Source organism: Pantoea sp. GbtcB22 (assembly GCF_019091025.1).
GTDB classification, from domain to species: Bacteria; Pseudomonadota; Gammaproteobacteria; order Enterobacterales; family Enterobacteriaceae; genus Pantoea; species Pantoea leporis.
On record NZ_JAGXKB010000005.1, the window covers coordinates 56505 to 114175 of the forward strand.

Sequence of the window (57671 nt, forward strand, 5' to 3'; positions counted from 1 at the left end):
ACCAGCCAGCTGTATGGCTCATGGAACCTGGGTTCCAGCTATGCGGGTAGCGCGCAATATGCGCTGATTGGTAACACCGATCTGAAAACCGAAACCAGCAACAACTTCGAGTGGGGCCTGAAAGGCCAGGCGACAGAAGGTGTAACGGTCAACACCTCGGTGTTCTATAACCAGTACAAAAACTTCATCGCCTACACCCGCTACCGCCGCGCCACCAATCCGGAGATGTTCGTCAACGTCCCGAGCAACATCTACACCAGCTATCAGGCTGAAAACCGCGATAAGGCCTACATTTATGGTGCTGAGATATCCACCAAAGTGAATTACGGCACCTGGTTCCCGCAGGTCAATGGCCTGAGCAGCACCTTTGCGCTGGGCTATAACGAAGGTAAATCCAAGTCCAGCTACGCCGGTGACAAGTACATCGATCTCGATAGCGTCGCGCCATTGAAAGCGATTGTTGGCCTGGCGTGGGATGACAAAGCGCGCGGCTACGGCGCAGCGCTGACCGCCACCTTCGTGAAAGGCAAGCAGGCCACGGCGACCAACCGCGAAAGCTACACCAACACCGGCACGGCGATCACTGATTCCACCACGGAATATATGCGCGTGCCGGGTTACGGCATGGTGGATGCAACGGCTTACTGGCAGGCGACGAAAAACGTCAAGCTGAGCGGCGGTATCTACAACATTACCGATCGCAAATACTGGGATTACACCAGCAGCCGCACGCTGACCAGCAGCAACGCCCAGGAACGCAACGACATCAACCTGGCGGTGATGCCAGGCCGCACCTTCCAGTTGGGTGTGAACGTCGATTTCTAATCCCTTTTCGCCCTGCGGCAGCGCAGGGCATTTTCATGGAGCAAGGCAATGAACTCACGTTACGATCACTATCTGGCGCTGAAAGGCGAGCATCCGAAAAAGTACGCGCGCGATCTCGCCGCTCTGATGGGCATTGGCGAAGCGCAGCTGTGTGAAGCGCGTGTCGGCCAGGATGCAAAGGCGTTAAAAGCTGATTTCCCTGCGCTGCTGGCAGCACTGGCGGCGGTGGGTGAAACCAAAAGCATCACCCGCAATGAATATGCGGTTCACGAGCAGGTGGGCAAATATGAAAACCTGCACCTCGGCGAACACGCCGGACTAATTCTCAACCCGCGCGCGCTCGATCAGCGTCTGTTCCCGCATCAGTGGCACAGCGCGTTCTTCCTGCGTGAGCAGAGCGCCCACGGTGAACGTCAAAGCATCCAGATTTTTGATCGCCACGCTGATGCGGTGCTGAAAATCTACACCACTGAAAATACCGATCGCGCCGCGTGGGATGCGCTGATTTCGGCGTTTGTGCTGGAGAACGCGGCGGCGTTAGATCCGCAGCCCGCCAGCGCGCCGCAATACAGAGGTACGGTTGATGCCAGCAAAGTGGAAGCCGAATGGCGCGCCATCACCGATGTGCATCAGTTCTTTGGTCTGCTGAAGCGCCACAACATCTCGCGCCCGCAGGCGTTTCGCGCGGTGGCGGACGATCTGGCGCGTCAGGTGAGTAATGACTCGCTGGCGCAGCTGCTGGATCTGGCGCAGCAGGATGGCAATGAAATCATGATTTTTATCGGCAACCGTGGCTGCACGCAGATCTTCACCGGCGCGGTGCAGAAGCTGATGCCGATGGATAACTGGATCAACATTTTCAATCCCACCTTCACGTTGCATTTAATGGCGGATCACATCAGCGAAAGCTGGGTAACGCGCAAACCGAGCGGCGACGGCTTCGTCACAAGCCTGGAACTTTTTGCCGCCGACGGCACGCAGATCGCGCAGTTGTACGGTCAGCGCAGCGAAGGCACGCCGGAGCAGGCGCGCTGGCGCGAGCAGGTGATGTCGCTGGAGGCGTCAGCATGAGAAAACTTCTGTTGCTGCTAACTGCGCTGGCGCTGCCCGCTGTTGCGGCCGAGCGGGTGATCTCGATTGGCGGTGACGTCACGCAAATCATCTATGCATTGGATGCGCAGCAGGATCTGGTAGCGCGTGACAGCACCAGCCAGCATCCAGCGCAGGCCAACAAGTTGCCGGATGTCGGTTATATGCGTCAGCTGAATGCCGAAGGGATTCTGGCGCTGAAACCGACGCTGGTGCTGAGCAGCGAGCTGGCAAAACCGTCGCTGGTGCTGCAGCAAGTGGCACAAGCTGGCGTAAAAGTGGTGGATGTCACCGGCAAAAACAGCCTCGACGCCATCGCGGAAAAAATCGCTACCATCGGCAAGGCGCTGCATCGTGAAGAGGAAGCCAACGCGCTGATCGAGAAGGTCAACAAGCAGCGCGCGCAGATCCCACAAAAACCGTTGCCGATCAAAGTGCTGTTTATCATGGCGCACGGCGGCATGCGCACACAGGCAGCGGGGGCACAAACCGGCGCGGACGGCGCGATTCGCAGCGCGGGTCTGATCAACGCGATGGCGGCGGTGCCGCACTATCAGCAGCTGTCGCAGGAAGGCGTGGTTGCGGCGGCACCGGATTTGATCGTGGTGGGTGAAGATGGCCTGCGTACGCTGGGCGGCGAAGAGAAAGTGTGGTCGCTGCCCGGTTTGGCACTGACGCCAGCCGGTCAGCATCGCGCGTTGCTGGTGGTGGATGAGATGGCGCTGCTGAGCTTTGGCCTTGATACGCCGGGCGCGATCATCAAACTGCGCCACGCAGCCGAAGCGGCTTCCCCGTCATACTTCAAGCCGCAGGCGCGTTAGCTGCGTGTTCTCACCCCAGTCACTTACTTGTGTAAGCTCCTGGGGATTCGAACACTTGCTGCCTTCCTGCACCTTGAATTATTTAGGGGAAAAATATGGCAACTACATCCGTGATGCGCTGGCTCGGTTTGATGGCCATCTGCATGCTGATAGTGATGCTGATGGCGGCCAACTTCGGCGCGATGCCGCTTTCAATGCGCACTTTGTTGCGTGCGCCGCTCAGCGATATGGCGTGGCAAATCTGGATCAACATCCGTCTGCCGCGCGTGCTGCTGGCGGTGCTGCTCGGCATGGCGCTGGCGGTGTCCGGCGCGGTGATGCAGGGATTGTTTCGCAATCCGCTGGCCGATCCCGGTTTGCTCGGCATCAGCAGCGGAGCGGGTTTAGCGGTGGCGATATCGATCGTTATCCCGCTCGGCTTGCCGCCGCTGCTGGCGCTGTGGCTGCCAACACTCGCCGCCTTTATGGGTAGTTTGGTGGTGACGCTAATGATCTTCAGCTTTAGCCGTCTGGCGCTGGGCAATTTGTCGCGCTTGCTGCTGGTCGGGATCGCCATCAACGCCTTATGCGGCGCGGCGGTCGGCGTGCTGTCGTGGTTGAGTAACGATCAGCAACTGCGTCAGCTGGCGCTGTGGGGCATGGGCAGTTTGAGTGCGGCGCAGTGGCCGAGCCTGGCGGTGTGCGCGGTGCTGATTCTGCCGGCGCTGATAGCGATTCAGCTGCGCGCGCGTCGTCTCAATTTGCTGCAGCTCGGCGAAGAGGATGCACATTACATGGGCATCGACGTTAAGCGCACGCAGCGTCAGCTGCTGGTGTTGAGCGCGTTGCTGGTAGGCACCGCCGTGGCGGTGAGTGGCATTATCGGCTTTGTCGGTTTAGTGGTGCCGCACCTGATGCGTTTCTGTCTCGGCAGCGATCATCGCTGGATGCTGCCCGGTTCGGCGCTGGCGGGCGCGATTTTGCTGCTGCTGGCCGATACGCTGGCGCGCACCGTGGTGGTGCCGGCGGAAATGCCGGTTGGCCTGTTAACCAGCCTACTGGGCGGCCCGTGGTTTCTCTGGCTGATTCTGCGTGAGCAAAGGGGGATGAATGAGTGACTGCATGCAGGCACGCGGGCTGCGATTTAGCCACGGCTCACGCGCGTTGATCGACGACGTTTCCCTGACTTTGCAGCCTGGCGAAATGATCGCGCTGATCGGCCCCAACGGCGCGGGGAAATCCACGCTGCTGCGCTTGCTGACCGGCTTTCTCACGCCGCAAGCGGGCGAGTGCTGGCTCGGCGATCGTCCGCTAAACAGTTGGCCGCGGGAACCGCTGGCGCAGCGCCGCGCGGTGATGCGTCAGCAAAATAGCGTCAGTTTTCCGCTGCCCGCCGCCGATGTGGTGGCGATGGGCCGCGCGCCCTGGCCGCGCGCTCATTCCAGGGCGGTGATCGACGAGGTGATGCAAATTACCGGCAGCCTTGAGCTGGCACAGCGCGATTATCGCTCGCTTTCCGGTGGTGAACAGCAGCGCGTGCAGCTGGCGCGCGTGCTGGCTCAGCTGTGGCACGATGACGGGCCACGCGGCTGGCTGTTTCTCGACGAACCCACTTCCGCGCTGGATCTGTTCTGGCAGCAGCACAGTTTGCGTTTGCTGCATCGTCTGACGCGCAACGGACGCTTCAGCGTCTGCACCGTGCTGCACGATCTTAACCTCGCGTCGCTGTGGTCGGATCGCGTGCTGTTACTGCATCAGGGCAAGCTGGTGGCGGAAGGCGCACCCAATGAGGTGATGACCGAACACACGCTGACGCGCTGGTATCAGGCGGAGTTGGATGTGGTGATGCAAGATGAGAAGGGCAGACCGCAGATTCAACTGCGTGCCTGAAACCGTAGCGGCGCGATTTATCGCGCTCTGTGAAAAGACGCGCCATAAATTGCGCCGCTACGTAATGTGCGATTATCTGCAATCGACGATCAATCTGCCGCGTACTTTACCGGCCAGCAGCTGCTCGGCACCTTCGCGCGCTTCGCTCAGCGGAATCACCTTGGTTAAATGCTGTAGCAGGTCGCCATCCACCAGTTCCGCCAGGCGCTGCCACGCCTGCTGCCGCAGCGGTTTTGCACACATCACGCTATCCACGCCCGCCAGCACCACGCCGCGCAGTATGAACGGCGCGACGCTGGTCGGCAGATCCAAACCTTGCGCCATGCCGCACGCCGCGACCACGCCATCGCGCTTGATGCCCGCTAACACATTGGCCAGCGTGTGGCTGCCGACGCTATCAATCGCCGCCGCCCAGCGCTCTTTCGCCAGCGGTTTGCCCGGATCGCTCAGCTCTGCGCGATCAATAATCGACGTCGCGCCCAGCGTGTTGATCAGGTAATCGCTATCGCTGGCGCGACCGCTGGAAGCAATAACCTCATAGCCGAGACGTGCCAATAGGCTAACGGCAAAGCTGCCAACGCCGCCACTCGCGCCAGTGACTAAAACCGGGCCATGCTGCGGCGTGATGCCCTGTTTTTCCAGCGCCAGCACGCACAACATGGCAGTGAAGCCCGCGGTGCCAATTGCCATAGTTTGTAGCGGGCTCAGTGCGGCCGGCACTTGTACCAGCCAGTCGCCTGAGACGCTGGCTTTCTGCGCCAGCCCGCCCCAATGCTTTTCGCCTACGCCCCAGCCAGTGAGCAGCGCCACGTCGTCCTGCTGCCATTCGGCATGGCGGCTGCTGATCACCCGACCAACAAAGTCGATGCCCGGCACCATCGGGAATTGCCGCACAATCGGGCCTTTGTTGCAGATGGCGAGCGCGTCTTTGTAGTTGAGCGTGGAGTAGCTTACTTCGAGGGTGACATCCTGATCGGGCAGTTGTTTTTCTGACAGATCTTTCAGGGATGTGCGATATCCCTGTTCATCATTTTCAATGACCAATGCCTTGAACATGCAGCCTCCGGCTGGTTGAGGAAAGTGGGGGTATAGTACTCCTTTTTTGCCCTCACCCTAACCCTCTCCCACAGGTGGGACAGGGAACTGATCCAGCATACCTTAACTCTCGCTCGGACGGCGCCCTCGCCCGCTTGCGAGAGAGGGCCAGCGCAGCGGTTGTTCCGGCAAAAAAAAGATGACATGATTGCGCCCCAGTTAGTGTTCAACTCCCAGATTGACTTCGCCGAGGAAACCTCCTCATTGCTGTGCCATCGGCACCCACTCATCCTCTCTCAGGGATTTGTGTTATGAACCCATTGAAAATTGCTGCCAGCGTTGCTGTAGCGCCAACCCTTAGTCTTAACACTGCGCGCGACGTGGTGACGCTGGACAATACCGACTTTACCGATGTCGCTGCGGTCGTGATCACCTTGTCGGACACGCGCAGTGGCGTGCTGACGCTATTGCGCAAGGTCGGCTTTAATCTGCCGGTGTTTGTCGCCAATGCGTTCGATGAAGAAGTGCTGAAGCTGCCGGGCGTCACTGGCGAAATCAACGGCGCGCCAGAAGAGTGGGACGCGCTGGAGGACGCCGCGCAGGCGTATGAAGCCGAGTTGCTGCCGCCATTTTTCGACACGCTCACGCGCTACGTCGATATGCAGAACAGCACGTTTGCCTGCCCGGGACATCAGGGTGGTGCCTTCTTCCGCAAACATCCGGCGGGACGTCAGTTTTATGAGTTCTACGGCGAGAACGTCTTCCGTTCGGATATGTGCAACGCCGACGTCAAGCTCGGCGATCTGCTGATCCACGAAGGCTCAGCCAAAGATGCGCAGAAGTTCGCGGCGAAAGTGTTTAACGCCGACAAAACCTACTTCGTGCTTAACGGCACCTCCAGCGCCAATAAAGTGGTCACCAACGCGCTGCTGACGCGCGGCGATCTGGTGCTGTTTGACCGCAATAACCACAAATCCAACCATCATGGCGCACTGATTCAGGCGGGCGCCACGCCGGTGTATCTGGAAGCGGCGCGTAATCCGTTTGGCTTTATCGGCGGCATTGATGCGCACTGTTTTGACGATGCTTATCTGCGTGATCAAATTGCCAAAGTGGCGCCCGATCGTGCCAACGATCAACGTCCATTCCGCCTGGCGATTATTCAGCTCGGCACTTACGATGGCACGGTGTACAACGCGCGTCAGGTGGTCGATCGCATCGGACATCTGTGCGATTACATCCTGTTTGATTCAGCGTGGGTGGGTTACGAGCAGTTTATTCCGCTGATGGCCGGCTGTTCACCGCTGACGCTGGAGTTGAACGAGAACGATCCGGGCATTTTTGTCACGCAGTCGGTACACAAGCAGCTGGCCGGTTTCTCACAGACGTCGCAAATCCATAAGAAAGACAACCACATCCGTGGGCAGCAGCGTTTCTGTCCGCACAAACGCCTCAACAATGCGTTTATGCTGCACGCCTCAACCAGCCCGTTCTATCCGCTGTTTGCCGCGCTGGATATCAACGCCCGCATGCATAAAGGCGAGGCCGGACGCAGCATGTGGCACGAGTGCGTCACCATCGGCATTGATGCGCGTAAAGCGATTCTGGAACGTTGCGAAATGATTCAGCCGTTCCTGCCGGAGAAAGTGCACGGCAAGCTGTGGCAAGCGGCGGAAACGGAAGCTATCGCCGCCGATCCCGCTTACTTCAGCCTTGAACCGGGCGCAAAGTGGCACGGTTTTGAGGGTTACGCGCAGCAACAGTATCTTGTAGATCCCTGCAAGCTGCTGCTCACCACCACGGGGATTGATGCCGCCAGCGGCGAGTACACCAGCTTCGGCATTCCAGCGACCATTCTGGCCAACTATCTGCGCGAGAACGGCATCGTGCCGGAGAAATGCGACCTCAATTCGATTCTGTTCCTGCTGACGCCAGCAGAAACGCCGGAGAAGATGGCGCATCTGGTGGCGATGCTGGTGCAGTTTGAGCAGCACGTGCGCGAGGATGCGCTGCTGGCGGAAGTGCTGCCGAGCGTGTATCGCAAGAATATTGAGCGTTACAAAGGCTACACGCTGCGCCGCTTGTGTCAGGAGATGCACGATCTCTACGTCAGTTTTGACGTTAAGGATCTGCAAAAAGCCATGTTCCGCTCAGCCTGTTTCCCACCGGTGCAAGTGAATCCGCAGGATGCACATCAGGCCTATATTCGTGGCGAAGTGGAGTTGGTGAAGATTGCCGATGCTGAAGGGCGCATAGCGGCTGAAGGCGCGTTGCCATATCCGCCGGGCGTGTTGTGCGTGGTGCCAGGCGAAGTGTGGGGCGGCGCGGTACAGCGCTATTTCCTCGCGCTGGAAGAGGGCATCAATCTGCTGCCGGGCTTCTCGCCAGAGCTGCAAGGGGTTTACACCGAAGAAGATGAGCACGGGCGTAAGCATCTGGTGGCGAATATGATGGTGAGCTGATTGCACTTGTCCTCACCCTAACCCTCTCCCGCACGCGGGAGAGGGAATGTTTAGAGGGCGCTCATTGTTACGTACGTGCTGGATCGGCCCCTTCTCCCGCGAGCGGGAGAAGGTTGGGATGAGGGACAAACCGCACCAGCTTAATACCGTCGATAACTGCGCTGCGCCTGGCTCACTTTATACAGATAACGCCGTGATTCTGCCGATGGATGGTTGGTGGTCAGCGTCTGGTAAACTTCCGTCGGCGACATACTATTTATTGACGAGAACGCGCGATCCTTATCGCTGGAGAACACGCGTAGCACGCTGCCCGCGCCGCCGTTGTACGCGGTAATCACCGCATAACGCCGTGATGTCGGATCCTGAATCCCACCTAAATAACTTCTCTGCAGCAGCGACAAATACGCGGTGCCCGCATCAATATTATTCTCAGGATCAAGCAGATAGCTGCGGCTCGGTTTGCCACCTTTGCCCTTCATACGGAACACATCAACACCGGCGGTATGCTGCACCACCTGCATTAATCCCAGCGCATCAGCGTGGCTCACCGCATATGGGTTAAAGCTCGATTCAATCTGCATAATCGCCAGAATCAATGACGCATCCACGCCATATTGTTCAGCGGCTTTACGCACCATTGGCAGATATTTGTGAGCACGTTTGTCGAGGTGGTTTGGCACCATCGGAATGGTAACCGACCAGATGACGTGCAATCCGGAGGTGCGTTTCTGCAGTTTGTTTTGAATCAGATAATCAGCAAAGCTGCCGGCGCGGCCCTGCCAGCGGATCGGCTGGCCGGTATTATCCAGCACCTGGCCGTACAGCAGCGGCTCTTTACTGATTTGAATATCGTTGGCATCGGAGTAGAGATCGACATTGCCCGGATCTTCGCCAATCAACAGCGTGGTGATGATCGCCTGACGCAGGCTGGCCATCGGATCGGTGCCGGAAATGGTCTCAATGGTGATGCTACCGCTGTCAAAGTTGATGTGACTGCGGGTGTAATAACCGTCGCTATATTTGACGTAATCTTTCGGTCCGGCGATCAGAACTTCATTGATTCCCCAAATGTTTTCAATATTGTGGGCAAACTGGCCCATCAAAATATCGAAACCGTTGGTGTCCTTGACCCACTCTTCATGAAACTGCGATTTTTTTTGTCCGGAGCAGGAGACCAAAAGTGGTGCAATCACCAAGAGCGCTATCAGTTTTTTATTCATTGTTAATGCGTGCCTGAATCGAAAAAGAGGGCCTCAAAGGGAAGCCCTGAACGGTTATTTTTCTGGCGGGGTGTAACCTTCAATGTGCACATCTTTGCCTTCGAACAGGAAATTGATCATCTCCTTCTCCAGCACTTTGCGATCTTCCGGGTTCATCATGCTCAATTTCTTCTCATTGATCAGCATGGTTTGCTTGGACATCCACTGCTGCCAGGCCTCTTTGGAGATCTCATTAAAGATGCGCTTACCCAATTCGCCAGGATAGAGCTGAAAGTCCTGACCTTCAGCGTCGCGTTGCAGATAAGTACAAAAAATGGTGCGGCTCATTACTCTTCCTCTTCGGTCACGTCTGCTCGACGCGTAAGCTGCTGGGGATGGCGCAATTCATGCAGCAAGCGCTCAACCGGCGCCGCCAAACCCACTGACGGTGGTTGCGCTAAGTTATACCAGAGACCGCCCGCTTCATCCATCAGCGACCCAGCGGAAGGCTTTGCGAGCCACATAGGCACAATGTCTAAGTGGAAATGGCTGAAGGTATGGCGGAATGCGGTGAGCTGCTGCGGTTTAACATAAATGCCGCGCTCAGTTAGCCAGTCAGTTAGCGCTTGCTCACTTGTAAACTGCGGGAAGCAGAACAGTCCGCCCCACAGGCCAACCGGCGGGCGCTGCTCTAACCACACGTCATCGCCATCCTGCATCATCAGCATCCAGCCGCTACGTTCTGGCAAAGTCTGTTTGGGTTTCTTACCGGGATACGCCGCCCAGCTGTTATTGGCATAAGCTACGCATCTGCTGTTGAGCGGGCAAATTTCGCATTTAGGGCGTGAGCGAGTACATACTAATGCGCCAAGGTCCATCATTGCCTGATTGAATTGGCTTACGCCTGCCGCTGGCGTCACTTCTTCGCTGATCTGCCATAGCCGTTTTTCAACCTCCTTTTTACCCGGCCAGCCGCCCACCGCGTAGCAGCGCGCCAGCACGCGTTTTACGTTGCCATCCAGAATTGGGAAGTGCAGACCGAGCGAAAGCGATAACACCGCGCCCGCGGTAGAACGGCCAATGCCCGGCAGCGCTGCGACATCGTCGAAGTTTCGCGGGAACTCGCCGCCGTGCTTCTCCACCACCTGTTTCGCGGCTTTGTGCAGATTGCGCGCGCGCGCGTAATAGCCGAGACCGGTCCACAGATGCAGCACTTCGTCCAGCGGTGCCGCTGCCAGATCGGCCACCGTCGGGAAGCGCGCCATAAAGCGTTCAAAATAAGGAATGACGGTAGCAACCTGGGTTTGCTGCAGCATCACTTCAGAGAGCCATACCTTGTACGGCGTTTTCTCCTGCTGCCACGGCAGGGTTTTGCGACCAAAGCGCTGATACCAATCCAGCACTTGTTGGGCGAACGTCGGCGCTTGCATCATAAGAAGGAAATTTTCCGTGTTTACTCTACAATCAGGCAGGAATTCCAGCACAGAGACCTCAGGGTGTAAACCGGAACATTGCAAAGGCTTGCTTCTGCTTCCTAACTTTGCATAATGCCCGTTTCCCAGAACAGGCTAACCAGCAGGCTTCAACATGATTAATGACGTCATCACCCCAGAATTTGATGAGAACGGGCGGCCATTACGCCGTATCCGCAGTTTTGTGCGCCGTCAGGGGCGCTTAACGAAAGGACAGCAGCTCGCGCTCGATAATTTATGGCCGGAGATGGGCGTGGAGTTCCAGCAGGAGCCGCTGGATCTGGTGACGCTGTTTGGCCGTGACGCGCCGGTAGTGCTGGAGATCGGTTTCGGCATGGGCGCCTCGCTGGTGACCATGGCGCAGAACAATCCACATCAGAATTTCCTTGGCCTGGAAGTGCATGCGCCGGGCGTGGGTGCTTGCCTGGCGTCGGCGAAGGAAGCGGGCGTGAAGAACCTGCGCGTAATGTGTCACGACGCGGTAGAAGTGCTGCAGAAGATGATTCCGGATAACTCGCTGCGCATGGTGCAGCTGTTCTTCCCGGATCCGTGGCACAAAGCGCGCCATAACAAACGTCGCATCGTACAGGTGCCATTTGCTGAGCTGGTGATGCGCAAATTGAAGCTGGGCGGCGTATTCCATATGGCGACCGACTGGGAAGCCTACGCCGAACACATGTTAGAAGTGATGAGCAGCATCGACGGATATAAAAATCAGTCGGAAAGTAACAATTACGTGCCGCGTCCGGAAACGCGTCCGTTAACCAAGTTTGAGCAGCGCGGGCAGCGACTGGGCCATGGCGTATGGGATCTGATGTTTGAGAGGGTGAAATAATGGCCGTACAGCGTAGCCGTCGTTTGCGTAAAAAACTGCATATTGATGAGTTTCAGGAATTAGGCTTCTCCGTCGCCTGGCGTTTCGCCGAAGGCACCACCGAGGAGCAAATCGACGCCACTGTTGATCAGTTCATTAATGAAGTGATCGCGCCGAACGGTCTGGCGTATGACGGCAGCGGTTATCTGGTGTGGGAAGGTCTGGTGTGCTTGCAGGAAACCGGCAAATGCACCGACGAGCACCGCGAGCTGGTGCGTAAGTGGCTGGAAGCTCATAACCTGACGGATGTGCAGGTGACTGAACTCTTCGACGTTTGGTGGGACTAAAGATCGTATCGGGCTAGCTTACTTGCCCTTTTTGCACCGGGCAGTGCTCGCATTCCTCACGTACTTATGTACGCTGCGGATGCTGCGCGCTGGCCGCCACAAAAATGGCTGCGACGCTCAACCCCCGACCTTTCAGCGCGAAAAAAGGAAGATTTCATGGTTCGTAAGGCACTTATCGCCGCGCTGCTGCTGGCGGCAACTCAGGCTCAGGCTGCATACGAGTGCAGCGTCAAGCCACAGGATGATGTGATCATTAAACCGCAGAGCGTGCAGGTGGTGGGAACCAACGGCAACCTCGAAATCACTCCGCAGGGTGACGTGCAGTTTAATGGCCAGAAGGTCAACGTTGATAACGCCGCGCGCCAGAAAGCCATCGACTACCAGACCGCGCTGCGTCGCGATTTGCCGTGGATCGATAGCGGCGCAACCTCGCGTCTGGAACGCAGCCGCGTGGCGCTGGATAAAGTGATTGTCGAAAAGCTCGGCGCGAACAGCAATGTGCGTAATCGTCTCACCAAACTGGATGGCCAGCTCAAGCAACAAATGAACCGCATTATTGAGCATCGTCCAGACGGACTGACGTTCCATCATCAGGCTATCGATCAGGTGCGCGCGGAAGGCGAGAAGCTGGTGCAGAGCACGCTAGGCGGCATCATGCAGGATAGTCTCAACGAAATGGGCAGCAGCCAGGCGGCGAGTGGCAGCAATCCACTGCAGGCCATTATGGGCAACCTTGGCGGTTTACAACAGTCGGTGCAGGCGGAGTGGAATAAGCAGGAGCAGGATTTCCAGAACTTCGGCCACGAAGTATGCAACCGCGTAACCGTGCTGGAAGAGCAGCGCAAAGGACTGATGCAGAACGTTAAAAGCTAATGATTTGCTTCAGCTAACAAAGCCAGCCCAGTCCCGGCTGGCTTTTTGCTTTTAAGATGCACTGCATTTAAGAACCTTAGATTCGGGACGAATCTGATAACCGTAAAAACACCAAAATAATAAAGATGAAAGTGAGTTAGCAACTCATTGAAATCATTTATTTTTAAGGAGTTTTTATGTTATTTTTTAACGCCTCTGCTTCCAGTAATACCCCTTCACCTCACACCGTGCATATTCAATCCGACTGGTATAACGATGCGCAGAAGCGATGGGAAGGCAGTGCGCATTCGCCAGATACCGTTGCAGTCATCATCATGGTCAATGGTAAAAACCCAATAAGTGTGCCAGTGAGTGGCGGCCGTTTTTCCTGGACGCCTTCTCAACCCATGCCTGACGGTGAACATGTGCTGACCTTTGTTGCCGTTGATCGCGCTAATAACCAAAGTGATATCGTTTCGGTCAATTACAACATTGATACTATCGCGCCTGACAAGCCGCAAATTACTGCAATCGAAGACTATGCAGCGGGTGGAATACATAACGGCAATAGCATTAAGCGACATGGTTACACCAACGACGCAAATCCTGTCGTGCGCGGCGAGGCAGAAGCAAATAGCCTGGTATATATCTACAACAAAAACAGCAAAACGCCCCTGGCTTCGGTAACCGCTAATCAGCATGGCAAATGGGAGGTGGAAGTGAACCTGCCTAACGACGGTGCATATGAGTTGAGTGCCGTGGCAGAAGACCGGGCAAATAATCGCAGCCAGCCATCGCTAAAGTGGCCATTTCAGCTTGATACCGAGAAACCGGATAGCGCCACCATCAATTACTTTGAGGATGATGTTGGTTTGTATCGCGGACAGTTTGATCTCATCCGGGCCACTGACGATCGCCGCCCTGAGCTGTATGGCACTGGCGACCCTAATGAATATGTACGCGTTCAATACGCCAGCAAAAACGGCAGTTGGGTAACAACCGCGACCGTTGCGGTAGACAGTGATGGCACCTGGCTGTGGACTCCTCCGCAAAATCTCTCCGATGGTGAATGGAATTTTCGCGTACGTAACATTGATCATGCTGGCAACGTCAGTAAATGGAGCAGCACCGTCACGCTGCTGATTGATACCACAACAATTCAGCCCCTCATTATGCAGGTGCTCGATGATAGGGGACCCATTGAATCGGTATTGCCAGGGCAAAATACCGACGATGCACGTCTGGATTTTATCGGTAAGGCCGAAGTTAACAGCCTGGTGATTCTGTATCAGGATGGTACGGCGGTGGGATCGGCTTATGCAAATAGTCAGGGTGACTGGAGAATGACTCCGCAGCAAGATATGCGTGCAGGGCTGAATAATTTTGGTGTGAAGGCGATAGATGAAGCAGGGAATGAAAGTTCCTACTCTGCAAATTATCCGGTGAGATTCATCCCGTCACCCCAATATCAAGCCAATTATGAAAGTGAATCAAGAGATGATGGGAATGGGACGAGCTATTTGCCCATCCCAGGAGAACGCCACATTTATGATGTCGCGAGCTGGTTAAATACTTATCCGTCTCATTATCTGGTGAAAGCGGCAAATATTATTTTTTCGGGTGAAAACCAGATAATTGATTTTGCTGCGCTAAGTGCACGTGTGGAAGGTTTGCAGAAAATAGATATAAGTGGCAAAGGTAATAATCTGCTTAATCTCGATCTGCACTCGTTACTGAACGAAGGCGGTGAGGGGCTCTTTATCAACGACAATAGTCAGCAATTGATGATTGATGGCGACATGGGCGACCGCATCACGCTTGATCGCACGCAATTCAGCGACGGCTGGTTAACTTCGCAGAATAAAGTCCAGATCGGCGGGGAAAACTGGACACTGTTAACCAATAGCCAGGCGCATTACACACTGTTAGTGAATCAGGAAATTGAAATTACTTACGGCTAATACGCAAAAAAGATGCCCGGTATAAGCCGGGCATTTTTCATTACTCTTCCGTCAGGAACAGTTCCAGCAGCGAGTTCAGGAACAGTTTGCCTTTCTCAGTGATCTGCCAGCTCTCCGTGGTTTCCTCCACGTATCCTGCACTTATCGCCGCATCGATTTGCGGGCGAATCACCTGCTCATCCATGCCGGTATAGCGGCGGAAATCGGCGCGCGGTGCGGCTTCCAGCAGACGAAAACGGTTCATAAAGAACTCGAACGGCTTGTCGTTCTCGGCCACGACGTGCTGCTTATCGAGATAGTTGCCTTTCATAAAGCCGCGCGGATGACGGGTTTTCACCGTGCGCACGATGCGACCATCGGCTTGCGTCAGCTTACCGTGGGCACCACAGCCAATCCCGAGGTAATCCCCGAAGCGCCAATAGTTGAGATTGTGCTCGCAGCGATAACCCGGTTTGGCATATGCCGAGGTTTCATATTGCTGATAACCTGCGGCGCTCAGCAGTTGATGACCTTGCTCAAAAATATCCCACAGCGCATCGTCATCCGGCAGTTTTGGCGGGCGCGAACCGAATAAGGTGTTCGGCTCAATCGTCAGCTGATACCAGGATAGATGCGGCGGATTAAGCGCAATCGCCTGGCGCAGATCATCCAGCGCTTCCTCCAGTGACTGATCCGGTAAGCCGTGCATCAGGTCGAGGTTAAAACTGCGCAGGCCTAATCCTTCAGCCAGCTGGGCGGCGCGCACGGCTTCTTCCGGCCCGTGAATGCGGCCTAAACGCTCAAGCTTCTGTGGACTGAAACTCTGCACGCCAATCGAAATACGGTTAATACCGGCTTTCTGGTAGGCGCTAAAGCGATCGGCTTCAACGGTGCCTGGATTGGCTTCCATGGTGATTTCCGCATCGGCCGCCAGCGGCAAACGCGCACGCACGCCGTCCATCAGCATCTGCATCGCATTGCTGCTCAACAGGCTTGGCGTGCCGCCGCCGATGAAAATAGTGCGCACTTCACGGCCGCCAGTCAGCGGTAAATCCTGTTCGAGATCGTTGAGCAGGTGCTGCACATACTCAATGTGCGGCACCTCGCCTTTTAACGCGTGAGAGTTGAAATCACAGTACGGACACTTCTGCACACACCACGGAATATGGATGTACAGGCTTAATGGCGGCAACGTAGGTGAAAACTCAGGCATTGCGCATCGCTTCCAGCAGCAGCGTCAATGCTTTACCACGGTGAGAGACGGCGCGCTTTTCGTCTTTACTCAGCTCTGCCGCCGTTTTACCCAATTCAGGGACATAAAAGATGGGATCGTAACCAAAACCGCCTGCGCCCGCTGCCGCGCGGGTGATTTCCCCAGCCCAGCTACCGTGGAACACCAGCGGCGTGGGATCGGCAGCGTGACGCAGGTAAACCAGCACGCAGTGGAACTGAGCCTGACGTTTGCCATCCGGCACGTTTTCCAATGCCACCAGCAGCTTATCCAGATTTTGCTGGTCGCTGGCATCAACACCCGCATAGCGCGCGGAGTAGATCCCCGGCGCGCCGCCCAGCGCATTGACCGCCAGACCGGAATCGTCGGCAATCGCCGGTAAACCGGTAATCTCAGCCGCATGACGCGCCTTCAGGATGGCGTTTTCGATGAAGGTCAGGCCGGTTTCTTCCGCCGACTCAACGCCGAGTTCGGTTTGCGCCACGATATCAAGTCCGAAGGCCGCTAACAGATCGGCCAGTTCGCGGACTTTGCCGGGATTTCCGGTCGCGAGTACAACTTTTTGCATAACAGTTCCAGATAGACGAATTACAGCAAATACCAGAGACCTGGGAACAGGTCCATGCCGAGGAAATTCAGCGCGTACAGCACCAGAATCACAATCATGGCAGAGAAATCGATACCGCCCATCGCCGGCAGAATACGGCGAATCGGTGACATCAGCGGTTCAGTCAGCTGCATCAGAACCTGATCCACCGGGCCGCGACCCTGGCTGATCCAGCTCATCAGCGAACGAATGATGATCACCCAGAACACCAGATAACCGGCGGACTTCACCAGCGACAGCAGGCCAACCAGCAGGTTGGTGGGATCAACGGAGAACACGCCGACCTGAATCAGCAGCAGGATCGGATATTTCAGCGTGGTCAGCACAAAGGCCAGCAGCAGCGATGCGGTATCAATCGGGCCAATGGCTGGGATGACGCGGCGCAGCGGCTTGATAATCGGTTGGGTGATCTTCACGACAAACTGCGCCAGCGGGTTGTAGAAGTCACAGCGCGACCACTGCATCCAGATGCGCAGCAGCAGCACCATCACGTACAAATCGATCAGCGTTTTGACTAAAAACGTCAGTGTTAACATGAGGTTCCTCAATTATTGTTGTGAAGGTCGCGCATAATCCCGCGCGCCAAAAACGGCGGTGCCAATACGCACCATGGTGCTGCCCGCGGCGATTGCCGCGTCCATATCGTCGCTCATTCCCAGAGAAAGCGTATCGACGTCAGGATAGTCCTGTTTTAAGGTTTGAAACGCGGCGGCCATCTGCTGACACACCGCCAGTTGCCGTGCGTATTCTGACTCTGGCGCCGGAATCGCCATCAGCCCACGCAAGCGCAAATTCGGCAGTGCGGCGATCTGCTGCGCCAGCTCCGGCAACGCCTCCAGCATGATGCCAGATTTGCTGTTCTCGTCACTGATATTTACCTGAATTAACACGTTGAGCGGCGGCAACGACGCCGGGCGCTGATCGTTCAGACGCTGCGCGATGCGCTGGCGGTCCACGGTGTGGCACCAGGCGAAGTTTTCCGCCACCAGACGGCTTTTATTGGATTGCAGCGGGCCGATAAAGTGCCATTGCAAATCAGGATGTGCGGCCAGCTCAGCCACTTTTTCAACCCCTTCCTGCACGTAATTCTCACCGAATGCGTGTTGTCCAGCGGCAATGGCTTCTGCGACCGCGCTCGCAGGTTTGGTTTTGCTCACTGCAAGCAGCGTAATTTCTTCTGGCGCGCGGCCGCAACGTGCGGCGGCGGCGGCGATACGCTCACGCACTTGCTGTAAGTTGTGCTCAATGGAAGTCATAGTCAGGAGAAGCTAAATGGAGTTGGATGAAATAGTGGCCCTTAGTGTAAAGCATAACGCCGCCGATCTGCACCTTTGCAGCGGACATTTGCCGCACTGGCGGCGACAAGGCGTGCTGGAGCCGATTCCGCAGCAGAGCGCGCTGGATGGCGGCTGGCTGGAAGCCTTTATGCAGCAGTGGCTCACGGCGTCGCAGCAGGCCGAGCTGGAGGAGAACGGCCACGTTGACTTCGCTATTACGCTTGCCAGCGGCATACGGCTGCGCGCCAACCTGTTTATGCAGCGTCACGGCTTATCGCTGGCGCTGCGGCTGATTGCCAGCCAGGCGCCCGATCTCAGCAGCCTGCATCTGCCCGAGGTGGTGAGCCAGCTGTTACAGCTGGAAGAGGGGCTGATTTTAATTACCGGCGCCACCGGCAGCGGCAAATCCACCACGCTGGCGGCGATGGTGGATTGTCTGAATCGTCAGCAGGCGCGGCACATTCTGACGCTGGAAGATCCGATTGAGTTTGTGCATCGCAGCCAGCGCTCGCTGATTCAACAGCGCGAAGTAGGTGCGCACTGTGCCTCGTTTCAACACGGGCTGAAAGCCGCGCTGCGTGAAGATCCTGATGTGATTCTGCTCGGCGAACTGCGCGACAGCGAAACCATCCGCCTGGCGCTCACTGCAGCAGAAACTGGGCATCTGGTGCTGGCCACGCTCCATACGCGCGGCGCAACCCAGGCGGTTGATCGGCTGGTGGATGTCTTTCCCGCTGAGGAGAAAAACCTGGTGCGCACTCAATTAGCGGGCAGCCTGAAAGCGGTGCTGGCGCAACGTTTAGTGCCGGCAAAAGCGGGCGGGCGCATCGGCTTGTTTGAAGTGTTGGTGGCGACGCCGGCGGTGGCGAACCTGATCCGCGAAGGCAAGATGCATCAGTTGCCTGGCGTTTTGCAAACCGGCGCGCAGGCGGGCATGCAAACCTTTGCGCAGAGCGAGCAGGGGCGTCAGGCGGCGGGGATGATTTGAAGAGAGCCAGATAGGCGCTCAAAGGCGGAAAACCAACCCATTGTAGCGGCGCGATTCATCGCGCATGTTTATACCGCTGCCCTGCTCATCCCTGGCAATGCGCAATAAATGCGCCGCTACGCCATGTGCCAGATCTGGATGGCTTTAATGCGTATCAAACCAATCTTCGAGGATAATCACTGCGGATTGTGAATCAACCTGGCCTTTCTGCAACGCGCGAAAGCCGCCGCGTTCAAACAGATCAGCACGCGCTTCAACGGTGCTCAGGCGCTCGTCCTGCAATTCGACGCGTACGCCAAAACGACCATGCAGGCGATTGGCGAACTTACGTGCGCGCGCAGTAAGTTCCTGTTCGGTGCCATCCATATTCAGCGGCAAGCCCACCACCACATAATTGGGCTGCCACTCTTTCAGCAGCTTTTCGATCAGCTTCCAGTCCGGCGTGCCATCCTGCGCTTTTAGCGCCGTCAACGCGCGCGCGGTGCCCGTTAATTGCTGACCGACAGCAACGCCGATGCTTTTGGTGCCGAAATCGAAGCCCAGTAAAGTTTCACTGGCCATCAGGCGTGCCCTGCATCGGTGGCAATGTTGTGAATATCGACGCCCAATCCGCGTGCCGCTTCACGCCAGCGTTCCGCGATGGGCGTCTGGAACAGAATATTGGTGTTAGCGGGCGAGGTGAGCCAGGCATTCTCCAGCAACTCCTCTTCCAGCTGACCTTTCTCCCAGGCGCAATAACCCAGCGCCACCAGCACGTTATCGGGCTGTGAAGTGGTGCCGATCGCTTCCAGCACATCACGTGAGGTGGTGATTACCGTGGTGTCTGAAATACGAATGCTCGAGGAGTAAATGCGCTGCGCCGAGTGCAGTATGAAACCACGATCTTCCGCCAGCGGACCACCGGCAAACACTGGCTTGTCCAGTTTGATGGCAGGATCGCGTTCGGATGGGCTAATTTTAAGCTTTTTAAGGATGCCTTCGACCGTCAGGTTGTCCATTGGCTTATTAACGATCAAACCCATGGCGCCATCTTCATTGTGCTCGCAGATATAGACTACCGAGCGTTTGAACAGTGGGTCCTGCAGCGACGGCATCGCAATTAGAAAATGATGCTGTAAATTCATTATCACTCGTATACCAAAAATAACCGGCGCAGCCGCGGCAGCGCCGGTTTTGGGTGTTCACGGAGTGGAGACTCCGACGGCATCAGCCCAGGCGTTTCTCAATGGCATCCATCAGCATGCCAGTGATCGATATCGGGAACGCGGCCTCGATTTCACGTACGCAGGTTGGGCTGGTCACGTTAACTTCAGTCAGTTTATCACCGATAATATCCAGGCCGACAAAAATCAGCCCTTTGGCTTTCAGCGTTGGGCCAACGCGACGCGCAATTTCCCAGTCACTATCGCTCAGCGGACGCGCTTCACCACGGCCACCGGCTGCCAGATTACCGCGCGTTTCGCCGCCTTGCGGAATGCGCGCCAGGCAGTAAGGTACGGGTTCGCCATCCACCACCAACACGCGTTTGTCGCCGTCTTTGATCGCCGGCAGATAGTTCTGCGCCATGCAGAAGTACTGGCCGTGATTAGTCAGGGTTTCGGTGATCACGCCGAAGTTGGCATCGTCCTGTTTCACGCGGAAGATCGAGGCGCCGCCCATGCCGTCCAGCGGCTTAAGGATCACGTCGCCATGCTCCTGCCAGAAGGCGCGCAGCTGCTCTTTATTACGCGTGACCAGCGTATCTGGCGTCAGGTCGGCGAACCATGCGGTATACAGCTTCTCGTTGCAGTCGCGCAGGCTCTGCGGTTTGTTCACGATCAGCGTACCTTGCTCTTCTGCGCGTTCCAGCAGGTATGTGGCATAGATAAATTCGGTGTCGAACGGCGGATCTTTACGCATCAGCACCACGTTAAGATCGGCCAGCGGGATATTCTGCTCGCTGCCAAACGTGTACCAGTTGTCGTAGTTCTGCTCAACGCTCAGCAGACGCGTGCGCGCGTAAGTCACACCGCCGCGCAGGGAGAGATCGCCCATCTCCATGTAATGAATTTCGTAACCACGGCGCTGTGCTTCCAGCAACATGGCGAAGCTGGTGTCTTTTTTAATATTGATGGACGAAATCGGGTCCATAACGATGCCAAGCTTAATCATTATTCTCTCCTAAATGGGGAAGCATTTACCCCGAAAGCGTTGTGCTGTGAAGTTACGTTCGAACCCGAAAGTATCGCTTAACCGAGGTCACCAAACCTCACCTGAAGTGCCGTAATGGCGGTGAGTGCGGTGGTTTCGGTGCGCAACACGCGGGGTCCAAGCAGAATATCGGTAAAACCCTGCTGCGCGGTCATGGCAATTTCATCGGCGGTTAAGCCACCTTCCGGCCCAATCAGCAAGCGCAGGCGCTCTACCGGCTGCGGCAGCGTGTTGATGCTGTGGCTGGCGCGCGGATGCAAATTGAGCTTCAAACCGTCTTCGGCTTCCGCGCACCAGGCTTGCAATGTCATCGGCTCGCGAATTTCCGGCACACGATTACGGCCGCACTGTTCACAGGCGGCAATCGCGATTTTCTGCCATTGCTGAATTTTTTTTGCCAGCCGCTCGGCGTCCAGCTTTACGCCGCAGCGTTCAGAAAACAAGGGCGTAATCACATTCACGCCAAGTTCGATCGATTTCTGGATAGTGAATTCCATTTTTTCACCGCGCGACATCACCTGACCGAGATGTAAATGCAGCGGGGATTCACGGTCATCAGCCTGGCTGGCAAGGACCCTTACTTTTACACGCTTTTTATCAGCCTGGGTGATTTCGGCGCTAAAAGTCAGATTACTGCCATCAAACAGCTCAATTTGCTGACCGGCCGTCATGCGCAGCACGCGTCCAACATGGTTAGCGGCATCTTCATCGAGGAAGACTTCACTGTTAACTTCGAGAGATTCGGGATGATAAATGCGAGGTATACGCATGCGGTTCCTGCCAGCGTTATGCCGTGTCAGCGGACACGGCGCAATCGAAAAAAGCTAGTGTAGGGTAGCGCTTTTAGCGCTGGCAAGCCTGCTGTACGTAGGAATTGTGATTTCCCTGCACTTTGGCGATGCGATTGTCGCGCTCACACTCCCAGCTCGTCACCGGATATTGCTTATCCCACGCGGTAAACAGCTGGGTTTGCTGACGCGACAGGCGCAGGTGATATTGGTCGCGCATATAGAAGTAAGTGCGGGCAATGGCGCCACGCGCACGCTCCGGCGGCTGCGCCAGTTTCTGCTTAAAATCGACCTTCATGCTGCATTGACCGTACTGCTGTTCGCCGCCGTTCCATTGGCTGTACTGGAAATTATTGCGGTCGCCGTTCACTTCACCAATCGCCGGCTGCAGGTTATGCAGATCGCTCTCAATGCGGCGGTAATCGGCATCTTTGCTGCAGCTTTTGCGGCCGCCGTTTTGCCAGCACTGACGCTGATGGCCGAACTCCCACGCGGGCATCACATGTTCCCACTCAATGCGTTCGGCGCGATTGGCGTTCTTACGCACGCTGTAGCCGCAACTGCTTAGATCCGGTACGCCCTTTTTGCCGTGCCAGCTGATTTTGCAGCCGCAGTAAAAGTCGGCGGGCGCATCTGCGTTGATCTGCGCGGCATAGGCTTTGGCCTGACTAAAATTGTTTTGATGATAGTGAGTGAAACTGAGGCTGTAAGCGCTAAGTGGGGCAACTAACAAGGTAAGTAACAGCAACGTTTTGCGAGACATATTCCAAAAATTAACCTGGTCCTGAAAAAGGGCGGCAGGGTAACAGAATGATGACGCACGGGATATGAGATTAGGCTAGGTTGCTGAACTAATTCGATAAAAATTCACCGGGTTGCAGCAGGGATTTGCAGTGCACACAGCGATATTCGCTTTCTCCACGCAGCACACGATTATGGCGCCGTACGGTGAGCTGATGCTGCTGACAGCGGCAGCGATAGGGGAAGGTGTTGCTACGCACCGAGGCGATTTCAAACTGGTGGGTGCGGCGCGCAGGCACGCCAAGCACGCTCTCCATCATCCATTTCCACTCTTTGCCGTGCGGCGGCACGCGGCCAAAGGTTTTCCACACCAGCAGATGCGCCAGTTCGTGCGGCACCACTTCATCAACGAATGCCTGCTGATTCTCCAGCAGCAGCACCGGATTGATGCGGATTTCCCACTTCTCCAGCCATGCGGTGCCTGCAGCGGTGCCGCGCTGCTGATAAACCAGCGAGGGCTCATCAAAGCGGCGTTCCAGCTTTTCGTTGGCCTGCTGTAAATAGTGGCGCAGCGAGCGCATAACGGCTTGTTGTAAGGCGATGGGAAGGCGCGGTGTTTTCATGGAGGGCAGCATAAAAGGTTGCCGGAACGATCTCAAATAAAAAGGGCTGCCAATTGGCAGCCCTTGCATTCGCTCATCGGGATTACTTCTGACCGATGTCGCGCAGTTTTTTGCCGGACATCAGGTTGCGCTCGATGTGCTCCAGCGAGACGTTTTTGGTCTCTGGAATCAGCGCGAGCGTCAGCAGAATGAAGAACACGTTCAGACCGGCGTAAACCCAGAAGGTTGGCGCGTTGCCCAGCGTATTCAGCATGGTCAGGAAGGTAGCACCGACAATCATGTTGGCAATCCAGTTGGTCGCGGTGGACACCGTGATACCGAAGTCGCGGCCTTTCAGCGGCTGAATCTCGGAACACAGTACCCAAATCAGCGGGCCAGCAGACATCGCAAAACCAATGATGAACATCAGCAGCATCGCCACCGCGAAGTATTGCGCTTCTTGAGAATGGATGCCGATGTGCAGCATGGTGCCGAGAATGCCCATACCCAGCGCCATCACCAGGAAGCCCAGCAGCAGCGTAGGTTTACGGCCCCAGCGATCCACCAGACCGATAGCAATAAAGGTCGCCAGCACGTTCACCAGACCAACAATGACCGTGCCCCACATTTGCTGCGTGGTGTTGGCAAAGCCAGCGATTTCGAAGATCTTCGGTGCGTAGTACATGATGACGTTCATGCCGGTGAACTGCTGCATCACCTGCAACAGCACGCCAAGGAACACTGCGCGGCGGAAGTTGCTGTTGCTCTGGAACAGCTGCCAGCCCGACTGTTTAATTTTCAGGCTTTCACGGATTTCATCCAGTTCACGTTTTGCTTGTTCGCTGGTATCACGCAGGCGCGATAACACGCGCTCAGCACTGCGGAAGTCACCTTTAGCCGCCAGCCAGCGTGGGCTGTTGGGCAGGAAGAATACGCCAATCAGCAGCAGTACCGCAGGAATAGTGATGATGCCCAGCATCCAGCGCCATGCGCCAGCGTCGCTGAACGCGGTATCGGAGAGATACGCCGCCAGAATACCGATGGTGATCATCAGCTGATACAGCGAAATCATACTGCCGCGAATCTTCTCTGGTGCGATTTCCGAGAGATACAGCGGCGCGGTGTAAGAGGCAACACCCACGGCCAGGCCAAGCACCACACGCGCGGCGATCAGCATTTCCGGGCTGGTTGCACCCGCAGACCACAGTGAACCGATAACGAAAAGAATCGCACCGGCCATCAGGCTCTTTTTACGACCCAGACGCGATGACATCCAGCCGCTGCCCACCGCACCGACTGCAGCACCAAACATCATTGAGCTGACGATCCACTCTTGCTGGTGGGCAGTGACGTTAAAATCTTTCGCGATGAAAGGCAGAGCACCGGCGATAACACCGATATCCAGACCAAACAGCAAGCCGGCCAGCGCCGCTAAGAAGCAGACAAACAAGGTCATGACCTTATTTGAAGTTCTGCTCTTGTGATTATTACCAGGCATGAAGCCTCCAAAGTTTATCCATCGTTGTTGTTATCAATGTTATGAAACCTGTCGGCGGAAAAAAGTGAGTAAGATCACACCAGTGTAATCGGTTACACACGCTGAAACCCTGCAATCCAGCATTTTCCGCCCGAAATAGTTACGTAACCAGTAAGGTATAGCACCCTTTAAGTTTCTGACATCGCACTAAATACCGGCTATCAGACGACGCTGAAAATAACGCATTTTCAGAGTAATAACTACGCTGAAAAATATCTAAATTGCCGATTGATAAAGGATTTCAAAATGTAATCGTTATCACTAAGTTGTAAGCGAGGTGAAAGAAGTGTAGACGGCGGAGAAAAATGTGCCTGACGATGCAAAGGCATAAAAAAAAGCCCGCCAAAAGCGAGCTTCGAAGTCAAATTGTGCAGTGTCGCCCTCTCCCGTGGGAGAGGGCCGGGCGAGGGCATCAGCCCGCAGAGTAGTCTATTACTTCAAACCCGCCGCTTCGCGCAGCTGCGCGGCTTTGTCAGTCTGCTCCCATGGGAAGTGCTCACGACCAAAGTGACCGTATGCTGCGGTCTCTTTGTAGATCGGTTTCAGCAGATCCATCATCTGAATCAGGCCGTATGGACGCAGGTCGAAGAACTCGCGCACCAGCAGCGTCAGCTGCTCGGTGGAGACTTTCTCGGTACCGAAAGTTTCAACCATGATCGAGGTTGGCTCAGCCACGCCGATGGCATAAGAAACCTGGATTTCACAACGGTCAGCCAGGCCAGCCGCGACGATGTTTTTCGCCACATAACGTGCAGCGTAAGCGGCAGAACGGTCGACTTTTGACGGATCCTTACCTGAGAACGCGCCGCCACCGTGACGCGCCATGCCGCCGTAGGTATCAACGATGATTTTACGACCGGTCAGACCGCAGTCGCCCATTGGACCACCGATGACAAAACGGCCAGTTGGGTTGATGTGGTATTTGGTGCTGGCGGTGATCCACTCAGTCGGCAGAACCGGCTTGATGATCTCTTCCATCACCGCTTCACGCAGATCGGCGGTGGTCACATCTTCAGCATGCTGGGTCGAGAGTACAACTGCATCGATACCGACAATTTTGCCGTCATCGTACTGGAAGGTAATCTGGCTTTTTGCATCCGGACGCAGCCACGGCAGTGAACCACTTTTACGCACTTCAGCCTGACGCTGCACCAGACGGTGCGCGTAGGTGACCGGCGCTGGCATCAGCACATCGGTTTCGTTGCTGGCGTAGCCGAACATCAGGCCCTGATCGCCCGCGCCTTGTTCCAGCGGATCGGTACGGTCAACGCCCTGATTGATGTCTGGAGATTGCTTACCAATCGCGCTCAGCACTGCGCAAGAGTTCGCATCAAAGCCCATATCGGAATGGACATAGCCGATTTCACGTACGGTATTACGGGTGATCTCTTCGATATCCACCCATGCGCTGGTGGTGATTTCACCGCCAACCAGCACCATACCGGTCTTCACGTAAGTTTCGCAGGCCACGCGCGCTTTCGGATCCTGCTCGAGGATCGCATCCAGCACGGCATCGGAAATTTGGTCAGCGATTTTATCAGGATGTCCTTCTGATACGGACTCAGATGTAAAAAGGTGTTTAGCCATTCTGTTCTTTACCTTAAAAATGGTTTGAATACGACTGCATAGCGTAAGCGGGATCAGACCGACTCGACGCCCCTTCAGGCAAAGCCGCAAGCAGTGGCAGCGAGAGCATTAACTCACACCGCCTGGATGTTAATCAGTTTAGATGGAAAACCATCTGGACGGCTATTCTAGGTTACTCAGTGAGCACTTTTCCAGTGCTTTTTCCGATCCCGCATTTTCCGCAACATCCTAAGTGGAATCATTTCCTGACACCGCGCGCAGTTACTGACAAAGATTTTGCAATTTACCCCGCGTGGCTGTATAAAACGCCGCTGCTGTCGACCACAGCCGCAAAGGATGACGCCGCCGTGCGTCGCGCCGTCAGATGCCATTTAATCTGACCTTCACCCAAGCCGTTTCTCGCATGCTTTAAGCAGGCGATGGAGGTGATTAAAGTAATGAACCACTCTTTCTTTCGCTTTGGTTCACTGCGCTGTTCCGGCGCGCTGGCACTCCTTTCACACTCCAAAACCGTTCTTTTCTCTTATCGACGTTGTGTTCATTCTCCCGACACGCGCGCCGGTTAACATTTCTCTGCATCTATTACTCTATTTCGCTGTCTACTGACCGTGGAAGTCTCAGGCTATTTGCCCCGACTTTGGCGCGGTGTTTTACACTTAGAGTCAGCATTGCACAGTGCAACCTTACAGAGGCAGCAAGCAGGATGAGGCAATTTTTACCTGGCGCCACCATGACAAAACTCGGTAACAAATTCATATTTCAACGGAAAATTGAGGTTCGCGATGTCTGACGACATGAAGAATATCAAGGGTTCGTCAGCTGGCGAACAAGGTGTACTCCGCTCCATGCAGGAGGTGGCGATGAACGATCAGGAAGCGAGCAGAATGCTGCGTACCTACAACATTGCCTGGTGGGGAAACAACTATTACGACGTCAACGAGCTGGGGCACATCAGCGTGTGTCCCGATCCGGATCAGCCGGAAGTGCGCGTTGACTTAGCGAAGCTGGTGAAAGAGCGCGAAGCCGACGGTCAACGTCTGCCGGCGCTGTTCTGCTTCCCGCAGATTCTCCAGCATCGTCTGCGTTCGATTAATGCCGCCTTCAAACGCGCGCGTGAATCTTACGGCTATAAAGGTGACTACTTCCTGGTTTACCCAATCAAGGTGAATCAGCATAAGCGCGTGATTGAGTCGCTGGTCAACTCTGGCGAACCGCTGGGCTTGGAAGCCGGTTCGAAAGCCGAGCTGATGGCTGTGCTGGCCCACGCCGGCAAAACCCGTTCGGTGATTGTCTGCAACGGCTATAAAGACCGCGAATACATTCGTCTGGCGCTGATCGGTGAAAAGCTCGGCCACAAAGTCTATCTGGTGATCGAGAAGATGACCGAAGTGCGTCTGGTGCTGGAAGAGGCCGAGCGTCTGAATGTGATTCCGCGTCTTGGTATCCGTGCGCGTCTGGCGTCGCAGGGCTCAGGCAAGTGGCAGTCGAGCGGCGGTGAGAAATCGAAGTTTGGCCTGGCGGCATCGCAGGTGTTGCAGCTGGTCGATATCATGCGCAAAGCGGGCCGTCTCGATAGCCTGCAACTGCTGCACTTCCATCTCGGTTCGCAGATGTCCAACATCCGCGACATCGCGACCGGCGTGCGTGAGTCGGCGCGTTTCTACGTGGAGCTGGCTAAGCTGGGCGTTAACATCAAATGCTTCGATGTGGGCGGCGGTTTGGGCGTGGATTATGAAGGAACCCGCTCGCAGTCAGATTGCTCGGTCAACTACGGTCTGAACGAATACGCCAACAACGTGATTTGGGCGATTGGCGATGCCTGTGAAGAGAACGGGCTGGAGCATCCAACCGTGATCACCGAGTCAGGGCGTGCGGTGACGGCGCACCACACCGTGCTGGTGTCCAACATCATTGGTGTTGAGCGTAACGAGTTCAGCACGCCGGTGGCACCGGATGCCGATTCACCGCGTCCGATTCAGAGCCTGTGGGATACGTGGCAGGAGATGCACGAACCTGACGTGCGTCGTTCGCTGCGCGAATGGCTGCACGATAGCCAAATGGATCTGTTCGACATCCATACCGGTTATTCATCAGGCACCTACGATCTCGGCCAGCGCGCCTGGGCAGAGCAGCTTTATCTGAGCATCTGCCACTACATTCAGCAGCATCTCGATCCCAGCAACCGCGCGCATCGCCCGATCATTGATGAGTTGCAGGAGCGCATGGCGGATAAGATTTACGTCAACTTCTCGCTGTTCCAGTCAATGCCGGATGCGTGGGGCATCGATCAGCTGTTCCCGGTGCTGCCGCTGGAAGGGCTGAATAAAATGCCGAAGCGTCGTGCGGTGTTGCTCGACATCACCTGTGACTCCGATGGCACCATCGATCACTACGTCGATGGCGATGGCATTGCCACCACCATGCCGATGCCGGAATACGACATCGACAATCCGCCGATGCTCGGCTTCTTTATGGTGGGCGCGTATCAGGAAATTCTCGGCAACATGCATAACCTGTTCGGTGATACCGAAGCGGTTGATGTGTTTGCGTTCCCGGATGGCAGCGTGGAAGTTCAGCTGTCGGATGAGGGCGATACCGTAGCGGATATGCTTGAGTACGTGCAGCTGAATCCTAACGATTTGATGACGCTGTTCCGCGATCAGGTAACGCAACAAACGGATATAGATGAAGAGCTGCGCGCGCAGTTCTTGTCTGAATTCGAGAGTGGCTTGTACGGTTATACCTATTTAGAAGATGAGTAATTAATTGCTCTTAAACCGAGCTCGCAAGGGCTCGGTTTTCGCTTTTCCTGCTATATCCGCGCCTGGCAACAATAATTTAATTTGATTTGTGAAGACGATCACCTTTGGCTTATTTGTAACCCGCCACGTAAATCCCACATTTACCTCCCCAAATGCTATCTCCTTCTTTTCTCTAATAAAGCGAGTCGGCAACGCTGATTATTTTCTTAATATCCTTACCTTACTTACTGATTCATCATGGATTAAGCAGTTATTCTGTTATGTATTCTTTGCAATGCATAATAAAAATTTAAACATTAAGATTTTAATAGTCACTATGGAAATTAGTGGTTATTGGCGCTTTTTGGAAGCATAGATTCCAGATAAAACATTTTGCAATTTGAGTTAAGGAGAGCTATCAAATCGTGCAGAATCTTTTTTTATCATTATTTTTCAATTCGATAATGTTTTTACAGATCTCTTAAAGTAAAAGATAAGTTAAATTAGATTAAGAATTTTCTGAGCTTTTGTGAATTTTAGAGAAATTTACTTACGTTATTGATTGATTTAAACGATTGAAGTTGCCTGAAGTGTTTACTGAAATCTATTTCTCAAAGTGTAAGTAGTACGTTAACCTTCAGTTAAGACATTAAGTTTTATCAATGTTTACCTTACTTCTTACATGAGAAATCCTGACAGTTTAAGGCTATCAGGCAGTTGCAGTAAGGATGTGAAATGAGCAATCAACCGAAGACAGTGTTCTTGTTGGAGCCGGTTTACGATTTATCCGGCCAGGTGATTGCCAGGGAATTGTTAACGCGTCTTGCAGACGACGCAAATATCAATAATAAGCGTAACCCTGAAAGGGATGTTGGGTTCTTCAGTCAGCTTTCTGCTGACGTTAAATGGCAGTTATTCCTCCACCAGATCGAAAAACTTATTCAGCTATACCAGAAAGGGTTCGACCAGATTGTCAGTGTCAATGTTGATAGAGATATCGTAGCCAGCATTTTTAAAGATGCTGAAATACAAGAAAAACTGGCTCAACTGACGCTGTTGCGTCTGGAAATATCAGCATTCTTTACTGCGCGATTTAATAGCGCCGATCTGTTGATTTTAAAAGGTGTCGCGAAAGTGACGCCAGCCCCTTTATGGCTCGATGACTTTGGTCCGGGTTATTCCAACCTTTCCATGTTTGATAGCGGAATATTTGAAATCGTCAAGATTGACAAAGAATTTTTTTGGCAATTTGGCGACGGTCGCACCTTTGACATTCTGCTCGACCATCTCAACGAATTATGCAACGGCGTCATCGTTGAGGGTGTTGAAAATCAACAACAGGTCGACCTGCTGTCGCATAAAGCAATTTATGGCATGCAGGGCTATTTGTGGCAGAGCGTCTATCTCGATGATTTATTAGCTTAATCCTGAAATTATTGAGTTGGTTTCATCCCTCGGGGAACTGAAAAAATGTCAAAGCCTGGGCTTTATGCGTTTCACGTCATTTGTGCCCGGCCGCTTGAGAATAAATATATTTTTCCCGTGGTGATTTTAAGAAATAAAACCAATCAGTTATCAGGATGGCGGCTAAACAAAACTCAACGCGATTTCATTCTCAGCCTGTATGAAATCGATCAAGAGAAGAAGTGAATAATCGTCGCGATTATTCGCTGTAAAAGCCGGTGTCTGCTGATACCGGGCGTGATTATGGAAACTGCGGGATCTCGATAACATGAATAATATCTCAGTAACCCCAAAAGGTGGGACCGTTGCTTCTGAGCTGAGTGGAAATCAAGTTAATTTGACCGCTCCGAGTTTGGTGAAGCTGCATCTTAATCAGTCTGATATTAAGTCTTTCACACGCAATGGTAATGATTTAGTCGTCACCACGAAGTCTGGTGAAGTGGTTGTTATTCATAATTTTTACAGCCCGAATGGCGATAGCGATCTGGTTCTGCAGGACGATCGCGGCGCCATGTGGTGGGTTGAAGATCCCGGTACAGAAGGTTTCCAGTACGTTTCAATCGACAGCACCGAAGGGCTGTTAGCGGAAAACACCACCAATAACGGCACCATTGCTGCCTTTGGTATCGGTGGTGCGGCGCTGGCGGGCTTAGGTGCGCTGTTTGCCGGTTCAGGTGGTGGTGGCGGTAATGCCTCGCCGACCAATCCCGATGACGGTAACAACGGCGGCAATCCCACCAACCCAACTAATCCTACCAACCCAACCAATCCCACCGATCCCGGTGAAAACGACACTACGCCGCCAACCGCCATCACGGATTTGGTGATCAACGACGCCGTAGGTCCGTATCAGGGCGCGATTGGCGCGGGTGCCATTACCGATGACAACACACCCACGCTGAGCGGCACCGCTGAAGCGGGCACGATTGTCAGCATCTACGATGGCAGCACGCTGCTCGGCACCGTGACCGTTGGCGCTGATGGCCGCTGGAGCTTTACCACGCCAGCGCTGGCGGAGGGTCAGCATAGTTTGACCGCTACCGTCACCGACGCGGCGGGGAACACCAGCCCAGCGACCAATCCGGTGGATTTCACCGTGGATACCGTGGCGCCCGCAACGGTTGGCGACCTGAGCGTCATTAACAACAGCGGTTCGACTGCGCAGCCCATACCTAACGGCGGCGCGACCAAAGACACCACGCCAGTGCTGAGCGGAACGGCGGAAGCGGGCTCGATTATCACCATCCGCGATGGCGATACGGTGCTCGGCAGTGTCACCGTGGGCAGCAACGGCACATGGAGCTTTACCAGCCCAACGCTGGGCGAGGGCAGCCATACGTTGAGCATCACCGCCACCGATGCGGCGGGCAACGTCAGCACGCCAGCGACCATCACTTTCACCGTGGATACGCAAGCGCCAGCATCAGTCATCGACCTGCAGGTTAACGATAATTCAGGCGGCAGCGGCGGCACCGTAAATAACGGCGGGACGACCGATGACAACACGCCGACGCTTACCGGCAGCGGTGAAGTGGGGGCGATTGTCAGCGTCTACGATGGGCAAACGTTGCTGGGTACGGCGGTCGTGGGTTCCGATGGCAGCTGGAGTTACACCACCAGCGCCCTGAGTAACGGCAGCCACAGCCTGACTGTGACCGTGACCGATGCGGCTGGCAACGTCAGCGCGCCATCAGCCCCTTATGAAATCACCGTGCAGGCCGCTATTCCGCCTGCCACAACGTCGCTGGAAATCACCGATGACTCCGGCAACACGCTGGTGCAGCTCAGCAACGGCGCCAGCACTCAGGATAACACGCCAACGTTGAGCGGCCTGGCGACGGCGGGTGCGCTGATCACGCTGTATAACGGCACCACGGTGCTGGGTAGCGTGGTTGCGGGCAGCGATGGTCAGTGGACCTTTACCCCAACTGCGTTGGCTGACGGTGCCTACGCGCTGCACGCCACCGTTGATAACAACGCGGGCAGCGTGACGCAAACGCCAACCATCACCATCACGGTGGATACCGTCGCACCTGCTGCGGCCGGTGGCGTAACGCTGAGCGATAACGATGGCAGCACGCTACAACCGATTGCCGCCGGTGGCGCGACCAATAACACCACGCCGGTGCTGAGCGGCACCGCTGAACCGGGCAGCACCGTCACCGTGCGTGATGGCGATAGCGTGCTCGGTACGGCAACCGTGGGCAGCAATGGGTCATGGAGCTTCACTGCGCCGACCTTAACCGAAGGCGGTCACAGCCTGACCGCCACGGTCACCGACGCGGCAGGTAATGTGGGTCCAACCTCGACGCCGATCGCCTTCACCGTGGATACTCAGGCACCTGCGGGTGCCAGCAATGTGGTGATCAGCGATAACGTCGGTGCTGCAACCGGCCCAATCACCGCGGGCGGCACCACCGACGACAGCACACCCACGCTATCCGGTAACGGTGAAGCCAACGCCATCGTCAAAATTTATGATGGCAGCACGCTGCTCGGCAGCGTCACCGTTGGCAACGACGGTACCTGGAGCTTTACCACGCCAACGTTGAGCAACGGTAGCCATTCGCTCAGCGTAACGGTGACCGATGCGGCAGGTAACGTCAGCCCAGCGACAACCGGTGTTGGCTTCACCGTCAACGCTGGCGTACCGCCAACCACCAGCACGCTGGAAATCACCGATGACAGCGGCAGCACACTTCGCCTGTTGCCAGAAGGTTCCAGCACGCAGGACACCACGCCAACCTTGAGCGGTCTGGCCTCGGCGGGCGCGCTCATCGAGTTATATAACGGCACCACGCTGCTCGGCAGCACCGTCGCGGGTGCGGATGGGCAATGGAGCTTTACGCCAGCCACTGCGCTGGCCGACGGGACTTATGCCTTCCACGCCACGGCCACTGATACCAATGGCAATGTGACCGATTCCGGCACCCTCAACATCACTATTGATAACACCGCGCCGGCAGCGGCTGGCGACTTGCAATTGAGCGATAACAGCGGCAGCACCGTGGTACCCATTGCCTCTGGCGGCACCAGCAATGACAACACGCCAACCTTGAGCGGCACCGCAGAACCGGGCAGCACCGTTACCGTGCTGGATGGCACCAACGTGCTCGGCAGCGTAACGGTGGGCAGCGACGGCAGCTGGAGCTTCACCTCGCCAACCCTGAGTGACGGCAACCACAGCCTGACCACCACCGTCACCGATCCGGCCGGCAACACCGGTCCGGCGTCGGCAGCCGTTACTTTAACAGTGGATACCACGCCGCCAGCCGTTATTGCCGATCTGGTGATCGAAGATAGCGTCGGCGCGGTACAAGGGCCGTTAACGTCCGGCGATACCACCGATGACCGCGCACCAACCCTGAGCGGCACCGGCGAGCCGAATGCCACCATCAGTATTTACGATGGCACCACGCTGCTGGGTAACACTACCGTGGACACCGACGGAACCTGGAGTTTCACCACGCCAGCGTTGAGCAATGGCAGCCATACCCTCACCGTCACCGCCACGGACAGCGCCGGTAACGTCGGCCCAGCCAGTCCGCCGATTGTGATCAACGTTGATGCGGCTATTCCGCCAGCCACATCGTCGCTGGAAGTGACGGATGAAAACGGCAATACCGTGGGTCAGCTGACTGACGGCGGCAGCACCAACAATGACAGCCCGGTATTAACCGGTTTGGCGGGGCCCGGCAATATCATAACCCTGTATGACGGCACCACCGTGCTGGGCAGCACCACGGCGGGCAGTAACGGTCAGTGGATTTTCTATGTCACCGGTTTAGGCAATGGTCCGCATGCGTTGCACGGCACCATTACCGATGCCAACGGCAACGTCACTGATACCGCAACCATTAACATCACCGTGGATACCATCGCGCCCGATGCCGCAACCGACGTGGAACTCACCAACGATGCGGGCAGCATTACGCAGCCAGTTACCGCTGGCGGTGCCAGCAATGACGCGACACCAGTCTTAAGCGGCAGCGCGGAAGCGGGCAGCACCGTCACTATACTCGATGGCACCACCGTGTTGGGTACCGTGACGGTCGGCAGCGACGGTAACTGGAGCTTTACCACACCGACGCTGGCGGAGGGCAATCACAGCCTGAGCACCACCGTGACCGATGCGGCGGGCAATGTTAGCCCGGCGACCACACCGATCGCCTTCAGCGTAGATACCACCGCGCCAGCGCCGGTCAGCGGTTTGGTGGTAAACGATAACGTCGGCGGCAGCACCGGTCCGTTGACTTCGGGCACTATCACCGACGACAGCACGCCAACCCTGAGCGGCACCGCCGAAGCGGGATCGGTGGTGCGCGTTTATGACGGCACCACGCTACTGGGCTCAGCGACAGCGGGCAGCGACGGTAGCTGGAGCTTCACGCCAGATGCCGCGCTGACTAACGGCCAACACAGCCTGACCACCACCGTCACCGATGCGGCAGGCAATGTTAGCCCGTCGTCGCCGGTATTTACCCTCAATGTCGATGCTGGCGTTCCGGCGACCAGCAGCCTGCTGGTGGTGACCGACGACAGCGGCAGCACGCTGGTTGAACTGCCAAACAACTCCAGCACTAACGACACCACGCCGATTCTTAGCGGCCAGGCGGGCGCGGGCGATCTGATCACGCTGTATAACGGCACCACCATCATTGGCAGCACGGTCGCGGGTAGCGATGGGCAGTGGAACTTCACGCCTGCGGCGCTGGCCGATGCCACTTACGCTTTCCACGCGGTCGCCACCAACGCCACAACCGGCGTGGAGACCGATTCGCCAACCATCAACATCACCATTGATACCGTGGTGCCGACCGCGCCAACCGGCGTGGCGCTGGAAGATGGTGCAGGTGTGCCGATCCCGGAAGGCAGCAGCACTAACACCAACACGCCAACCTTGACCGGCAGCGGTGAAGCAGGCAGCACAGTGACCATCTCGGATGGCACCACCGTGCTCGGCACCACCACGGTGGGCAACGATGGCAGCTGGAGTTACACCACGCCACCGCTGAGCGATGGCGATCATAGCCTGACCTCAACCGTTACCGATGCCGCCGGCAATACCGGCCCGGCTTCTACGCCGGTGACTGTGACCATCGATACCCAGCCGCCTGCCGCAGCGGGCAATGTGCAGTTCACCAACGACGACGGCACGCCGCTGGCTTCAGGTAGCACCACCGGCGACACCACGCCAACCCTGAACGGCACCGCCGAACCGGGCAGCACCGTGACGGTGAGCGATGGCACTACGGTGCTGGGCACCGCAATCACCGGCATCGACGGCAACTGGAGCTTTACACCAACCGATCCGCTGAGTGAAGGGCAGCACAATCTCACCACCACCGTCACCGATACGGCCGGTAACGTCGGCCCTGCGTCGTCGGTGGTGATTGTGATTGTGGATACCACGCCACCGGCAGCGGCGACCGATTTGCAACTGAGCAACGATGGCAGCGGCACGCTGGTGCCGGTCGCGGATGGCGGCACCACCAACGATGTTACGCCGGTGTTGAGCGGTCGTGCGGAACCGGGCAGCGTCGTGACGGTGTCTGATGGCAGCACGGCGTTGGGTTCGGTGACCGTCGGCAACGATGGCAATTGGAGCTTTACCTCTCCGGCGCTCGGCGATGGACCACACAGCCTGACCACCACCGTGACCGATGCGGCGGGCAATACCGGCGCGGCCAGCACGCCATTGACCTTCACCATCGATACCACGGCACCGCCAGCACCGGGCGGTGTGCAGCTGAGTAACGACAGCAGCGGCACGTCTGTTCCTATTCCCTCTGGTGCGGCAACCAATGATGCAACGCCAGTATTGAGCGGCACCGCAGCGGCGGGCAGCACCATTACCGTTTCTGATGGCGCTACCGTACTCGGTACCGTCACCGTTGGCAGCGGCGGAACATGGAGCTTCACCACGCCAGCGCTGAACGAGGGCAATCACAGCCTGACCGCCACCGTTACCAGTCCGGCGGGCAACACCGGTGCGCCCTCTGCGCCCATTGTGGTCACCGTGGATATCACGCCACCTGCGGCGGCAACGGGTCTGCAACTCAGCAACAATGAAGGAGCGACGCCGGTACCGATTGCTGCGGGCGGCACCACTAATGACACCACACCTGCGCTGAGCGGCATCGCAGAAGCGGGCAGCATCGTCACGGTGAGTGATGGCACGACCGTGATCGGCAGCGCAGCCGTTGGCAGTGATGGCAGCTGGAGCGTGATCCCCACCGCACCGTTGACGGCGGGAGAGCACACGCTTACTGCGACCGTCACCGATCCGGCCGGTAACGTTGGCCCGGCATCGGCCCCCATCGTCGTCAATATCGACACCGCCCAACCGCCAGTCGCAGCTGACCTTGAGCTGAACAATGATAACGGCGGCACGCCAGTTCCGATTGCGTCCGGCGGCGCGACCAATGACACCACGCCGGTGCTCAGCGGTAGCGCAGCGGCGGGCAGCACCGTCACCGTACTGGATGGCACCACCGTGCTCGGCACCGTTGTGGTTGGCAGCGGCGGCAGCTGGAGCTTCAGCACACCGGCGTTGAGCGAAGGCGCGCACAGCCTGACCACCACCGTCACCAGCGCATCGGGTAACGTCAGCGATCCGTCTGCGCCGATTAACTTCACCGTGGATACGCAGCCACCGGCAACCTCAACCGGTCTGCAACTGAGTAACGACGGCGGCACGGCGATTGCCGCTGGCGGTATCACCAACGACAGCACGCCGGTGTTGCGCGGCAGCGCCGAAGCGGGCAGCACCATCACCGTACTGGATGGCACCACCGTGCTGGGCACCGCCACGGCGGACACCGACGGCAACTGGAGCTTTACGCCAACGATCGCGCTGGGCGAGGGCGCACACAGCCTGACCACCACCGTCACCGATGCGGCGGGCAACAGCAGCGGCGCATCCGCGCCGGTTACCTTTACCGTGGATACCACACCGCCAGCCGCCGCCACCGATCTGCAGCTCAGCAATAACAACAGCGGCACGGCGATTCCTGTTGATACCGGCGGTCGCACCAACGACACCACGCCAGTGTTGAGCGGAAGTGCCGAAGCGGGCAGCGTCGTCACCGTGCGTGATGGCACCGAGGTACTGGGCAGCACCACCGTCGGCACCGATGGCAAATGGAGCTTCACTCCGGCCAATCCGCTGGACGAGGGCGCGCACAGCCTGACCGCTACCGTCACCGATCCGGCCGGTAACGTCGGCCCGGCCTCTACGCCGTACGCGGTTACCATCGATGTCACCGCGCCGCCAGCTGTGATTACGGTGGTACTCAGTAACGATCAGGGCAGCACGCCAACGCCAATCCTCTCGGGCGGAGCCACTAACGACACCACGCCGGTGCTGAGCGGTACCGCCGAGGCGGACAACATCATCATCGTGCGTGACGGCACCACCGTACTGGGCTCGACGATTGTTGGCACCGATGGAACCTGGAGCTTCACTTCACCAGCGCTGAGCCAGGGCGCGCACAACCTGACGGCAACCGTCACTGACGCCGCAGGCAACAGCAGCGCTCCGTCTACGGCAATCGCCTTTATCGTCGATACCGAGGCGCCGAATGCGGCGACAGGGCTGCAACTGAGCAATGATTCCGGCCAAACGCCGGTACCGATTGCTGCAGGCGGCGCCACCAACGACACCACACCGGTGTTGAGCGGCAGCGCTGAAGCAGGCAGCATCGTGATTGTTTCTGACGGCAGCAACGTGCTGGGCTCGGTTGTGGTCGGCAGCGGCGGCAACTGGAGCTTCACTTCGCCGGAGCTGGGCGAGGGCGATCACAGCCTGACCACCACGGTGACCGATGCTGCAGGTAACGTCAGTTCGCCGTCCGCGGCCCTGAACTTCAGCATTGATACCACGCCACCAGTGGCGCCAGGTGCGATCGCGCTGAACAACAACAACGGCAGTTCACCGGTTACGATTGCCGCAGGCAGCACCACCAACGATGCCACACCGGCGATCAGCGGTACCGCAGCAGCCGGCAGCACCGTGACCGTGCTGGATGGCGCTACCGTGCTGGGCACCGCGATTGTCGGCAGTAACGGACAGTGGAGCTTCACCACGCCAACGCTGGGTGAAGGTGCGCACAGCCTGACGGCGACCGTCACCGATCCTGCGGGTAACGTCGGTCCTGCCTCCGCAGCCATTGCCTTTAATGTTGATACCGTTGCGCCTGTTGCGGCAACCGGACTGGTGCTGAACAACGACAACGGCGGTTCGCCGGTGCCGATTGCTAACAACGGCACCACCAACGACAACACGCCAGTGTTGAGCGGTACCGCAGAAGCCAACAGCATTGTGATTGTGTCTGACGGCACCACCGTACTGGGCAGCGCCGTCGCCGATGCGCAGGGCGCCTGGAGCTTCTCACCCAATCTGACCGATGGCACGCACAACCTGAGCGTGACGGTGCGTGACGCCGCAGGTAACACCGGACCGGCAAGCAGCACCATCACCGTCACCGTTGATACCGTGGCACCGCCAGCAGCAACCGGCCTGACGCTGACCAATGATATTGGTACACCCGTTAGCATTCCGAACGGCGGGCTCACCAACGACAGCACACCGGTGCTGAGCGGTTCCGGACAAGCGGGCAGCATCATCACCGTGTCCGATCAGAACGGCGTGTTGGGATCCACCACCGTCGGGGCGGGCGGAACCTGGACCTTCACGCCGGCGAGCGCGCTGGCGGATGGAACCCATACCTTTAGCGTCACGGCCAGCGATGCGGCAGGAAACGTCAGTGCGCCGAGCACCATTGGCGTCGTGATTGATGCCACACCGCCAGCGGCAGCGCTGAACGTGGTGGCCAGTAATGATGAAGGCACGTCGCCGGTGGCTATCACCAACGGCGGCTTCACCAACGACAACACGCCATTCCTCACCGGTACCGCCGAAGCGGGCAGCACGGTGATAATCCGTGACGGCACAACCATCATCGGTAGCGCTTCGGTGGGCAGCAACGGCCAGTGGAGCTTCACCTCACCCACGCTGGATGAGGGCGCGCACAGTCTGAGCACCACCGTGGTGGATGCGGCGGGCAACGTGAGTACAGCGTCAGCGGCGATTGATTTCACCGTCGACAGCGTGGTTCCAGCGCCAGCCACGCTGGTGGTGAACAATGACAACGGCGGGACGCCAGTACTGGTGCCGAACGGCGCCACCACCAGCGACAACACGCCGTTGCTGAGTGGCACAGCGGAAGCGGGCAGCCTGGTCACTCTTTATGATGGCACCACCGTGATCGGCTCGACCACCGCAACGTCGGGCGGAACCTGGAGCTTCAGCTCACCGACCTTAACTGAGGGTTCGCATACGCTGACCGCCACCGTAACCGACGAGGTCGGCAACGTCAGTTCGCCATCCTCGACCTTTACCGTGGTGGTGGATGCCACCGCACCGCAACCGGCTGACGATCTGCTGCTGCAAAATAACAATGGTGGCTCACCGGTGACCATTGCCGATGGCGGCATTACCAATGACAGCACGCCAGCCATCAGCGGCACGGCGGAAGCCAACGCGATTGTTCGCGTCTATGACGGCACCACCTTAGTGGGTTCAGCCGTAGCAGGCAGCAACGGCGCATGGAGCATCACCACCAGCGCGCTGACTGACGCCACCCATACGCTGAATGTCACCGTGACCGATGCGGCGGGCAACGTGAGCGCCAATGCCTCGGTATCACTGACGGTGGACACCTCTACGCCGGCAGCGGTGTCGAGCTTTGCTATTTACAATAATGCGGCCACTACCACCGTGCAGGTGGCGGATGACGGTGACTCCAACGACAACACGCCTTTGCTGAGCGGAACCGGTGTAGCGGGCACCATCATCAACATCTACGAGGGCAGCGATCTTCTTGGCACCACCACGGTAGGCGACAACGGCGAGTGGCGCTTTGAAACTGCGGCTTTAGATGATGGCCAGCACAGCTTCACCGTTTCAGTCACCAACGCTGCGGGGACGACGGGCCCGGAAGCGATACCGATTACGATTAATATTGATACGGCTGCACCGGCAACGGTCAGCGATCTTGTCGTAACAGACGATGAGGGGGGCAGCACCGGTCCGTTGACGTCGGGTGACACCACCGATGACAGCACGCCAACGCTGAGCGGCTCCGCTGAAGCGGGCAGCCGAGTATCGGTTTACGATGGCACCACGCTGCTGGGCACCGTGATCGCCACTGGCGGCACATGGAGCTTCACGCCGGGCAGCGCGCTCTCTAACGGCGAGCATAACTTCACCTTCACAGTGACCGATGTAGCAGGCAACGTCAGCGCGGCAAGCAGTCCGGCGTTTACGCTGAATATCGCAGCGGATCTGCCGCCAGCGGTCAGTACGCTGGTGATCACCGACGATAGCGGCAATTCACTGGTTACCGTGAATGACGGTGCCAATATCAAGGACGGTACGCCGGTATTAACCGGTGCGGCGACGGTCGGTGATGTGATTACCATTCACGATGGTGCTACCGTGTTGGGTAGCGTCACCGTCGGGGCGACCGGACAGTGGACCTTCACGCCAACGCTGAATGATGGACCGCACGGCATCTATGTCACCACGGTCAATTCAGTGGGTAATCCGGGCGCAACCTCGCCAACGGTGAATTTCACTATTGATACCGTGGCACCGCTTGCAGCAACTAACCTCTCTGCCGCTAATAACAACGACGGCGTAACCGTGCCCATTGCTAACAATGGCACCACCAACGACAGTACCCCGCGGCTCGCCGGTCTCGCGGAAGCCAACGGCATTGTTACGATTTATGACGGCAACACGGTTATCGGCTCAACGGTCGCCAATGGTAGCGGTGAGTGGGACTTCACGTCGCCAACGCTGAGTCAGGGCGGACATGTGCTGAGCGTCACCGTGACGGATGCGGCGGGTAACGTCGGTCCGCGCTCTGATGTCGTGAATCTCACTGTCGATACCGTGGCACCCAACGCCTCGACGCTGGTGGTCACCAACGACGTCACCAGCACAGTGGTGCCAAATGGCGGTTCGACCAACGACAACACGCCGACGCTGAGCGGTACCGCAGAAGTGGGCAGTGTGATCACCGTTTACGACGGTACGACCTTGCTCGGTTCGGTTGCTGCCGGAACAGGCGGAGCATGGAGCTTTATTTCACCGGTACTGGGCGAAGGCAGCCATTCGCTCACCGTTCGCGTAACAGATGCCGCCGGTAACACTAGCGCGGCATCCAGCACGGCAACGGTAATCGTAGATACCGTCGCACCAACGGCGGTGAGCGGTTTGACTGCTGCCAACAACAACGGCAGTTCGCCGGTGACCATTGCTGCGGGGGGGAACACCAACGACAACACGCCAGCGCTGAGCGGTACGGCGGAAGCGGGTAGCGTGGTGGTGATCCGTGATGGCACCGACGTTATCGGTTCTGTCACCGCAGGCAGCAACGGCGCATGGAGCTTCACGTCACCCACGCTGGCTGATGGTCTGCATACCCTGAACGTGACGGCGACCGATCTCGCCGGTAACGTCAGCCCGAATGCGGCGATCAGCTTCACTGTGATCACGGCAGCGCCAACGCCAGTCACCGATCTGGTGGTTTCTGATAACGTAGGTGCAACACAAGGGGCACTCACCAGCGGTGCGGCGACCGATGACAACACGCCAACGCTGAGCGGTAATGCCACCGCTGGCAATATCGTGATTATCTCGGAAGGCACCACGGTGCTGGGTTCTGTGGTGGCGGGCAGCAATGGTGCGTGGAGCTTTACCACTGCCGCATTGAGCGACGGATCGCATCCGTTGAGCGTGACGGTGCGCGATGCAGCCGGTAACACCAGCGCGGCGACCAACTTCACGGTCAATGTCGATACGGTGGCGCCAGCCAACGCAACCTTGTTAATCACTAATGATCTCACCAGCACCACGGTGCCGAATGGTGGTGCAACCAACGACAGCACGCCAACGCTGAGCGGTACGGCGGAAGCCGGCAGCCGCGTGTCGATTTACGATAGCGGCACCCTGCTGGGTACGGCAGTGGCAGGCAGCAACGGCGCATGGACCTTCACCACCGATGTGCTGACGCAAGGCGCTCATCCACTGAGCGTCACGGTCACCGATGCGGCGGGTAACGTCAGCGGCAGCACCTCGGCCACGGTGATTATCGATACCGTCGCGCCGGGGGCGGTGTCCGGTCTGGCTGCTGCCAACAACAACGGCAGCACGCCGGTGGCGATCGCCAATAACGGCAGCACCAATGACAACACGCCAGCGCTGAGCGGTACGGCAGACGCGGGCAGTCTGGTGATTATCCGCGATGGCACCTCGATTATCGGTTCTGTTACCGCAGGCACTAACGGCGCATGGAGCTTCACCACGCCAACGCTGGCGGAGGGGGCGCACACCTTCAACGTCACGGCGACGGATGCAGCGGGCAACGTCAGCCCGAATGCAACGCTGACTCTGACGGTGGATACCGTGGCACCGGCGCCCGTCACTAACCTGGTGATCAACGATAATGTGGGCGGCATTCAGGGGCCACTGGCGGACGGTGCGGTGACCGATGATGCCACGCCAACGCTGAGTGGTACGGCAGAAGCGAATGCGATTGTCACTATCTACGACGACACCACGGTGCTGGGTTCAGTGGTGGCTGGCGCGGGCGGTGCATGGACCTTTACTACTGCTACGCTAGGCAACGGTGTGCATCCGCTGAGCGTGACGGTGAAAGATGCGGCGGGTAACACCAGTGCCGCCACCACGCCGGTTTCCATCACGGTAGACACCGTGGCGCCAGCGGCTTCAACGCTGGTGATCACCAACGACATCACCAGCACCACGGTGCCGAGCGGTGGTGCCACCAACGACAACACCCCAACGCTGAGCGGTGTAGCGGAAGCGGGCAGCCGCGTGTCGATTTATGATGGCGCGTCGTTGCTGGGGACGGCGATTGCGAATGGCACAGGCGCATGGACCTTTACCACCGGCGTGCTCACCACCGGCACGCATCCACTCAGCGTCACGGTCACCGACGCGGCCGGTAACGTCAGCGGTAGCACCTCAGCCTCGGTAACCATCGATACCACGCCGCCAGCGGCAGTCACCAATCTGGTGGCCGCTAACAATAACGGCAGTACGGCGGTGACCATTCCGAACAACGGCGTGACCAACGACAATACGCCGCTATTGACCGGATCCGGCGAGATTGGCGCGAAGATCAGCGTTTACGATGGCAGCACGCTGCTGGGCACCACCACGGTGGGCAGCGGTGGCACATGGAGCTTCGTCTCGACGGCGCTGAGCAACGGTGTACATACGCTGAACGTCACGGCAACCGATGCGGCGGGTAACGTGAGCCCGAACGCCTCAACCACCCTGACGATTGATACCGTGGCGCCGAATCCGGTGACCAATCTGGTGATCAATGATGACGTCGGCACTCTTCAGGGGCCGCTGGCGAACGGTGCCTTTACCGATGACGCCACGCCAACCCTGAGCGGCACGGCGGAAGCCAACGCGATTGTGACCATCTACGACGGTACCACCGTGATTGGTTCCACCACCGCCAATGGTTCAGGTGCATGGAGCTTCACCACCGCGACCCTGAGCAACGGTAGCCATCCGCTGAGCGTGACGGTGACCGATGCCGCGGGTAACACCAGTGCGGCATCGGCGACGGTTTCCATTACGGTGGATACCGTGGCTCCAGCGGCGTCAACGCTGGTGATCACCAATGATGTCACCAGTACCGTGGTGCCGAGCGGCGGTGCTACCAACGACACCACGCCAACGTTGAGCGGCGTGGCGGAAGCGGGCAGCCGCGTCTCGATCTACGATGGTGGTACCTTGTTAGGCACGGCGATTGCAGGTAGCACCGGCGCATGGACCTTCACCACCGCCGCGCTCACGCAGGGCACGCATCCATTGAGTGTGACGGTAACGGACACGGCCGGTAACGTCAGCGGGACGACGTCGGCGTCGGTCATTATCGATACCACGCCGCCAGCGGCGGTCACCAACCTGGTCGCTGCCAATAACAACGGCAGCACGGCGGTGACCATTCCGAATAACGGCATCACCAACGACAGCACGCCGCTGTTGACCGGTAACGGCGAAGTCGGGGCACGGATCAGCGTGTACGACGGCACCACACTGCTGGGCACCACCACGGTGGGCAGCGGTGGCACATGGAGCTTCGTCTCGACTGCGCTGAGCAACGGCACCCATACGCTGAACGTGACGGCAACCGATGCGGCGGGCAACGTCAGCCCGAACGCCTCGACCACGCTGCGCATCGACACTGTGGCACCAACGGCCAGTACGCTCACCATTACCGACGACGCCGGCAGCACGCCGGTGACGCTGACCAATGGCGCGTACACCCGTGACACCACGCCAGTGCTGAACGGCACGGCGGAAGTGGGCGCGATTGTCACCATCTACGATGGCACCACCGCGCTGGGTTCAGTAACGGTTGGCGCCGGTGGCAGCTGGACTTACACCCCCAGCGCACTGGCGAACGGTGCGCATCCGTTGAGCGTAACGGTGACTGATGCGGCGGGTAACGTCAGCACCGGTAACACGGCGGTGACGGTGAACGTCGATACTGTGCCGCCTGCGGCGGTAAGTGGCCTGGCAATCAACGGTGCCGGTACCACGGTCACCGGTAGCGGTGAAGTGGGGGCAACGGTAACGGTACGTGATGCGGGCGGTAACGCGCTGGGTACAACGACGGTAGGCAGCGGCGGTTCATGGTCGGTGAGCCTGAGTACGGCGCAAACCACCGGTGCTTCGCTGTCGGTGATTCAGACTGACCGCGCAGGCAACGTATCGACCAGCACCCCGCTGACCGGTGCGATTCAAATCGTGGCAGCGAATGATGTCAACGAAGTGGATTACACCACCCAAATCGGCACCATCACCAATGCCAATACCAGTTCGACCAGCGTCGCATTGCTGAGCGTTAACCTCGGCAGCGTGCTGGGTGTGGGAGTATTGAGCAGCACTAACGCCTATATGTTTAACGTTGGCGCAGGGGATACGCGCACGGTGACATTACACGCCTCGGCCACTAGCCTGGCGGCGCTGACATCGACTTATACCTTGTACCTCTATCAACAGCAGGCGAACGGCACCTGGGCGCTGAAATCCAGCAACGCCAACTACATCACCACGGTTCTGACCATTGGTACACAAACAGGTGGCAACGTGACTTACAGCAACCTCGGTACAGGTAACTATGCCGTGCTGTTGGGCACCAGCACCGGTGTTGGCGTGTTGCCATCGACTACCGTCACCACCACGTCGGATATTACGACGCTGGCGTTGACCGTGGCGGCAACTGTCACCGGCAACCTGTTGACCAACGATACCAGCTCCGTCGCCGGTACGGTGCCGAACGGTACGGTGGTCACCCAGGTGACTGGCAATGCGATTGCGGCCACCGGTAACACGGTGATCACCAGCAGCTACGGTACGCTGACCATCGATTCGCACGGTAACTACACCTATACGCTGAAGGCGGGACTGGATGCCGATCTGGTGCCAGCCACCGACGTCTTCACCTATTCGGTGCGTGATGCCAGCGGCGCGGTGACCTCAGCCAGCCTGACGGTGAACCTGCACAACGGTGCATCCACCAGCACGCTGCTGGCGACCAACAGTCTGGTGGCCGAAGCCACCAATGACCATGACGCCAGCGGCAGCATCTACGGTTCAGCATCGGGCACGCACACCGGAACCTTGAGTATCACTAATGAACACGGCGATATCACCACGGTTCACAGCGTGGGTACGACGTCGATTGCCGGCGACTTTGGTGTGCTGAGTATTGCCGCCAACGGTAACTACACCTATTCACTGAATGCGGGCGTGGATGGACAATCCATTACCCATAAAGAGGTGTTCAGTTACACCCTGGCGGCGAGCGATGGCACCATCACCACGCAGTCGTTCACCATTGAGCTGCATCCAACCATCACAGGAACCACGGGGGCTGACACGCTAACCGGCGGTGCTTACGACGACACCATCACCAGCGGTGCCGGCGCAGATACGTTGGTGTATCACTTACTGGCGAGTGCGGATGCTACCGGCGGTAACGGTCACGATACCTGGACCGACTTCAATGTCGCGCAAGGCGACAAAATTGACGTCAGTAACTTGCTTATCGGCTGGAATGATTCCACAAGTAATATTAATGATTTCGTAAAAGTGGATCATACTTCAGATGGCAATACGGTGCTCTCCATTGACCGTGATGGTACCGGTACGGGTTACAGCACCACTCAGCTGATTACGCTGGAAGGCGTGAACGTTTCTCTGGAGGAGCTGCTGCAACAACCGCACCAAAACCACACGGCGTAATCGCTCTGTGATGCAGGGATGCAGTTAGGGCACAGGGATGTGCCCCTTTCTCTTTATTGACTGGTGGACTATCGATGGAACTGATGCACTCAGGCGCAACTTTTCGCCGTTCGTTTAAGCTCAGCGTTCTCTGTGCGGGCATGGCTTTACTTTACAGTTCTCCACTTTTAGCGGCCAGTGACGCGTTAACCCGGGCGGGGCACATCACCTCAGCAGGTTTAGCGCAACAGCAAGAACTGCCTTCATTAACCGGTGAAGTGGCGGAACCCGCCCTCGCCCACGTCCCCGACTTTCTCACCATCAACCAGGCGGTGCAGCGCGCCGTTCAGTGGCATCCCGATATCGCTCAGGCAGTAGGAAAAATGCTGGAGCAGGCTAATCAGGTTGATGTGGCGAAAGCCAAATACTATCCACAAATCAGTGCCGGCATGAACAACGGCTACAGCAATGCTTACAGCGAAAAGGGCTTCAGCCCGTCGTTTGTGCTGTCGGTTTCGCAGATGCTGTATGACTTTGGCAAGGTCAGCAGTTCGGTGCGTTCCGCCGAAGCGGGCGTGGCGCAGGAGCAGGCCAACGTGCTGGTGAGCATTGATACCGTGGCGCACGATACGGCCGCGGCGCTGGTGGAAGTGCAGGGTTATCAGCAACTGGTCAAAATTGCGCGTGAGCAGCTCACGGCGCTGAGTAAGATTGGCGATCTGGCGCGCCAGCGTAATGAAGAGGGCGCGGCGTCGCTTTCGGATGCCACCCAAACCGATGCGCGTATCGAAGGCGCGCGTACCACCCTAACGCAGTATCAAGCCAACCTCGACCGCTGGCGCGCCACGCTGGCAACCTATCTTGGCTGGCCGATGGTGAAAAAGGTCAGCGACGATTTTCCCACCAAACTCACCCAGTCCTGTCAGGTGGCGAAAGCCGATGACAAGCTCAATCCGTCGGTGCTGGCGGCCTGGGCGCAGGCCAATCAGGCGCAGGCCAAACTCGATAATGCTAACGCGCAAAACATGCCAACCATCTCGCTGGAACCGCAGGTGACGCATTATCTCAATAATCACTATTCCGGCAGCGAATCGCTGGATCGCACCCAATATTCGGCGTTTGTGAAAGTGGAAATGCCGCTCTATCAGGGCGGCGGTATCACCGCCAGCCGGGACGCGGCCGCCAATGCATTGCAGGCCGCCAATGCGGCCGTCAACTCGGCGCGGCTTAAAGCGCGTCAGCAGTTGAGTGAGTCGCAGAACGCGTCGCAAAGCCTGGCGCTCAGCCTGGCGATCATGGGACGGCAACAGACGCTGGGCGAGAAAACCCAGTCGCTCTATCAGGATCAGTATCTGCAACTCGGCACGCGTCCGCTGCTGGACGTGCTCAACGCCGAGCAGGAAGTGTTCCAGACCCGTTTCACATTGCAGCAAACCATCAGCCAGTTACGCTCACTGCAGCTCGATTGCCTCTACAGCACCGGGCATATGCGGTCGGCGTTTGCTTTGAATAATCAGCGGATCCAGTCCGTGGAGATCCAGCCATGACGCAATTACAGATTCCCGACGCACCTGATAGCGCGTCCGGGGGAAACGTGCCCTTACACGGATGGGCCACCGCAATCATCCTGATCGCCAGCCATTATCGCTTGCCCTGTTCGCCGGGCATGATCATGGCCGCTGCCGAATGGCAGGGCAAACAGTCGCGCGATAAAGCGTTACGCCATCTGGCGCGCCAGGCCGGCTTATCGCTGCAATTATATGAAGAGAATAAGTGGGAGATCACCAGCTGGCGCTTGCCGCTGGCGATCGAGCTGGCCGACGGTCAGGTGGGCGTTATCACCCAGTTTGATGGCGACGATGAAGTGCGGGTGCATTTTGCCGGTGATGAACAGCCAGCACCAATTGCGCTGGAGACGTTGCTGCCGGAAATCCGCTTTGCCGCCGCGCTGCGTCCGGTTACCGCCGCCAAAGATAGCCGCGTCGATCGCTATCTCGCCACGGTAAAACCGGATTGGCTGCGCCGTTTGGTGCTGCACGATCTGCGGCCGTATGGCTACGTGATGCTCGGATCCTTCCTGATTAACCTGCTGGCGCTGGTCGGCATTATCTTCTCAATGCAGGTGTACGATCGGGTGATTCCGGCGCAGTCCTATCCCACGCTGTATGTGCTGTATATCGGCGTGATCATCTCGGTGGTGTTCACTTATATTCTGCGCGTTGGGCGCGATCACGTGACCGATCTGCTGGGCAAGCGTGCCGATATGCGCGTCTCCGATCGGGTATTTGGTCACGCACTGCGGCTGCGTAACAGCGCGGTGCCGCGCTCGACCGGCACCTTTATCTCGCAGTTGCGCGAGCTAGAGGCGATCCGCGAAATGGTCACGTCCACCACGGTCACCTCGATTGTCGATATGCCGTTCTTCCTGCTGTTCATGCTGGTGATGGCGATTATCGCGCCGCAGCTGGCGTGGATTGCGCCGGTGGCGGTGCTGCTGATGATCCTGCCGGGCGTGCTGAGCCAGAAGAAGCTGGCGAAGCTGGCGCAGCAGAACCTGAAAGAGTCGACGCTGCGAAATGCGGTGCTGGTGGAGAGCGTGCAAGGGCTGGAAGATATCAAGCTGATGCAGGCGGAAGATCGCTTCCTGCAACAGTGGAACAGCTACATTCGTATTACCGCGCAATCCGGCGTGGAGATGCGCAAAGTGATGCACTCGCTGATTACCTGGGGCGTGACGGTGCAGGGTTTGGTATACGCCAGCGTGATTGTGATCGGTGCGCCGATGGTGATCAACGGCGATATCACCACCGGTGCGATTGTGGCGGCGTCGCTGCTCTCCTCGCGCATGATTGCGCCGATGGCCACGCTGTGTGGCGTGCTGGCGCGCTGGCAGCAGGTGAAGGCGGCGAAAGGCAGCCTTGATGCGCTGATGAATTTGCCGGTGGAAAACAGCAAAGACGAAACGCGGATTCACACGCCGGTGCTGTTTGGTCACTATCAGTTCACCGACGCAATGTTCCGTTACTACACCGATTCGATGAACATCGCGCTGCGCATTAAAAGCCTGACCATCAAACCGGGCGAGCGTATTGCGGTGCTGGGACGCAACGGTTCGGGTAAATCGACCTTGCTGCAGGCGATGATTGGCGGCATCGATCTGGTCGGCGGTGAACTGCGGCTGGATAACCTCAGCCTGCCGCACATTGATGTGGCCGATGTGCGGCGTAACGTTGGCCTGCTAACGCAAAACGCGCGGCTGTTCCACGGCACGCTGCGCGAGAATCTCACCATGGGCGCGGCGCACGCCACCGATGATGCGATCTTTGGCGCGCTCACCGTCAGCGGCGGCGCAGATTTCATTCGTCGTCTGCCGCTCGGCCTCGACCATCCGATCATGGAAGGCGGCGTTGGGCTTTCGGGCGGACAGCGTCAGTCGCTGCTGCTGGCGCGCATGCTGCTGCGCGATCCCAACATCATCCTGCTGGATGAACCGACGGCGGCGCTCGACGATCACACCGAGAAAGAGTTTATCGAACGTCTCGGTCAGTGGCTCAACGGGCGCACCTTGATCGTGGCGACGCACCGTGCGGCGATCCTCGCGCTAGTGGATCGTGTGCTGGTGCTGAAAGAGGGACAACTGGTGATGGACAGCCCGAAAGAGAACGCTTTGCCGGCACCGCGTGCTAACGGCAGCCTGCCGGAGGCGCAATCATGATCAAACAATTACCGGCAAGACTGCGCTTAGTGACGGCGGCAGAAGTGGATTCTTCCGACGATCTGCTCGGCGAGCTGCGATCAGAAACCCATTACACCGGCGCGGTGCGGCTGATCGTCATCAGCACCGCACTGATCCTCGTTGCGGTGATCTGGGCCTGGTTTGGCGTGCTGGATGAAGTCTCAACCGGCACCGGCAAAGTGATCCCCAGCTCGCGCGATCAGGTGCTGCAATCGCTGGAAGGCGGCATCCTCACGGAGCTGTATGTGCACGAAGGCGATCAGGTGCAGGCCGGGCAAGTGGTGGCGCGCCTCGATGCCACGCGCTCGCAATCCAACGTCGGCGAAAGTGCGGCACGCTATCGTGCGGCATTGGCTGCCGCCGCGCGTCTCAATGCGGAAGTGAACGATCAGCCGCTGAGTTTCCCGGCAGAGTTGAATAAGTTCCCCGATCTGATGGCGTCAGAAACACGGCTGTATAAAACCCGCCGCGCACAGCTCACTGATGCGACTGCGCAGTTTAAAGAGTCGCTGGCGCTGGCTAACCGCGAGCTGGCCATCACGCAGCGTCTGGCCAAAACCGGTGCCGCCAGTAGCGTGGAAGTGCTGCGTTTGCAGCGCGATAAATCAGATCTGGAGCTGAAACTCACCGATATGCGTTCGCAATATTACGTGCAGGCGCGTGAGGAGCTGGCGAAAGCCAACGCCGAAGCCGACAGCATGGCGCAAGTGGTGAAAGGGCGTGAAGACACGGTGACGCGACTGACCATCCGTTCGCCGATGCGCGGCATCGTGAAAAACATCAAAGTCTCCACCGTGGGCGGCGTGGTCCCACCGAATGGCGAGCTGATGAACATTGTGCCGATGAACGATCGTCTGCTGATTGAAGCGCGTTTGTCACCGCGCGATATCGCCTTTATCCGTCCCGGCCAGCGGGCGGTGGTGAAGATCTCGGCGTATGACTACGCCATTTATGGCGGCCTGAACGGCGTGGTGGAGAGCATCTCGCCGGATACCATTCAGGATGAGGTGAAACCGGAAATTTACTATTACCGCGTGTTTATCCGCACCGATAACGACTACGTGCAGAATAAAGCCGGTAAGCGCTTCTCCATCAGTCCCGGCATGGTTTCTACCGTGGATATCAAGACCGGTGAGAAGACGGTGATGGATTATCTGATTAAGCCGTTTAACAAAGCGCAAGAGGCGATGCGCGAACGCTGATTGGAACGGTATAACGCGTTAGTTTAAAACCGCTGTTTTCTTCAGGAAACGGCGGTTTTTTATTTAGGCGATTGATGAGGGCACCATGAAGTTTCGGCAACTATTACACGAACCGTTAAATATCAAATCCCACACTTATATAATTAATTACAGCAAGAAATGTCTTGAGCTGGCTTGTTATTAGAGAAAAGGGTTTCCCGAAGTGAACGATAACAAGCCGTTTCTCAAAGGCGCTAAGTGCGCTTAACGCTAAGCTGAGCGCTTTGATACGTTACGCATATGAAATTATGAACAAATCAACGTGGTTTTATTTTCGAGCGCGGGAAGACGGACGCGGTACTTTTCTTTAATACGCTGCAATTCGTCACCAAAAAACATCACGAAATATTGGATTTTCCTCGAGGGGCGGCAGGGTTATTAATGCGCAGAGCCGCAGGCCGAACCTCAATGATGTGCTACGGCACGCTTATGAATATTTGATGATTGCTTCATGTTAATAAAAGAGAATTCCACCTTATCAAAGTTTGAAAAAAGATTGGGCGTTGTTTCTTTCGCCAATCTTAAACAGCACCTCGGAAAAGCGATCATTTTTCTCCCAATGACGTTGCTGATTATTTATCTGGCAATATTCAGTCAGCCGCGTTTTGTGAGCGAATCCAAAGTCGCGATTAAACGCTCAGATGATCTTGCCAGCAATAATGTGAATTTTGGCTTGTTGTTGGGGGCTATTAATCCCAGTTCGGTTGAAGATGCACTCTACTTAAAGGAGTACATCAATTCGCCGGATATGCTGGCAGTGCTAGATAAACAACTTAATTTCCGTCAAGCCTTCAGCCAAAGCGGGCTGGATTTCTTGCACCATCTGTCTCCTGATGAAACTGCCGAAAAATTCCTGCGTTATTATCGTGAACGTATCAGCGTAACGTATGACGATAAAGCGGGATTGCTGGCTATTCGCACGCAAGGCTTTACGCCGGACTTTGCCCTTAACTTTAATAAAGCGGTGCTGAAAGAGTCCGAACGCTTCATTAATGAGTTGTCGCACCGTATTGCGCGTGATCAGCTGACCTTTGCGGAAAAGGAGATGGAAAAGTCCCGCTCACGCCTGAATAACAGTAAATCCGAGCTGCTGGCGTATCAGAACAGCAACAATGTGCTGGATCCTGAAGCGCAAGCGTTAGCAGCCAGTTCACTGGTTAACACGCTGATGGGCCAGAAGATCCAGATGGAAGCGGAGCTGCGTACTCTGCTGACCTATCTGCGTGATGACGCTGCGCAAGTTGTCAGCGTACGTAACGCCATTGCCTCGATGCAGGCGCAGATCGATAACGAGAAAGGCAAAATCACCGCGCCGCAGGGCGACAAACTCAACCGCATGGCGGTGGAGTTTGAAGAGATTAGATCGCGTGTCACCTTTGATAATGAGCTTTACAAGCTCGCGCTGACCTCCATCGAAAAAACACGCGTGGAAGCCGCTCGCAAACTGAAAGTGCTTTCGGTGATCAGTTCACCGCAGCAGCCGCAAGAGTCCACTTTCCCCAACATTCCGTATTTGATCGCCTGCTGGTTGCTGGTGTGCTGCTTAATGTTTGGCACCCTGAAACTGTTATTGGCAGTGATTGAAGATCATCGGGATTAATGCTGTCGCAGAATGAGTCTGTTATGAAAATTTTAAAATCATTTGTAATGATCGCAGCTTGCTTCACTGCGCAGGCCAATGCGGCCTTAAATATTAATTCTGATGCAAACTTAACCGGCGTTAAAACACAATCTTTGCTCAATTCGGCACCGGTAAATATCAGCAGCAATAACAGCGGATTTGATGATACGCCTGTGCCAGTTGCACCTGTGGTACTTAGCCGTATGTTTGGTGCCCAGCTGTTTAATGGCAATAGCGGAGAGAACGGGGCAAGCGTAGGTTTCAATCCCGGCTATATCCTGAATCCAGGAGATAGCATTCAGGTGCGTTTATGGGGCGCATTTACTTTTGACGGCGCGTTGCAGGTTGATCCCAAAGGCAACATTTTTCTGCCAAATGTGGGGCCGGTAAAAGTCGCTGGCATTAGTAACAGCCAGCTAAACGCGTTGATTACCAGCAAAGTGAAGCAGGTCTACCAAGCCAACGTCAGTGTGTATGCATCGCTATTACAGGCACAGCCTGTGAAAGTCTACGTCACCGGTTTTGTTCACAGCCCGGGTTTATATGGCGGCGTGACGTCGGATTCCCTATTGAACTATTTGATTAAAGCGGGCGGCGTTGATCCTGAACGTGGTAGCTACGTCGATATTGCAGTGAAACGTGGCAATAAAGTGCGATCCAATATCAACCTGTATGATTTTTTGCTTAACGGTAAATTGGGATTATCACAATTTGCCGACGGCGACACCATTGTGGTCGGGCCGCGTCAGCATACGTTCAATGTGCAAGGCGATGTATTTAATAGCTATAACTTTGAATTTCGCAACAGCACTATTCCTGTCACCGAAGCTTTGAGCTGGGCGCGAGTCAAACCGGGTGCGACGCATATTACTGTTGTGCGCCAGCAAGGTTTAGCAAAGCGCAGCGAATATTATCCAATTCGCGAGGCGACCGGCCGCTTCCTGCAAGATGGTGACAGACTGATTGTGAGCACCGATCGCTATGCCAGCACGATTCAGGTCCGCGTTGAAGGCGCACACTCAGGTGAACACGCGATGGTACTGCCTTACGGATCCAACATGCAGGCGGTGTTGAAGCAGATTCGACCTAATAGTATGTCGCAGATGAGTGCCATCAAGCTGTATCGTCCCTCCGTGGCCTCCCGCCAGAAAGAGATGATGAACCTGGCGTTGCAGAAGTTAGAGGAAGCCTCGCTTTCTGCGCAATCATCCACCAAGGAGGAGGCTGGTCTTCGCTTCCAGGAAGCGCAATTGGTCAGCCGATTTGTGGCGAAAGCGCGTCAGGTCGTGCCAAAAGGTGAAGTCATTCTGAACGAGAAAAACCTCGCGGCCACCCTGCTGGAAGATGGTGATGTGATTAGCATTCCTCAGAAAACCTCACTGGTGCTGGTACATGGTGAAGTGCTGTTCCCGAATGCAGTGAGCTGGGAGAAAGGCTTACGCGCGAAAGATTACATCGCCAAAAGTGGTGGCTTTACACAGAAGTCCGGTAATGCGCGCGTCATCGTTATTCGCCAGAACGGCGCGGCCGAAGACGCGGAAGATGTCGGTGCGCTGAATCCAGGTGATGAGTTAATGGTGCTGCCGAAGTATGAATCGAAGAGCATCGAAGTGACGCGTGGCATTTCCACCATCCTGTATCAATTAGCCGTTGCGGCGAAAGTGGTTCTTACGTTGTAAGGGTGCATCGTGATGATTGGTATATTCTCTTCAGGCATCTGGCGAATTCCATTTTTGCGTAATTTCCTGGCCCAGCCGTGCCAGAAATTATCGCTGCAACGGCCTGTCGCCGATGCCGTGACCACTATTGCAGTGTGGGGATATCGTCCCAACTCACGTCAGCCGGTGGCGTGGGCGCGTGGTGTAGGAAAATCAGTGCTGCGACTGGAAGATGGCTATATCCGCTCGCTGGATCTTGGAGTTAATGGCGCGCCACCTTTTTCACTGGTGCTGGATAGATTGGGGATCTATTACGATGCTAACCGGCCCAGCGAGTTAGAGAAGATGATCCAGGAAAGAGCCGTTAATCAACGGCTTGCCGATGACGCCAAACGAGCAATGAGCATCATCGTTGAGCAAGATTTATCGAAATATAATCAGGCCCCGCCTTTTATTGCAGGAGCATGTGCAACCAGCAATGTAGTATTAGTTATTGACCAAACGCTAGGTGACATGTCCGTAACCTATGGCAATGCGGGGCCGAATAATTTTGTCCTGATGTTAGAGGCGGCGATACGGGAAAATCCTGGTGCCGTGGTCTGGATAAAGGTCCATCCGGACGTACTACAAGGCAAGAAGTCGGGATATTACCACTCCTTCCAATCCACGCATCGCATACATCTCATGGCTGATGATGTGAGCCCACAATCTCTGTTGCGGCATGTCTCACGTGTCTATGTCATGACTTCGCAGTATGGATTTGAAGCATTAATGGCAGGTAAACCGGTGACGTGCTTTGGCCAACCCTGGTATGCCGGTTGGGGATTGACCGACGATCGCCATCCACAAGCTAAGCAGCTAAGTGAACGCCGTGGTAACGCTACGCTTGAGCAACTGTTTGCGGCGGCCTACTTGCGCTATAGCCGCTATATCCATCCGTTGACCGGCGAGCCCGCAACGCTGTTTGATGTTTTGCATTGGATCCAATTGCAACGCAACTATCAGCTACCACGTATCGGACATCTTTGGGCGCCGGGTCTATCGATGTGGAAATACACCATCCTTAAACCGTTTTTGCGTACCGCTACCAATACGTTGAGTTTTTCAAAAAGTAATAAGCTGGCTACCGCGTGTGTGGTATGGGGAATTGCTGGCGAGCAGCGTTGGTTGGAAAAAGCGCAAGCCCAACAATTACCTGTTTGGCGGATGGAAGATGGTTTTTTACGCTCTTCGGGCTTGGGTTCAGATCTTATGCCGCCGTTGTCCTTGGTATTGGATAAACGTGGTATTTATTACGATGCCACGCGACCCAGTGATTTAGAGATGTTGCTCAATGAAAGTGAATTAACCGATGCTCAATGTTCGCGGGCGAGGAAGGTTCATCATCGGCTCGTAAATAACAGAATCAGTAAATACAATCTTGGCGTTGATTTTACTTTGCCAGCCGATTCAAAAGGGAAACGTGTATTATTGGTGCCAGGTCAGGTAGGAAATGATGCATCTATTCAGACTGGCACCTTTACAATCTGTACTAACCGGGATTTGTTACGAACCGTACGGGAGCGTAATCCTGCGGCATACATTATTTACAAGCCACATCCAGATGTAGTAGTAGGCAACCGCAAAGGGCATATTACTGATAGAGAAATTAATCAATATGCTGATTATCAGGCGCTGGATGCAGACATTATTCAATGTATTCAGGTTTCCAATGAAGTACATACGATGACATCGCTTTCAGGATTCGAAGCTTTATTGCATGGCAAACGCGTGTACTGCTACGGCATGCCATTCTATGCTGGATGGGGATTAACATATGACGAGCATGATTGTTTCCGCCGTGTGAAACAGTTAGGCCTTTACGATTTGATCTATCAAGCATTAATTGCCTATCCAACTTATATTCATCCGTTACGACTGGATGCTATTTCAGTCGAAGAAGCCATTGAAATTCTCATCAACACACCACGAGCAAATATGGTGATTGATAAAAATTGGCGAGACAGACTTATGCGGATGGGAAAAAAGTTATCAATGTTTATTAAGGTTAAGTTAGCATTTTAAACCATGAGTGAAGCTATTAAAAAGCTGCTAAAAGGAAAGCAGTTCCTGTTGTTGCAAGGGCCAATGGGACCTTTCTTTAATGACATGGCTTATTGGCTGGAGTCATTAGGGCGTGAAGCCGTGAATGTCGTATTCAACGGCGGCGACCGCTTCTATTGCCGTAAACGTAAATACCTCGCGTTCATGCAAACAGAAAAGGAGTTTTCGGCTTGGCTCAACCAAGTTAAGCGGGATTATGAATTTGATACGATTTTATGCTTTGGCGATTGCCGGACGCTACATAAGGTAGCGAAAGGCTGGGCGCATACGCAAGGGGTTAGATTTTTTGTTTTCGAAGAAGGATATCTGCGACCAAATTTTATTACGCTCGAGGAGGGCGGTGTCAATGCCAACTCTTCATTGCCGCGCGATGCTGAGTTCTATCGACAGCTACTGGCGCAGCCAGCAGCAAAAATAGAGGCATGTTATCCATCTAAAATTCGCAAGATGGCGCATGCCAGTTGGTATTACTTCATTAGCTGGTATTATCGA

General features: G+C 56.4%; 37 protein-coding genes (2 of these 37 cut by a window edge). 21 read left to right on the forward strand and 16 right to left on the reverse strand.

Going from position 1 to position 57671, the window contains the following annotated elements:
• The 5 genes from KVT28_RS16655 to KVT28_RS16675 form a co-directional block, all read left to right on the forward strand.
• A protein-coding gene (locus KVT28_RS16655) for a TonB-dependent receptor (RefSeq protein ID WP_217549369.1) crosses the window boundary here: on the forward strand, positions 1-825 show its final stretch. It extends 1509 nt beyond the left edge of the window; 825 of the gene's 2334 nt are visible here — the last part of the coding sequence; the start codon falls outside the window, past its left edge; the stop codon is at positions 823-825.
• A 48-nt stretch (positions 826-873) separates the two neighbouring features.
• On the forward strand, positions 874-1896 hold the full coding sequence (locus tag KVT28_RS16660) for a hemin-degrading factor (RefSeq protein WP_101761892.1): 1023 nt from the start codon (positions 874-876) through the stop codon (positions 1894-1896).
• Positions 1893-2735 (forward strand): hemin ABC transporter substrate-binding protein, encoded by an 843-nt coding sequence (locus KVT28_RS16665; protein WP_101761893.1) that lies wholly within the window; start codon positions 1893-1895, stop codon positions 2733-2735. The genes KVT28_RS16660 and KVT28_RS16665 overlap by 4 nt, the downstream gene beginning before the upstream one ends.
• Positions 2736-2830: 95 nt before the next feature.
• Complete coding sequence (locus tag KVT28_RS16670) at positions 2831-3832, forward strand: iron ABC transporter permease (protein WP_217549371.1); 1002 nt, start codon at positions 2831-2833, stop codon at positions 3830-3832.
• Complete coding sequence (locus KVT28_RS16675) at positions 3825-4604, forward strand: heme ABC transporter ATP-binding protein (RefSeq protein ID WP_217549373.1); 780 nt, start codon at positions 3825-3827, stop codon at positions 4602-4604. The genes KVT28_RS16670 and KVT28_RS16675 overlap by 8 nt, the downstream gene beginning before the upstream one ends.
• 72 nt (positions 4605-4676) lie before the next feature.
• Here the strand turns inward: KVT28_RS16675 and KVT28_RS16680 are convergent, their stop codons facing one another.
• Positions 4677-5660: an MDR family oxidoreductase gene (locus tag KVT28_RS16680; RefSeq protein ID WP_217549375.1), complete on the reverse strand. Its 984-nt coding sequence runs from the start codon at positions 5658-5660 to the stop codon at positions 4677-4679.
• Between the two features lie 290 nt (positions 5661-5950).
• Between KVT28_RS16680 and KVT28_RS16685 the strand changes: the two genes are divergently transcribed.
• Positions 5951-8101, forward strand: coding sequence for an ornithine decarboxylase (locus KVT28_RS16685; RefSeq protein ID WP_101761897.1), 2151 nt, complete (start codon positions 5951-5953; stop codon positions 8099-8101).
• 140 nt (positions 8102-8241) lie between these two features.
• On the opposite strand, the gene mltC is transcribed toward KVT28_RS16685, so the two are convergent.
• Genes mltC through mutY form a run of 3 tightly spaced genes read right to left on the reverse strand, consistent with a single transcriptional unit; the run spans position 8242 to position 10733 of the window.
• A complete protein-coding gene (gene mltC / locus KVT28_RS16690) occupies positions 8242-9321 on the reverse strand; it encodes a membrane-bound lytic murein transglycosylase MltC (protein ID WP_101761898.1) in 1080 nt (359 codons plus the stop codon).
• 54 nt (positions 9322-9375) lie between these two features.
• Positions 9376-9648: an oxidative damage protection protein gene (locus KVT28_RS16695; RefSeq protein ID WP_007890330.1), complete on the reverse strand. Its 273-nt coding sequence runs from the start codon at positions 9646-9648 to the stop codon at positions 9376-9378.
• Entirely contained in the window at positions 9648-10733 is a 1086-nt protein-coding gene (gene mutY / locus KVT28_RS16700; protein WP_101761899.1) for an A/G-specific adenine glycosylase, read from the reverse strand. Before mutY ends, KVT28_RS16695 begins: the two co-directional genes overlap by 1 nt.
• A 154-nt stretch (positions 10734-10887) precedes the next feature.
• Here mutY and trmB point away from each other — a divergent pair, with 154 nt between their 5' ends.
• The 4 genes from trmB (at position 10888) to KVT28_RS16720 (ending at position 14746) form a co-directional block, all read left to right on the forward strand.
• The gene (gene trmB, locus KVT28_RS16705) at positions 10888-11607 is read left to right on the forward strand and encodes a tRNA (guanosine(46)-N7)-methyltransferase TrmB (protein ID WP_101761900.1); all 720 of its coding nucleotides are present in this window, start codon (positions 10888-10890) and stop codon (positions 11605-11607) included.
• Positions 11607-11933: a YggL family protein gene (locus KVT28_RS16710; RefSeq protein WP_008107231.1), complete on the forward strand. Its 327-nt coding sequence runs from the start codon at positions 11607-11609 to the stop codon at positions 11931-11933. The genes trmB and KVT28_RS16710 overlap by 1 nt, the downstream gene beginning before the upstream one ends.
• A gap of 156 nt (positions 11934-12089) precedes the next feature.
• Entirely contained in the window at positions 12090-12806 is a 717-nt protein-coding gene (locus KVT28_RS16715; RefSeq protein ID WP_101761901.1) for a DUF2884 domain-containing protein, read from the forward strand.
• Positions 12807-12982: 176 nt separating this feature from the next.
• Positions 12983-14746: an Ig-like domain-containing protein gene (locus tag KVT28_RS16720; RefSeq protein WP_217549377.1), complete on the forward strand. Its 1764-nt coding sequence runs from the start codon at positions 12983-12985 to the stop codon at positions 14744-14746.
• 40 nt (positions 14747-14786) lie between these two features.
• On the opposite strand, the gene hemW is transcribed toward KVT28_RS16720, so the two are convergent.
• Genes hemW through KVT28_RS16740 form a run of 4 tightly spaced genes read right to left on the reverse strand, consistent with a single transcriptional unit; the run spans position 14787 to position 17819 of the window.
• A complete protein-coding gene (hemW, locus tag KVT28_RS16725; RefSeq protein ID WP_217549379.1) occupies positions 14787-15938 on the reverse strand; it encodes a radical SAM family heme chaperone HemW in 1152 nt (383 codons plus the stop codon).
• Positions 15931-16524: an XTP/dITP diphosphatase gene (locus tag KVT28_RS16730; RefSeq protein ID WP_110868025.1), complete on the reverse strand. Its 594-nt coding sequence runs from the start codon at positions 16522-16524 to the stop codon at positions 15931-15933. The genes hemW and KVT28_RS16730 overlap by 8 nt, the downstream gene beginning before the upstream one ends.
• 20 nt (positions 16525-16544) lie before the next feature.
• Positions 16545-17099: a YggT family protein gene (locus KVT28_RS16735; protein WP_008107240.1), complete on the reverse strand. Its 555-nt coding sequence runs from the start codon at positions 17097-17099 to the stop codon at positions 16545-16547.
• Between the two features lie 12 nt (positions 17100-17111).
• On the reverse strand, positions 17112-17819 hold the full coding sequence (locus KVT28_RS16740; RefSeq protein WP_101761905.1) for a YggS family pyridoxal phosphate-dependent enzyme: 708 nt from the start codon (positions 17817-17819) through the stop codon (positions 17112-17114).
• Between the two features lie 16 nt (positions 17820-17835).
• On the opposite strand from KVT28_RS16740, the gene KVT28_RS16745 reads away from it, so the two are divergent.
• A complete protein-coding gene (locus tag KVT28_RS16745; protein WP_101761906.1) occupies positions 17836-18828 on the forward strand; it encodes a type IV pilus twitching motility protein PilT in 993 nt (330 codons plus the stop codon).
• A 144-nt stretch (positions 18829-18972) separates the two neighbouring features.
• Here the strand turns inward: KVT28_RS16745 and ruvX are convergent, their stop codons facing one another.
• From ruvX to metK, 8 genes are all read right to left on the reverse strand, one after another.
• Positions 18973-19389 (reverse strand): Holliday junction resolvase RuvX, encoded by a 417-nt coding sequence (gene ruvX / locus KVT28_RS16750; RefSeq protein WP_101761907.1) that lies wholly within the window; start codon positions 19387-19389, stop codon positions 18973-18975.
• Positions 19389-19952 carry a YqgE/AlgH family protein gene (locus KVT28_RS16755; RefSeq protein WP_101761908.1) on the reverse strand — a complete coding sequence of 188 codons (564 nt, stop codon included), beginning with the start codon at positions 19950-19952 and terminating at the stop codon, positions 19389-19391. Before KVT28_RS16755 ends, ruvX begins: the two co-directional genes overlap by 1 nt.
• An 82-nt stretch (positions 19953-20034) precedes the next feature.
• Positions 20035-20979: a glutathione synthase gene (gshB, locus tag KVT28_RS16760; protein WP_110868023.1), complete on the reverse strand. Its 945-nt coding sequence runs from the start codon at positions 20977-20979 to the stop codon at positions 20035-20037.
• A gap of 77 nt (positions 20980-21056) precedes the next feature.
• A complete protein-coding gene (gene rsmE, locus KVT28_RS16765; protein WP_008107252.1) occupies positions 21057-21788 on the reverse strand; it encodes a 16S rRNA (uracil(1498)-N(3))-methyltransferase in 732 nt (243 codons plus the stop codon).
• Positions 21789-21861: 73 nt separating this feature from the next.
• The gene (gene endA / locus KVT28_RS16770) at positions 21862-22569 is read right to left on the reverse strand and encodes a deoxyribonuclease I (RefSeq protein WP_192236412.1); all 708 of its coding nucleotides are present in this window, start codon (positions 22567-22569) and stop codon (positions 21862-21864) included.
• Between the two features lie 88 nt (positions 22570-22657).
• Positions 22658-23170 carry a SprT family zinc-dependent metalloprotease gene (locus KVT28_RS16775; protein WP_192412064.1) on the reverse strand — a complete coding sequence of 171 codons (513 nt, stop codon included), beginning with the start codon at positions 23168-23170 and terminating at the stop codon, positions 22658-22660.
• Between the two features lie 82 nt (positions 23171-23252).
• Positions 23253-24647: a sugar porter family MFS transporter gene (locus KVT28_RS16780; RefSeq protein WP_101761913.1), complete on the reverse strand. Its 1395-nt coding sequence runs from the start codon at positions 24645-24647 to the stop codon at positions 23253-23255.
• Positions 24648-25118: 471 nt separating this feature from the next.
• A complete protein-coding gene (gene metK, locus KVT28_RS16785; RefSeq protein ID WP_061720231.1) occupies positions 25119-26273 on the reverse strand; it encodes a methionine adenosyltransferase in 1155 nt (384 codons plus the stop codon).
• A gap of 782 nt (positions 26274-27055) precedes the next feature.
• Here metK and speA point away from each other — a divergent pair.
• From speA to KVT28_RS16835, 10 genes are all read left to right on the forward strand, one after another.
• On the forward strand, positions 27056-29035 hold the full coding sequence (speA, locus tag KVT28_RS16790; RefSeq protein WP_101761914.1) for a biosynthetic arginine decarboxylase: 1980 nt from the start codon (positions 27056-27058) through the stop codon (positions 29033-29035).
• A gap of 714 nt (positions 29036-29749) precedes the next feature.
• On the forward strand, positions 29750-30439 hold the full coding sequence (locus KVT28_RS16795; protein ID WP_101761916.1) for an EAL domain-containing protein: 690 nt from the start codon (positions 29750-29752) through the stop codon (positions 30437-30439).
• A 307-nt stretch (positions 30440-30746) separates the two neighbouring features.
• Positions 30747-46841 (forward strand): Ig-like domain-containing protein, encoded by a 16095-nt coding sequence (locus KVT28_RS16800; protein ID WP_217549382.1) that lies wholly within the window; start codon positions 30747-30749, stop codon positions 46839-46841.
• A 74-nt stretch (positions 46842-46915) separates the two neighbouring features.
• Entirely contained in the window at positions 46916-48367 is a 1452-nt protein-coding gene (locus KVT28_RS16805) for a TolC family outer membrane protein (RefSeq protein WP_217549384.1), read from the forward strand.
• Complete coding sequence (locus KVT28_RS16810; protein WP_217549386.1) at positions 48364-50535, forward strand: type I secretion system permease/ATPase; 2172 nt, start codon at positions 48364-48366, stop codon at positions 50533-50535. Before KVT28_RS16805 ends, KVT28_RS16810 begins: the two co-directional genes overlap by 4 nt.
• Positions 50532-51758 carry an HlyD family type I secretion periplasmic adaptor subunit gene (locus tag KVT28_RS16815; RefSeq protein WP_192236420.1) on the forward strand — a complete coding sequence of 409 codons (1227 nt, stop codon included), beginning with the start codon at positions 50532-50534 and terminating at the stop codon, positions 51756-51758. Before KVT28_RS16810 ends, KVT28_RS16815 begins: the two co-directional genes overlap by 4 nt.
• Before the next feature lie 490 nt (positions 51759-52248).
• Positions 52249-53397, forward strand: coding sequence for a capsule biosynthesis protein (locus KVT28_RS16820; protein ID WP_217549388.1), 1149 nt, complete (start codon positions 52249-52251; stop codon positions 53395-53397).
• A gap of 23 nt (positions 53398-53420) precedes the next feature.
• A complete protein-coding gene (locus tag KVT28_RS16825) occupies positions 53421-55097 on the forward strand; it encodes a polysaccharide biosynthesis/export family protein (RefSeq protein WP_217549390.1) in 1677 nt (558 codons plus the stop codon).
• 12 nt (positions 55098-55109) lie between these two features.
• A complete protein-coding gene (locus KVT28_RS16830; RefSeq protein WP_217549392.1) occupies positions 55110-57140 on the forward strand; it encodes a capsular polysaccharide biosynthesis protein in 2031 nt (676 codons plus the stop codon).
• 3 nt (positions 57141-57143) lie between these two features.
• Positions 57144-57671, forward strand: the start of a protein-coding gene (locus KVT28_RS16835; protein WP_217549394.1) for a capsule biosynthesis protein. The gene runs 699 nt beyond the window's last position; only the first 528 of its 1227 coding nucleotides appear in the window; its start codon is at positions 57144-57146; its stop codon lies off the right edge, out of view.

Excerpts from the sequence above, each read along its gene's own strand:
- KVT28_RS16660 (WP_101761892.1), top strand. The coding sequence starts at position 874 with ATGAACTCACGTTACGATCACTATCTGGCGCTGAAAGGCGAGCATCCG.
- KVT28_RS16665 (WP_101761893.1), top strand. The coding sequence starts at position 1,893 with ATGAGAAAACTTCTGTTGCTGCTAACTGCGCTGGCGCTGCCCGCTGTT.
- KVT28_RS16670 (WP_217549371.1), top strand. The coding sequence starts at position 2,831 with ATGGCAACTACATCCGTGATGCGCTGGCTCGGTTTGATGGCCATCTGC.
- KVT28_RS16675 (WP_217549373.1), top strand. The coding sequence starts at position 3,825 with ATGAGTGACTGCATGCAGGCACGCGGGCTGCGATTTAGCCACGGCTCA.
- KVT28_RS16680 (WP_217549375.1), bottom strand. The coding sequence starts at position 5,660 with ATGTTCAAGGCATTGGTCATTGAAAATGATGAACAGGGATATCGCACA.
- KVT28_RS16685 (WP_101761897.1), top strand. The coding sequence starts at position 5,951 with ATGAACCCATTGAAAATTGCTGCCAGCGTTGCTGTAGCGCCAACCCTT.
- mltC (WP_101761898.1), bottom strand. The coding sequence starts at position 9,321 with ATGAATAAAAAACTGATAGCGCTCTTGGTGATTGCACCACTTTTGGTC.
- KVT28_RS16695 (WP_007890330.1), bottom strand. The coding sequence starts at position 9,648 with ATGAGCCGCACCATTTTTTGTACTTATCTGCAACGCGACGCTGAAGGT.
- mutY (WP_101761899.1), bottom strand. The coding sequence starts at position 10,733 with ATGATGCAAGCGCCGACGTTCGCCCAACAAGTGCTGGATTGGTATCAG.
- trmB (WP_101761900.1), top strand. The coding sequence starts at position 10,888 with ATGATTAATGACGTCATCACCCCAGAATTTGATGAGAACGGGCGGCCA.
- KVT28_RS16710 (WP_008107231.1), top strand. The coding sequence starts at position 11,607 with ATGGCCGTACAGCGTAGCCGTCGTTTGCGTAAAAAACTGCATATTGAT.
- KVT28_RS16715 (WP_101761901.1), top strand. The coding sequence starts at position 12,090 with ATGGTTCGTAAGGCACTTATCGCCGCGCTGCTGCTGGCGGCAACTCAG.
- KVT28_RS16720 (WP_217549377.1), top strand. The coding sequence starts at position 12,983 with ATGTTATTTTTTAACGCCTCTGCTTCCAGTAATACCCCTTCACCTCAC.
- hemW (WP_217549379.1), bottom strand. The coding sequence starts at position 15,938 with ATGCCTGAGTTTTCACCTACGTTGCCGCCATTAAGCCTGTACATCCAT.
- KVT28_RS16730 (WP_110868025.1), bottom strand. The coding sequence starts at position 16,524 with ATGCAAAAAGTTGTACTCGCGACCGGAAATCCCGGCAAAGTCCGCGAA.
- KVT28_RS16735 (WP_008107240.1), bottom strand. The coding sequence starts at position 17,099 with ATGTTAACACTGACGTTTTTAGTCAAAACGCTGATCGATTTGTACGTG.
- KVT28_RS16740 (WP_101761905.1), bottom strand. The coding sequence starts at position 17,819 with ATGACTTCCATTGAGCACAACTTACAGCAAGTGCGTGAGCGTATCGCC.
- KVT28_RS16745 (WP_101761906.1), top strand. The coding sequence starts at position 17,836 with ATGGAGTTGGATGAAATAGTGGCCCTTAGTGTAAAGCATAACGCCGCC.
- ruvX (WP_101761907.1), bottom strand. The coding sequence starts at position 19,389 with ATGGCCAGTGAAACTTTACTGGGCTTCGATTTCGGCACCAAAAGCATC.
- KVT28_RS16755 (WP_101761908.1), bottom strand. The coding sequence starts at position 19,952 with ATGAATTTACAGCATCATTTTCTAATTGCGATGCCGTCGCTGCAGGAC.
- gshB (WP_110868023.1), bottom strand. The coding sequence starts at position 20,979 with ATGATTAAGCTTGGCATCGTTATGGACCCGATTTCGTCCATCAATATT.
- rsmE (WP_008107252.1), bottom strand. The coding sequence starts at position 21,788 with ATGCGTATACCTCGCATTTATCATCCCGAATCTCTCGAAGTTAACAGT.
- endA (WP_192236412.1), bottom strand. The coding sequence starts at position 22,569 with ATGTCTCGCAAAACGTTGCTGTTACTTACCTTGTTAGTTGCCCCACTT.
- KVT28_RS16775 (WP_192412064.1), bottom strand. The coding sequence starts at position 23,170 with ATGAAAACACCGCGCCTTCCCATCGCCTTACAACAAGCCGTTATGCGC.
- KVT28_RS16780 (WP_101761913.1), bottom strand. The coding sequence starts at position 24,647 with ATGCCTGGTAATAATCACAAGAGCAGAACTTCAAATAAGGTCATGACC.
- metK (WP_061720231.1), bottom strand. The coding sequence starts at position 26,273 with ATGGCTAAACACCTTTTTACATCTGAGTCCGTATCAGAAGGACATCCT.
- speA (WP_101761914.1), top strand. The coding sequence starts at position 27,056 with ATGTCTGACGACATGAAGAATATCAAGGGTTCGTCAGCTGGCGAACAA.
- KVT28_RS16795 (WP_101761916.1), top strand. The coding sequence starts at position 29,750 with ATGAGCAATCAACCGAAGACAGTGTTCTTGTTGGAGCCGGTTTACGAT.
- KVT28_RS16800 (WP_217549382.1), top strand. The coding sequence starts at position 30,747 with ATGAATAATATCTCAGTAACCCCAAAAGGTGGGACCGTTGCTTCTGAG.
- KVT28_RS16805 (WP_217549384.1), top strand. The coding sequence starts at position 46,916 with ATGGAACTGATGCACTCAGGCGCAACTTTTCGCCGTTCGTTTAAGCTC.
- KVT28_RS16810 (WP_217549386.1), top strand. The coding sequence starts at position 48,364 with ATGACGCAATTACAGATTCCCGACGCACCTGATAGCGCGTCCGGGGGA.
- KVT28_RS16815 (WP_192236420.1), top strand. The coding sequence starts at position 50,532 with ATGATCAAACAATTACCGGCAAGACTGCGCTTAGTGACGGCGGCAGAA.
- KVT28_RS16820 (WP_217549388.1), top strand. The coding sequence starts at position 52,249 with ATGTTAATAAAAGAGAATTCCACCTTATCAAAGTTTGAAAAAAGATTG.
- KVT28_RS16825 (WP_217549390.1), top strand. The coding sequence starts at position 53,421 with ATGAAAATTTTAAAATCATTTGTAATGATCGCAGCTTGCTTCACTGCG.
- KVT28_RS16830 (WP_217549392.1), top strand. The coding sequence starts at position 55,110 with ATGATTGGTATATTCTCTTCAGGCATCTGGCGAATTCCATTTTTGCGT.